Source organism: Armatimonadota bacterium, from assembly GCA_031459765.1.
Classification (GTDB): Bacteria; Sysuimicrobiota; Sysuimicrobiia; order Sysuimicrobiales; family Kaftiobacteriaceae; genus Kaftiobacterium; species Kaftiobacterium secundum.
Map to the genome: position 1 here is coordinate 173,015 of JAVKHY010000002.1, position 54,191 is coordinate 227,205.

Annotated in this window: 68 protein-coding genes (2 of these 68 running past the window's edge); 34 read left to right on the top strand and 34 right to left on the bottom strand. The window is 70.1% G+C overall.

The window, feature by feature from the left end; genetic code table 11:
- The 4 genes from sufB to QN141_03510 all read right to left on the bottom strand — a co-directional run.
- A protein-coding gene (sufB, locus tag QN141_03495; protein ID MDR7557530.1) for a Fe-S cluster assembly protein SufB crosses the window boundary here: on the bottom strand, positions 1-554 show its start. 853 nt of this gene lie to the left of the window's left edge; the window shows 554 of its 1,407 coding nt (coding positions 1-554); its start codon is at positions 552-554; its stop codon lies beyond the left edge, outside the window.
- Positions 554-1,384, bottom strand: a complete 831-nt coding sequence (gene sufC / locus QN141_03500) for a Fe-S cluster assembly ATPase SufC (protein ID MDR7557531.1) — start codon at positions 1,382-1,384, stop codon at positions 554-556. The genes sufB and sufC overlap by 1 nt, the downstream gene beginning before the upstream one ends.
- Positions 1,385-1,461: 77 nt before the next feature.
- Entirely contained in the window at positions 1,462-2,487 is a 1,026-nt protein-coding gene (gene add, locus QN141_03505) for an adenosine deaminase (GenBank protein MDR7557532.1), read from the bottom strand.
- On the bottom strand, positions 2,484-2,720 hold the full coding sequence (locus QN141_03510) for a hypothetical protein (GenBank protein ID MDR7557533.1): 237 nt from the start codon (positions 2,718-2,720) through the stop codon (positions 2,484-2,486). Before QN141_03510 ends, add begins: the two co-directional genes overlap by 4 nt.
- A 129-nt stretch (positions 2,721-2,849) precedes the next feature.
- Between QN141_03510 and pdhA the strand changes: the two genes are divergently transcribed.
- The 3 genes from pdhA to QN141_03525 are packed head-to-tail and all read left to right on the top strand — an operon-like array spanning position 2,850 to position 6,052.
- A complete protein-coding gene (pdhA, locus tag QN141_03515; GenBank protein MDR7557534.1) occupies positions 2,850-3,824 on the top strand; it encodes a pyruvate dehydrogenase (acetyl-transferring) E1 component subunit alpha in 975 nt (324 codons plus the stop codon).
- Between the two features lie 6 nt (positions 3,825-3,830).
- A complete protein-coding gene (locus QN141_03520; protein ID MDR7557535.1) occupies positions 3,831-4,811 on the top strand; it encodes a pyruvate dehydrogenase complex E1 component subunit beta in 981 nt (326 codons plus the stop codon).
- A 32-nt stretch (positions 4,812-4,843) separates the two neighbouring features.
- On the top strand, positions 4,844-6,052 hold the full coding sequence (locus QN141_03525) for a dihydrolipoamide acetyltransferase family protein (GenBank protein ID MDR7557536.1): 1,209 nt from the start codon (positions 4,844-4,846) through the stop codon (positions 6,050-6,052).
- Here the strand turns inward: QN141_03525 and QN141_03530 are convergent.
- The 9 genes from QN141_03530 to QN141_03570 form a co-directional block, all read right to left on the bottom strand.
- A complete protein-coding gene (locus QN141_03530) occupies positions 6,043-6,306 on the bottom strand; it encodes a NifU N-terminal domain-containing protein (protein MDR7557537.1) in 264 nt (87 codons plus the stop codon). The two genes, QN141_03525 and QN141_03530, sit on opposite strands and share 10 nt — an antisense overlap.
- 74 nt (positions 6,307-6,380) lie before the next feature.
- Positions 6,381-6,794, bottom strand: coding sequence for a roadblock/LC7 domain-containing protein (locus QN141_03535; protein MDR7557538.1), 414 nt, complete (start codon positions 6,792-6,794; stop codon positions 6,381-6,383).
- A gap of 10 nt (positions 6,795-6,804) precedes the next feature.
- Positions 6,805-7,620: a FliA/WhiG family RNA polymerase sigma factor gene (locus tag QN141_03540; protein ID MDR7557539.1), complete on the bottom strand. Its 816-nt coding sequence runs from the start codon at positions 7,618-7,620 to the stop codon at positions 6,805-6,807.
- Positions 7,621-7,629: 9 nt separating this feature from the next.
- The gene (locus QN141_03545) at positions 7,630-8,631 is read right to left on the bottom strand and encodes a GAF domain-containing protein (GenBank protein ID MDR7557540.1); all 1,002 of its coding nucleotides are present in this window, start codon (positions 8,629-8,631) and stop codon (positions 7,630-7,632) included.
- A 69-nt stretch (positions 8,632-8,700) separates the two neighbouring features.
- Entirely contained in the window at positions 8,701-10,068 is a 1,368-nt protein-coding gene (gene rpoN, locus QN141_03550) for an RNA polymerase factor sigma-54 (protein ID MDR7557541.1), read from the bottom strand.
- A gap of 10 nt (positions 10,069-10,078) precedes the next feature.
- On the bottom strand, positions 10,079-11,530 hold the full coding sequence (locus tag QN141_03555) for a response regulator (GenBank protein MDR7557542.1): 1,452 nt from the start codon (positions 11,528-11,530) through the stop codon (positions 10,079-10,081).
- A gap of 92 nt (positions 11,531-11,622) precedes the next feature.
- A complete protein-coding gene (locus QN141_03560; GenBank protein ID MDR7557543.1) occupies positions 11,623-12,975 on the bottom strand; it encodes a sigma-54 dependent transcriptional regulator in 1,353 nt (450 codons plus the stop codon).
- 164 nt (positions 12,976-13,139) lie between these two features.
- Entirely contained in the window at positions 13,140-13,421 is a 282-nt protein-coding gene (locus QN141_03565; protein ID MDR7557544.1) for a hypothetical protein, read from the bottom strand.
- The gene (locus QN141_03570) at positions 13,418-13,747 is read right to left on the bottom strand and encodes a hypothetical protein (GenBank protein ID MDR7557545.1); all 330 of its coding nucleotides are present in this window, start codon (positions 13,745-13,747) and stop codon (positions 13,418-13,420) included. Before QN141_03570 ends, QN141_03565 begins: the two co-directional genes overlap by 4 nt.
- 326 nt (positions 13,748-14,073) lie before the next feature.
- Here QN141_03570 and QN141_03575 point away from each other — a divergent pair, with 326 nt between their 5' ends.
- The 4 genes from QN141_03575 to QN141_03590 all read left to right on the top strand — a co-directional run bounded on the left by QN141_03575 (position 14,074) and on the right by QN141_03590 (position 17,364).
- The gene (locus tag QN141_03575) at positions 14,074-14,244 is read left to right on the top strand and encodes a hypothetical protein (GenBank protein ID MDR7557546.1); all 171 of its coding nucleotides are present in this window, start codon (positions 14,074-14,076) and stop codon (positions 14,242-14,244) included.
- A gap of 140 nt (positions 14,245-14,384) precedes the next feature.
- On the top strand, positions 14,385-14,540 hold the full coding sequence (locus QN141_03580; GenBank protein MDR7557547.1) for a hypothetical protein: 156 nt from the start codon (positions 14,385-14,387) through the stop codon (positions 14,538-14,540).
- Positions 14,541-14,673: 133 nt separating this feature from the next.
- A complete protein-coding gene (locus QN141_03585) occupies positions 14,674-16,971 on the top strand; it encodes an ATP-binding protein (protein MDR7557548.1) in 2,298 nt (765 codons plus the stop codon).
- A 27-nt stretch (positions 16,972-16,998) separates the two neighbouring features.
- Positions 16,999-17,364, top strand: a complete 366-nt coding sequence (locus tag QN141_03590) for a response regulator (protein MDR7557549.1) — start codon at positions 16,999-17,001, stop codon at positions 17,362-17,364.
- Positions 17,365-17,416: 52 nt separating this feature from the next.
- Here QN141_03590 and QN141_03595 read toward each other — a convergent pair whose 3' ends face one another.
- From QN141_03595 to QN141_03625, 7 genes are all read right to left on the bottom strand, one after another.
- Positions 17,417-18,319: a nucleotidyltransferase domain-containing protein gene (locus QN141_03595; protein ID MDR7557550.1), complete on the bottom strand. Its 903-nt coding sequence runs from the start codon at positions 18,317-18,319 to the stop codon at positions 17,417-17,419.
- A 29-nt stretch (positions 18,320-18,348) separates the two neighbouring features.
- The gene (locus QN141_03600) at positions 18,349-18,621 is read right to left on the bottom strand and encodes a hypothetical protein (GenBank protein ID MDR7557551.1); all 273 of its coding nucleotides are present in this window, start codon (positions 18,619-18,621) and stop codon (positions 18,349-18,351) included.
- Positions 18,622-18,793: 172 nt separating this feature from the next.
- Entirely contained in the window at positions 18,794-19,021 is a 228-nt protein-coding gene (locus QN141_03605) for a helix-turn-helix transcriptional regulator (GenBank protein MDR7557552.1), read from the bottom strand.
- On the bottom strand, positions 19,018-20,337 hold the full coding sequence (locus QN141_03610) for a tetratricopeptide repeat protein (GenBank protein ID MDR7557553.1): 1,320 nt from the start codon (positions 20,335-20,337) through the stop codon (positions 19,018-19,020). Before QN141_03610 ends, QN141_03605 begins: the two co-directional genes overlap by 4 nt.
- Positions 20,338-20,700: 363 nt before the next feature.
- Positions 20,701-20,907, bottom strand: coding sequence for a cold-shock protein (locus QN141_03615; GenBank protein ID MDR7557554.1), 207 nt, complete (start codon positions 20,905-20,907; stop codon positions 20,701-20,703).
- Positions 20,908-21,081: 174 nt separating this feature from the next.
- Entirely contained in the window at positions 21,082-21,759 is a 678-nt protein-coding gene (locus tag QN141_03620; protein MDR7557555.1) for a response regulator transcription factor, read from the bottom strand.
- A 126-nt stretch (positions 21,760-21,885) separates the two neighbouring features.
- Positions 21,886-22,035: a hypothetical protein gene (locus QN141_03625; GenBank protein MDR7557556.1), complete on the bottom strand. Its 150-nt coding sequence runs from the start codon at positions 22,033-22,035 to the stop codon at positions 21,886-21,888.
- 341 nt (positions 22,036-22,376) lie between these two features.
- Between QN141_03625 and QN141_03630 the strand changes: the two genes are divergently transcribed.
- Together QN141_03630 and QN141_03635 are read left to right on the top strand one after the other, a co-directional pair.
- The gene (locus QN141_03630; protein MDR7557557.1) at positions 22,377-23,114 is read left to right on the top strand and encodes a vitamin K epoxide reductase family protein; all 738 of its coding nucleotides are present in this window, start codon (positions 22,377-22,379) and stop codon (positions 23,112-23,114) included.
- A 112-nt stretch (positions 23,115-23,226) separates the two neighbouring features.
- Positions 23,227-23,583 carry a DUF3795 domain-containing protein gene (locus QN141_03635; GenBank protein MDR7557558.1) on the top strand — a complete coding sequence of 119 codons (357 nt, stop codon included), beginning with the start codon at positions 23,227-23,229 and terminating at the stop codon, positions 23,581-23,583.
- Between the two features lie 24 nt (positions 23,584-23,607).
- Here the strand turns inward: QN141_03635 and QN141_03640 are convergent, their stop codons facing one another.
- From QN141_03640 to QN141_03675, 8 genes are all read right to left on the bottom strand, one after another.
- Entirely contained in the window at positions 23,608-24,288 is a 681-nt protein-coding gene (locus QN141_03640; protein MDR7557559.1) for a hypothetical protein, read from the bottom strand.
- Entirely contained in the window at positions 24,285-24,701 is a 417-nt protein-coding gene (locus QN141_03645; protein MDR7557560.1) for a cupredoxin domain-containing protein, read from the bottom strand. The genes QN141_03640 and QN141_03645 overlap by 4 nt, the downstream gene beginning before the upstream one ends.
- A gap of 79 nt (positions 24,702-24,780) precedes the next feature.
- On the bottom strand, positions 24,781-25,254 hold the full coding sequence (locus QN141_03650; GenBank protein MDR7557561.1) for a hypothetical protein: 474 nt from the start codon (positions 25,252-25,254) through the stop codon (positions 24,781-24,783).
- Entirely contained in the window at positions 25,251-25,712 is a 462-nt protein-coding gene (locus QN141_03655; protein ID MDR7557562.1) for a hypothetical protein, read from the bottom strand. Before QN141_03655 ends, QN141_03650 begins: the two co-directional genes overlap by 4 nt.
- Positions 25,713-25,724: 12 nt before the next feature.
- Complete coding sequence (locus QN141_03660; protein ID MDR7557563.1) at positions 25,725-26,816, bottom strand: ATP-binding protein; 1,092 nt, start codon at positions 26,814-26,816, stop codon at positions 25,725-25,727.
- Positions 26,813-27,508 carry a response regulator transcription factor gene (locus QN141_03665; GenBank protein MDR7557564.1) on the bottom strand — a complete coding sequence of 232 codons (696 nt, stop codon included), beginning with the start codon at positions 27,506-27,508 and terminating at the stop codon, positions 26,813-26,815. The genes QN141_03660 and QN141_03665 overlap by 4 nt, the downstream gene beginning before the upstream one ends.
- Complete coding sequence (locus QN141_03670) at positions 27,505-27,840, bottom strand: SHOCT domain-containing protein (protein ID MDR7557565.1); 336 nt, start codon at positions 27,838-27,840, stop codon at positions 27,505-27,507. Before QN141_03670 ends, QN141_03665 begins: the two co-directional genes overlap by 4 nt.
- Positions 27,841-27,852: 12 nt before the next feature.
- The gene (locus tag QN141_03675; GenBank protein MDR7557566.1) at positions 27,853-28,569 is read right to left on the bottom strand and encodes a hypothetical protein; all 717 of its coding nucleotides are present in this window, start codon (positions 28,567-28,569) and stop codon (positions 27,853-27,855) included.
- A gap of 269 nt (positions 28,570-28,838) precedes the next feature.
- On the opposite strand from QN141_03675, the gene QN141_03680 reads away from it, so the two are divergent.
- The 18 genes from QN141_03680 to QN141_03765 all read left to right on the top strand — a co-directional run bounded on the left by QN141_03680 (position 28,839) and on the right by QN141_03765 (position 40,978).
- Positions 28,839-29,573 carry an ABC transporter ATP-binding protein gene (locus QN141_03680; protein ID MDR7557567.1) on the top strand — a complete coding sequence of 245 codons (735 nt, stop codon included), beginning with the start codon at positions 28,839-28,841 and terminating at the stop codon, positions 29,571-29,573.
- On the top strand, positions 29,570-30,247 hold the full coding sequence (locus tag QN141_03685) for a heme exporter protein CcmB (protein ID MDR7557568.1): 678 nt from the start codon (positions 29,570-29,572) through the stop codon (positions 30,245-30,247). Before QN141_03680 ends, QN141_03685 begins: the two co-directional genes overlap by 4 nt.
- A gap of 2 nt (positions 30,248-30,249) precedes the next feature.
- Complete coding sequence (ccsA, locus tag QN141_03690; protein ID MDR7557569.1) at positions 30,250-31,014, top strand: cytochrome c biogenesis protein CcsA; 765 nt, start codon at positions 30,250-30,252, stop codon at positions 31,012-31,014.
- Complete coding sequence (locus QN141_03695) at positions 31,011-31,139, top strand: CcmD family protein (protein ID MDR7557570.1); 129 nt, start codon at positions 31,011-31,013, stop codon at positions 31,137-31,139. The genes ccsA and QN141_03695 overlap by 4 nt, the downstream gene beginning before the upstream one ends.
- Positions 31,136-31,531, top strand: coding sequence for a cytochrome c maturation protein CcmE (locus QN141_03700; protein MDR7557571.1), 396 nt, complete (start codon positions 31,136-31,138; stop codon positions 31,529-31,531). Before QN141_03695 ends, QN141_03700 begins: the two co-directional genes overlap by 4 nt.
- Before the next feature lie 26 nt (positions 31,532-31,557).
- Complete coding sequence (locus QN141_03705) at positions 31,558-33,528, top strand: heme lyase CcmF/NrfE family subunit (GenBank protein MDR7557572.1); 1,971 nt, start codon at positions 31,558-31,560, stop codon at positions 33,526-33,528.
- Positions 33,528-33,986 (top strand): cytochrome c-type biogenesis protein CcmH, encoded by a 459-nt coding sequence (locus tag QN141_03710; GenBank protein ID MDR7557573.1) that lies wholly within the window; start codon positions 33,528-33,530, stop codon positions 33,984-33,986. Before QN141_03705 ends, QN141_03710 begins: the two co-directional genes overlap by 1 nt.
- Positions 33,987-33,991: 5 nt before the next feature.
- Positions 33,992-34,438, top strand: a complete 447-nt coding sequence (locus tag QN141_03715) for a hypothetical protein (protein ID MDR7557574.1) — start codon at positions 33,992-33,994, stop codon at positions 34,436-34,438.
- Positions 34,435-35,580 (top strand): hypothetical protein, encoded by a 1,146-nt coding sequence (locus QN141_03720; protein MDR7557575.1) that lies wholly within the window; start codon positions 34,435-34,437, stop codon positions 35,578-35,580. The genes QN141_03715 and QN141_03720 overlap by 4 nt, the downstream gene beginning before the upstream one ends.
- 24 nt (positions 35,581-35,604) lie before the next feature.
- Positions 35,605-35,949: a hypothetical protein gene (locus QN141_03725; protein MDR7557576.1), complete on the top strand. Its 345-nt coding sequence runs from the start codon at positions 35,605-35,607 to the stop codon at positions 35,947-35,949.
- An 8-nt stretch (positions 35,950-35,957) separates the two neighbouring features.
- Entirely contained in the window at positions 35,958-36,614 is a 657-nt protein-coding gene (locus QN141_03730; GenBank protein MDR7557577.1) for a LuxR C-terminal-related transcriptional regulator, read from the top strand.
- 48 nt (positions 36,615-36,662) lie between these two features.
- A complete protein-coding gene (locus QN141_03735) occupies positions 36,663-36,905 on the top strand; it encodes a hypothetical protein (protein ID MDR7557578.1) in 243 nt (80 codons plus the stop codon).
- Between the two features lie 69 nt (positions 36,906-36,974).
- On the top strand, positions 36,975-37,256 hold the full coding sequence (locus QN141_03740) for a hypothetical protein (protein ID MDR7557579.1): 282 nt from the start codon (positions 36,975-36,977) through the stop codon (positions 37,254-37,256).
- Between the two features lie 67 nt (positions 37,257-37,323).
- Entirely contained in the window at positions 37,324-38,550 is a 1,227-nt protein-coding gene (locus QN141_03745) for a radical SAM protein (protein ID MDR7557580.1), read from the top strand.
- A 405-nt stretch (positions 38,551-38,955) separates the two neighbouring features.
- The gene (locus QN141_03750) at positions 38,956-39,174 is read left to right on the top strand and encodes a helix-turn-helix domain-containing protein (GenBank protein ID MDR7557581.1); all 219 of its coding nucleotides are present in this window, start codon (positions 38,956-38,958) and stop codon (positions 39,172-39,174) included.
- Between the two features lie 31 nt (positions 39,175-39,205).
- A complete protein-coding gene (locus QN141_03755) occupies positions 39,206-40,339 on the top strand; it encodes a hypothetical protein (protein MDR7557582.1) in 1,134 nt (377 codons plus the stop codon).
- Positions 40,340-40,517: 178 nt separating this feature from the next.
- Complete coding sequence (locus tag QN141_03760) at positions 40,518-40,835, top strand: hypothetical protein (GenBank protein ID MDR7557583.1); 318 nt, start codon at positions 40,518-40,520, stop codon at positions 40,833-40,835.
- Positions 40,832-40,978, top strand: a complete 147-nt coding sequence (locus QN141_03765; protein ID MDR7557584.1) for an SPW repeat protein — start codon at positions 40,832-40,834, stop codon at positions 40,976-40,978. Before QN141_03760 ends, QN141_03765 begins: the two co-directional genes overlap by 4 nt.
- Before the next feature lie 120 nt (positions 40,979-41,098).
- Here QN141_03765 and QN141_03770 read toward each other — a convergent pair whose 3' ends face one another.
- From QN141_03770 to QN141_03795, 6 genes are all read right to left on the bottom strand, one after another.
- Positions 41,099-41,533, bottom strand: coding sequence for an Rrf2 family transcriptional regulator (locus QN141_03770; GenBank protein MDR7557585.1), 435 nt, complete (start codon positions 41,531-41,533; stop codon positions 41,099-41,101).
- A gap of 205 nt (positions 41,534-41,738) precedes the next feature.
- Positions 41,739-42,443, bottom strand: coding sequence for an ABC transporter ATP-binding protein (locus QN141_03775; GenBank protein ID MDR7557586.1), 705 nt, complete (start codon positions 42,441-42,443; stop codon positions 41,739-41,741).
- Entirely contained in the window at positions 42,436-43,161 is a 726-nt protein-coding gene (locus QN141_03780) for an ABC transporter ATP-binding protein (protein MDR7557587.1), read from the bottom strand. The genes QN141_03775 and QN141_03780 overlap by 8 nt, the downstream gene beginning before the upstream one ends.
- Entirely contained in the window at positions 43,127-44,110 is a 984-nt protein-coding gene (locus tag QN141_03785) for a branched-chain amino acid ABC transporter permease (GenBank protein MDR7557588.1), read from the bottom strand. Before QN141_03785 ends, QN141_03780 begins: the two co-directional genes overlap by 35 nt.
- Entirely contained in the window at positions 44,107-44,979 is an 873-nt protein-coding gene (locus tag QN141_03790; protein ID MDR7557589.1) for a branched-chain amino acid ABC transporter permease, read from the bottom strand. The genes QN141_03785 and QN141_03790 overlap by 4 nt, the downstream gene beginning before the upstream one ends.
- Positions 44,980-45,033: 54 nt before the next feature.
- Complete coding sequence (locus tag QN141_03795; protein MDR7557590.1) at positions 45,034-46,239, bottom strand: ABC transporter substrate-binding protein; 1,206 nt, start codon at positions 46,237-46,239, stop codon at positions 45,034-45,036.
- Between the two features lie 255 nt (positions 46,240-46,494).
- On the opposite strand from QN141_03795, the gene QN141_03800 reads away from it, so the two are divergent.
- From QN141_03800 to QN141_03830, 7 genes are all read left to right on the top strand, one after another.
- Complete coding sequence (locus tag QN141_03800) at positions 46,495-46,665, top strand: hypothetical protein (protein ID MDR7557591.1); 171 nt, start codon at positions 46,495-46,497, stop codon at positions 46,663-46,665.
- Positions 46,666-47,007: 342 nt separating this feature from the next.
- The gene (locus QN141_03805) at positions 47,008-48,186 is read left to right on the top strand and encodes a (Fe-S)-binding protein (protein MDR7557592.1); all 1,179 of its coding nucleotides are present in this window, start codon (positions 47,008-47,010) and stop codon (positions 48,184-48,186) included.
- On the top strand, positions 48,183-48,953 hold the full coding sequence (locus tag QN141_03810; GenBank protein MDR7557593.1) for an electron transfer flavoprotein subunit beta: 771 nt from the start codon (positions 48,183-48,185) through the stop codon (positions 48,951-48,953). Before QN141_03805 ends, QN141_03810 begins: the two co-directional genes overlap by 4 nt.
- The gene (locus tag QN141_03815) at positions 48,950-49,939 is read left to right on the top strand and encodes an electron transfer flavoprotein subunit alpha/FixB family protein (protein ID MDR7557594.1); all 990 of its coding nucleotides are present in this window, start codon (positions 48,950-48,952) and stop codon (positions 49,937-49,939) included. Before QN141_03810 ends, QN141_03815 begins: the two co-directional genes overlap by 4 nt.
- A 1-nt stretch (position 49,940) precedes the next feature.
- A complete protein-coding gene (locus tag QN141_03820; protein MDR7557595.1) occupies positions 49,941-51,983 on the top strand; it encodes a heterodisulfide reductase-related iron-sulfur binding cluster in 2,043 nt (680 codons plus the stop codon).
- Entirely contained in the window at positions 51,973-53,982 is a 2,010-nt protein-coding gene (locus QN141_03825) for a CoB--CoM heterodisulfide reductase iron-sulfur subunit A family protein (protein MDR7557596.1), read from the top strand. The genes QN141_03820 and QN141_03825 overlap by 11 nt, the downstream gene beginning before the upstream one ends.
- 15 nt (positions 53,983-53,997) lie before the next feature.
- Positions 53,998-54,191: the 5' end (the start) of a hydrogenase iron-sulfur subunit gene (locus tag QN141_03830; GenBank protein ID MDR7557597.1), read on the top strand. It continues 337 nt past the right edge of the window; 194 of the gene's 531 nt are visible here — the first part of the coding sequence; the start codon lies at positions 53,998-54,000; its stop codon lies beyond the right edge, outside the window.

The following is a 54,191-nucleotide window of genomic DNA, read 5'->3' on the forward strand; positions in this document are numbered from 1 at the left end:
CCGGACCACACTGCGGAGTTGAGCGCGGCCAGTTTGTTGTCCTCCGGCGGCACCACCGTCCCGAAGTACTCGCGGAACAGGTCGGGATGCTCCCGGAGGGCGCTGTCCGTGTCCAGAAACACCACGCCCAGCTTCTCCCACTCCTGCTTCAGGTTGTGGTAGACCACCTCCGAGTCGTACTGGGCACCCACGCCGGCCAGGAACTTCCGCTCCGCTTCGGGGATGCCCAGGCGGTCGTAGGTGCGCTTGATCTCGTCGGGCAGGTCCTCCCAGGACGAGACCGGCCGCTCCGTCGGCTTGACGTAGTAGTAGATGTCGTCGAAGTTGATGACGCTCAGGTCGGCGCCCCACCGCGGCAGCGGCCGCCGGACGAAATGCTCGTAGGCGTGGAGGCGGAAGGCGCGCATCCAGTCCGGCTCGCCCTTGAGGTGCGAGATCTCGCTGACGATCCCGGCGTCCAGCCCTTTCCGGGCCTTGTAGACGTAGGTCTCGGGCTCGAAGAAGCCATACTTGTACTTCTCGACGTTGATGCCCAGGGGGTTGGTCGTCGCCATCAGTGCACCACCCAGAAGACCTTGCCGGCGCGCCGGACCGCGCCTTCGTCCGCCACCTCGGCGGCGATCACCTCGAACTGCGCCTTGATTCCCTCGTACCCGGACTGCTCCAGCTCCTCGGCCAGCTCCGGCCCGCCGGAGACGACGAACCGGCCGTCGAACATGACATGGACGTAGGAGGGCCGGATGAAGTGCAGGATGCGCGAGTAGTGGGTGATCACCAGGATCCCCATCTGCCCGGCGGCCTGCTGGAACATCCGGGTCACGCCGTCGGCGACGATCTTCACCGAATCGATATCCAGTCCGGAATCGGTCTCGTCCATGATGGCGATCTCCGGTTCCAGCAGCGCCATCTGCAGGATTTCCGCGCGCTTCTTCTCGCCGCCGCTGAATCCTTCGTTCACATACCGGGTGACGATGGAGGGCTCGATGCGCAGCTCCTCCATCTTCTGGCGCAGCAGCTTCTGGAACTCGCCGACCGGCATCAGTTCCCGGTCATAGCCGCGGCGGGCGGAGACCGCGGTGCGCAGGAAGCTGGACATCGTGACCCCGGGGATACTCACCGGGTACTGGAAGGCGATGAACAGCCCCTTGCGCGCCCGCTCATCGGGACTCATCGCCAGCAGGTCCTCGCCCTTGTAGAGCACCTCCCCCTTCACCACCTGGTAGAAGGGGTTGCCCATCAGGACGTTGGCCAGCGTGGACTTCCCCGAGCCGTTGGGACCCATCAGGGCGTGAATCTCGCCCTTGCTGATGCTCAGGTTGGCCCCTTTCAGGATGACTTTGTCCTCCACCTGGACGGTGAGGTCCCGGATCTCCAGATCAGCCACGGTCGCCTCCAACGCTATTCTGGAGTAATTCAGTCAACAAATCCCAGGCCTATTGTGTCACCGGCCCCCCGAGGGTGTCAACCGGGACTGCGGCGGGCAGGCGAGGCCACAAGGCCCTCCAACCTCCGGCGCTCCTCCTCCGGCAGGAACGCGGCGCGGGCGGCGGCGGCCATGAAGTCGGCGAGGGCTCCGTCTCGCAAGGCCAGCGCCTGCGCCACCAGGGTGAGTTCCTGCGAGATGTCGGTACCCAGGAGCATCGGGTCGTCACTGTTGATCGTCACGGGGACGCCGGCATCGACCAGCCGACGGAGCGGATGGGCGGCCAGAGATCGCACCAGCCCCAGTCGGACGTTGCTGGTGGGGCAGATCTCCAGGGTGATCCGCTGGTCCCGGAGGTAGTCCAGCAGCCGGCGGTCCTCGACGGCGCGGATCCCGTGCCCGATGCGCCGGGCGCCGAGCTGGTAGATCGCCGTCCAGATGGAGCTGGGTCCGGCGAACTCTCCGGCGTGCACCGTGATGCCCAGCCCGCCCTCGCGGGCCAGGGCCAGCGGACGGGAGAAGAGACCGGGCGGATAGTTGGCCTCGTCGCCGGCCAGGTCCACGCCCACCACCCCGCAGGGGCGACAGTCCAGCGCCTCACGCACGCGCCGTTCCGCCTCCTCCGGCCCCCGCTCGCGGACCATCGTGACGATGATTCCGCTGCGGATGCCCACCGCGACCTCGGCCCGCGTGCGGGCCCGCGCCATCGCCTCGAGCATCCGGCGCATGCCGAGCAACTCGAAGGCGCGCCGGCCGCCGACACGCACTTCGACATACCGGGATCCGTGCGCGGCGGCCTCGCAGAGCAGCTCGTAGGTAATGGTCTCGATATTGTCGGCGGTGTAGAGGGCGTCGGGCACGCGTCCGGCGCGCAGCGCGTAGCGCATGCGACGCAACCGGTCGTAGCCGGCGAACCGGGCCGGGTCGGCGATGAGCGGAGCGGGCGACGGCTCCGTCGCGGCGCGCCGTTCGGCGAGGCGCCGCAGGCGCAGGGAAGTTTCCAGGTGGAGGTGCAGTTCGATCTTGGGCAACGCGCGGATGGCCGCCACTCCCGACCCGGTCATTCCCGGGCGCCCTCCTGTAACGGGGGCGCCGCCCGCTCCGCCGCCGGGGTCTCCCGCTCCAGCACCTGGCGCACGCGGCGCTCCAGATCGTCGATCGCGGCCAGGGCCCGGTCAAAATCGATCTCGCCGGTCGGCGGCGCCGCCGTCGCGGCGTCGCGCAGGGCCAGGCGCATCTCGCGCACCCTGGCCAGCATCCGCTCCAGCAGCGCCCTGGAGGAATCCGCCGAGGTCATGCTAGTATTATGGCATCGTTTTGCGCCTGCATCGAGAGGACAGGTCCATCGAGGCTGAGCCCACCGACCATGGCCGAGGCATCCCGCGCCCAGCGGCGCGGTCCTGAACCGATCCGATCCGAGGACGCGATGCCCGCGGACCTGCGGGACGCCCGGCGCTGGTACGCGGAAATGGTCCTGGCCCGCCGGTTCGAGGAAGAGGCTGAGCGCGCCTTTCGCCGCGGCAAGATCGGCGGCTACCTGCACCTCTACAGCGGGCAGGAAGCTGTGGCCGCGGGCTGGCTGGCCGAACTGCGCGACGACGACATCTTCTTCACCGCGTACCGCGACCACGCCCACGCCCTGTTCCGCGGCACCCCGCCCGGGGCGGTGATGGCCGAACTGTTCGGCAAGGCCACAGGCGTGGCCAAAGGCAAGGGCGGTTCGATGCACCTCTTCGATGTGCCCCGCGGATTCTACGGCGGCTACGGGATCGTCGGCGGCCACATCCCGCTGGCCACCGGCGCCGCCTACGCCCTGCGCTATCTGGGCACCGACCGGATCTGCCTGTGCTTCCTCGGCGACGGCGCGATGAACAGCGGGTCCTTCCACGAGCCGGTGAATATGGCCGGCCTGTGGGGCCGCGACGGATTGTGCCCCGTGGTGTACATCGTCGAGAACAACCAGTACGGGATGGGGACCTCGGTGGCGCGCGCCTCCGCCGTCCCCGACCTCGCCTCCCGCTTCGCCGCCTATGCCATCGAGCATGAGCGGGCCGACGGCATGGATTTCCTGGCCGTGCGCCGGCTCGCCCGGCGGGTGATCGCCCGCGTGCGCAGCACCGGCCGTCCCTATGCCGTGGAGATGCTCACCTACCGGTTCGCCGGCCACGGCGCCGCGGATCTGTTTCAGCCCTACCGCACCAAGGAGGAGGTGACCAAGGCGCGGGCTCACGATCCCATCACGCTCCTGGAGCGGCGGCTGCGCGAGGCCGGGGTGCTCGATGAGGCAGAGGTCGTCCGCATCCACGAAGAGGCCGCGGCCGCCGTGGCCGAGGCGGTGCGCTTCGCCGAGGAGAGCCCGGAACCGGACCGGGACGAACTCTGGACCGATGTCTACGGCTGAGTGGTCATGGCGGAACTGACCTACCGCGACGCCCTGCGCACCACCCTCATCGAGGAGATGGATCGCGACCCGACCGTGGTGTTGCTGGGCGAGGACATCGGCCTCTACCAGGGCACCTTCCGGGTGACGGCAGACCTGCTGGAGCGCTACGGCCCGCGCCGTGTCATCGACACCCCCATCTCCGAGCTGGGGTTCGTCGGGGCGGCGATCGGCATGGCGATGCTGGGCCTGCGGCCGGTGGTGGAAGTGATGACCTGGAACTTCTCGCTGCTGGCGCTGGACCAGATCGTCAACAACGCGGCCAAGCTGCGCTACTTTTCGGGCGGCCAGGTGGAGGCGCCGCTGGTGATCCGGGGCCCCAACGGTGCCGGGGTCCAGCTCTCCGCCCAGCACTCGCAGAGCCTGGAGGCCCTGTACGCCCACATCCCCGGCCTCTACGTCGTCGCCCCGGCCACGCCCGCCGAGGCCAAGGGGCTCCTGCGCACGGCGATCCGCGGCCGCAATCCGGTGATCTTCCTGGAGAACGCCGCACTGTACGGCATGAAGGGGGAGGTGCCCGACGGCGAGTTCGCCCTGCCCTTCGGCCGGGCCGAGGTCGTCCGCCGCGGGCGCGACGTGACCGTGGCCGCATACAGCCGGATGCTCCATGTGGCGCTGGCGGCGGCCGATCGCCTGCAGGGCGAGGGGATCCAGGCCGAGGTCATCAACCTGCGGACCCTGCGCCCGCTGGACGTGGACACCGTCGCGGAGTCCGTCGGCCGCACGCACCGCGCCGTCGTGGTCCAGGAGCAGTGGCGGCTGTTCGGGGCGGCGGCCGAGATCGCCGCCTCGATCTACGAGCAGGCCTTCGACCAGCTCGATGCGCCCGTGGAACGGGTCACCGGCGCCGACGTGCCGATGCCCTATGCCCGCAACCTCGAGCTCCTGGCGGTCCCCCATGAGGAAGACATCGTTCGGGCCGTGAAGAAGACGCTGTACAAGGCGTAAGGTCCCTTCCGGAGGATAGCGGAGGCGCGGCCGTGGGTGACGTGATCATGCCGAAGATGGGCGACGCCATGACCGAGGGCAGGGTCCTCAGGTGGCGGAAACGCCCCGGAGATCCGGTGCGCGCCGGCGAGGCCATCGCGGAGATCGAGACCGACAAGGTGAACGTTGACCTGGAAGCCGAGGAGAGCGGCACGCTGCTGGAGATCGTCGTCCCCGAGGGGCAGAGTGCGCCCGTCGGAGCGCGGATCGCGGTGATTGGCGCGCCCGGAGCGCAACCGACGCCTGCGGGCGCGCCCCCCACAGCGCCGGCTCCACGCCCCGCTCCGGCGCCGCCGACCGGCCCCCTCCAGGCCGAGCCCCGCGCCCCCAGGACGCGGGTGAAGGCCTCACCGCTGGCGCGGCGCCTGGCCGAGGAACACGGGCTCGACCTCTCGCGCCTCCAGGGCACCGGCCCCGACGGGCGCATCACCAAAGAGGATGTGGAAGCGCACCTGGCCCTGGGCCCGCGCGCCCCGGCCGCGGCGGAGGAAGGCGGGCCGGACTACACCGAGGAGACACCGGGCCGCATGCGGGCCACGATTGCGCGGCGCATGGCCGAAAGCAAACTGCAGGCGCCTCACTTCTACGTGACGGTGCAGGTGGTGATGGACGACGCGCTGCGGGCGCGTCAGCAGCTCAACCGGGACCTCAAGGAGGAGCGGCGGGTCACCGTGAACGACTTCGTCATCCGCGCCGCCGCCCTGGCCCTGCGCGCCTTCCCCAATCTCAACAGCGCCTTCGTGAACGGGAAGATCCGCCGCTTTCGACGGATCAACATCGCCGTGGCCGTGGCCCTACCCGACGGGTTGATCGCGCCGGTGTTGCGCGACTGCGACCGGAAGTCCCTCCTCCAGATCAGCGAGGAAGCCCGCGCCCTGACCGAGCGGACGCGCTCCGGGCACCTGCGGCCCGACGACTACGAGGGGGGAACGTTCACCATCAGCAACCTGGGGATGTTCGACTTCGTGGAGAACTTCGTCGCCATCATCAACCCGCCCCATGCCGCGATCCTGGCCGTCGGCGCCGCCCAGCCGCGGGCCGTGGTGCGCGGCGGCCAACTCGGCGTGGCCACGACGATGGCCCTGACGCTCTCCGCCGACCACCGCGTCACCGACGGCGCCGAAGCGGCGCGCTTCCTCGGCGAGATCAAGCGCCTCCTGGAGAATCCCTTCCTGTTGTTCGTGGATGCGCCTCAGGCGTAGTGGCTGCGGATGGCGGCCTCGACCTGCGGGGCGAGGGTCTCCCACGGCACCTCGGGATTCCGGGTCACCGTGATGAAATCGTTGAGGAAGAAGACCTGCACGACGCCGTGGATCCCCAGGAGGCGCTGGGCCAGCGGCGGCGCGGTGCCCTCTTCCCCTGCGCGGTAGGTCTGGCCCCGGCCCGCCGTCACCTGTCGGTCGAGCACGAACTTCAGGGCGTTGATGTTGGGCGTGGGCTGGACCTGGATGGACACCCCCATACCTCTACGGTATGGGGCGGACCGGGCCTCTGGCAAGCACCTCCCGTCCGCCTCCGGCCGGTTCGCGCTCAGGAGGCGGCCGCGGCCGGACCCGCCGCACTGCGGGGAGCGGGCGGCGCCTGCAGTTCGTCCTGCACCGCGGAGACCAGGTCGACGGTGGCGTGGCGGAGGTGCATGCGCAGGGCGCCGGCCGGTGTCTGGGCTGTGCCCACGAGGGCGACAACGATGGGACCCATGGGCGTGATCACCAGCGGACGCCCCCGATAGAGGATCACGACGGCCTCGGGCCCGCCGAAAGCGGTCATCTCCCCCAACCGCTCCGACACCATCACGCTGCTCGCGGCATAGGCGGCCAGAGACTCCAGGTCCACTCCGGCGTCGTCCACCGCCTCCAGGAGGAGGCCGTCGGCGGAGGAGATGAGGGCGGCGGCCGCCCCCGACTGTTCCTTCAGTCCTTTCAAGATCGCCGCCAGACGTGGCATGATCGGTCCCTCAGACCGTGATTTGTCCGGGGCCCGTCCGCGGCCCCGGCTCTTCCGTCTCCTCCAGCCAGTGCGCCAGCGCCAGGTGTGTCCGCAGGGTGTGGAGCGCCTCCCGCCGCAGCTGGCCGACCCGGGACTCGGTGACGCCGAGGATGCGCCCGATCTCGGCCAGGGTCAGGCCTTCGCAGTAGTAGAGTCCGACCACCACTTTGTGGCGCACCGGAAGCGCCGCGATGGCTCGCCACAGCTCGGCGTCGAGGGCGTCGCGCTCCACATCCAGGAGCACATCGTCGCCGGCGTCGCGCGCCAGTTGCGCCGACAGCCGGTCGGTCTCGGCGAACTCGCCTTCGAGGGAGAGCAGGGAGGCCCCCCGGGCGTCCTGCAGGACGCGGCCCAGCCGCCGGGGGGTGAATCCCGTGGCCCGAGCCAGCTCGCCGTCGGTGGGCGGGCGGCCCAGCCGCCGCATCATCCGCTGCGCCTCGGCCTGCACACGGTGCACCGTCCGGCGCGCCACCCGGGGCAGCAGATCCAGGGTGCGGAGGTAGTCGTACATCGCGCCCCGGATGCGCAGGCGGGCGAAGGCCTCGAAGGGAATGCCCCGATCCGGATCGTACCGATCGATGGCCTCCAGGAGGCCGACGATCCCGTAGCCTTCCAGGTCTTCCGCCCGCACCGAAGGCGGCAGCCGGCCGGCCATCTGGCCGGCCTGGGCGCGCACCAGCGGCAGGTAGAGGAGCGCCAGCCGCTCGCGGGCTTCCCCGTCGCGCCGGGTCTTCAGGCGCGCCCACAGTTCCCCGGCATCCTCGCGGTGATCGGCCATGGCCATCGATCCCGTCTACCCGACCTCGCGCATCGCGGCCGCCGCACGGTCCAGCAGCTCTTCGGCGGAGGAGGCGCCGGCGCTCGACGTCGCCCCGATGCGCAGGCCGCCCCGCGCCTCGCGGGGAAGGGCGCCACGCACGTCGGCCGTGATCCGCTCGACCACCGATGCGGCCCGGGCCCCGCCCACCCCGGCCAGCAGGATCCCCCAGCGCCCGGGGGCCAGCGCGGCGGCAAGATCGCACGAGCGCATCGCCTCGTGGAGGCGCCGCGTCACCCGCTGGATCAGCGACGGCTCCTCCGAAACGCCCGGCGCGCCGTAGTCCGCGCCGCCCAGTTCCAGGATCACCACCGTGAATTCCGCCGGGTGTTGCCGCCCGCGCTGCATCTCCTCCTCGATGCGTGCCCGGAAGTGGTGACCGTTGCTTAGGCCGGTGCGGGGGTCCTGATAGGCGAGCTCCTGCAGCCGGGCCGTGCGCCGCAGACGACCGAGACAGCCGCCCAGGGCGTCGGCGGAGCGACCCAGGCGCCCGAACTCCGCGGCGGTGAACGGCCGGGCGCTGCGGGCCAGGGCCAGCACTCCGGCGACGATGCCGTTCTGCACCAGCGGAAGGGCCAGGAAGGCCCGCAGCGCACCGTCGGGGAACGGCGACCGACCGTCCCCCTCGTTGGGATCGGGGATCACCACCGGCCGGCCTTCTTGTGCCACCCAGGCGGACAGACCGCGCCCCCGCGCGAACCGGACCTCCTCCGCGAGGTCGATGCGGTTGCCCCGCACCGCCACAGGGACGAGTCGGCCGCTCCCCCACTCGGTGACGTAGAGGGTCCCGTGCTCGAAGCCGACGGCGCGGTGCACGAGGTCGAGAAAGCGCTTGTAGGCCACGCCGAGCGGGAGGTCCTCTTCCGCCAGGGCGGTCAGCTCCAGCCGGAGGACCGTCTCCTCGGCTGCGGCGACGAGCTCGGATTCCGCAACCGGCCCGTCCGCCCGCGTCGGCTTGCCGGGCCTGTGCGCTGCCATCGTCTCGACCTCACCCGATCCTGGAAGCAACCGGCGTGCCGGGGCGGCCCGGCCGGAAGGCGGGGCGTCTCAGCGCGACGCGGCGACGGCGCGCGGCCCGCCCCCGCGTGCCGTGGACGGCGGAATGGCCAGCTCCTCCCGGTACTTGGTGACGGTCCGCCGGGCGATCCTGATCCCTTCCCGCAGCAGGAGGCGGGCGATCTCCTCGTCGGTGAGGGGACGGGTCTCCGCGGCGATGATCTCGCGGATGCGGTCCTTGATGGGCAGCGACTGATCGAAGAAGATGTCGAAACTCACCACCCGACCGTTCGGCAGCTGCACGAACTTCCCGTCCAGGGCCCGGCTCACGGTGGATTCGCTGATCCCCAGTTCTGTCGCCACCATGGCCTTCGTCAGCGGCTTGAGGTACGCATCGCCGCGCTCCAGGTACTCCCACTGGGTCCGCACGACGGCCTGGACGATGTTGGCCATGGTCCAGTTGCGGCGCTGCACGGCTTCGATGAAGAGCTTGGCGCGGCTGACGTAGTCCCGGACGTGCTCCCGCGACTCGGCGGAGTAGCCGGCGCTGGCCCGGCGCATCTGCCGGCGAAGGTCCTCGTAGAAGGCGTTGACGCGCAGCTGATAGGCGTCCTGCCGGACGAGCTCGACGGCGAACCCCTCCTCCGTGCGGCGGATGACGAAGTCCGGTCGCGCCACCTCGCCGGGACGCACGGTGCCCTCCTCCCGCTCCAGCCGGTACCGCTCGCCGGGATAGGGATAGCACGTGGCCTTGATGAACGCCTGCGCATCCCTGACCTCGGCGACCTTGACGCCCAGCGCCTGCGCCACTTTCTCAAACCGCCGCGCCGCCAGGTCGGCCAGGTGTGTCTCCACGATGCGCTGCGCCAGCCGGTTGACCGGCGTGGGCTCCATCACCCGCAACTGCAGGAGCAGGCACTCCTCCACGTTCCGGGCCCCGACGCCGACCGGCTCGAAGCGCTGGATGCGGCCGAGCACGGCCTCCACCTCCTCCTCGGCGGCGTTGAGTTCCTGCGCCACCTGGACGACCGTCGCCTCGAGGTAGCCGTTGTCGTTGATATAGCCGATCAGCCGCTCGCCGATGGCGTGGTCGCGCGGGCTCAGCCCCTGGGCCTGCAGCGTCATCAGCAGGTGCTCCTGCAGAGAGACCGGCGCGGCGATTCGCTGGTAGGGATCGTACTCTTCGTCGTCGGGTGTCCAGCGGGTCAGCGACGTCCCCTCTGCGGCCCACGGATCCGTCTCCGGCGCGGCCCGGTCGTCGAGCTCAAGGGCGGGGTTCTCGCTCAGTTCCTGTTCGATGCGGGCCAGCATCTCATTGATCGGGAGGACGAGCAGCGAGTTCACCAGCATGAGCTTGGGGACCATGCGCTGCTGCAGCAGCGGCCGAGCCTCGGCGGTCGTCCGGAGACGGTGGTCCATGGTGCGCTCCCTACCCGGCGTCCGCGGCCGCGGCGACCAGGCCCGGCAGGGGCGAGAGCTCTCCGGCTTCCAGGCAGGCCAGCAGCGCGTCCACCACCCGGGGGTCGAACTGCGTCCCGCGCCAGCGGGTCAGCTCCGCCACGGCCTGGGCCAGGGGCAGCGCCTCGCGGTAGCGGCGGGCACTGGTCATGCTCTCCAGCGCATCCGCCGCGGTGAGAATGCGGGCTTCCAGGGGAATCTGCTCGCCCTGCAGGCCCAGCGGGTACCCGGTGCCATCCCACCGCTCGTGGTGGAACAGCACCGCTTCGACGACCCGCCGCGAGAAATCGGCCATGGCCAGAATCCTGGCGCCCATCAGCGTGTGCATCTTCATCCAGTCGTACTCTTCCGGGGTGAGGTCGCCCGGCTTGAGGAGGATGCCGTCGCCGATCCCGATCTTCCCGATGTCGTGCAACAGCGCGGCAATCTTCAAATCTTCAATGGCCTCCCCGCTCACCCCCAGCCGCCGGCCGATCCGTTCGGCGTAGTGCGCCAGGCGGTCGGAATGCCCCCGGGTCGGATGATCCCGGAGGTCCACGGCCGCGGCCAGGGCGTACACGGTGTTCCAGTAGGAGCGGCGCAGCCGCCTGAACAGGCGGATGTTCTCGATGGCGATCGCCCCCTGGGCGCCGATCAGGCGCAGCACGTCGTGGTCGGACGGGGAGAAGGGCGCGGCGGACCGACGGACGCTGAGGACCCCGAGCACGCTGCCGCCGGCCTGCAGAGGCAGGGAGAGCGTCGTGCCGTCGGCGGCGCCGTCCGCCGTGCCGGCGGTCATCCGGGCCAGGTCGTCGGCGCGCACGCGCCAGAAGGCGGACATCCCGCCGTCCGCCGCGGACGCTCCCGGCGTTCCCGCGCTCCGGGATGCGGCCACGACGACGTCGCGGCCGTCCTCATCGACGGAGACCAGGATGGCCTCCTCTCCATCGAGTTCGTGCCGGGCGGTCTCGGTGATCACGCGGTACATGCGGCTCTGGTCCGCGTCGGTGAGCCGGGTGCCCTGCAGGTCCAGTAGCGGTGTGAGCGACCGGAGGCGGGTGTTCTTCCGGTAGAACTGCCCCTTGCGCAGCCCCTCCTCCACCGTCCGGCGGAGGTCGTCGGCGGAAAAGGGCTTCATCAAAAAGCCGTTCACGCCGAAGCGCACGGTCTCCAGCAGGCTGTCGAACTCGCTGAATCCGGTCATGACCACCACGGAGACATCCGGGGCGACGGCCACAATCTGACGGGCCGCGTCCAGCCCGCCCATGCCGGGCATCTTCAGGTCCGTGAGCAGCAGGTCCGGGGGGGTCTTGCGGGCCAGGGCAATCGCCGTGGGGCCGTCGGCCGCGGTGCACAGATCACAGGACGGAGCCAGGATCCGCGAGCACAGTTCCCGGATCGGCGCCTCATCGTCCACGATCAGAACCTTCGGTCTGGATGCCACCGGCCACCTCGATCGATGCCGCGGATCCCGCCGGGGCGTCCCGGAGCAACTTTCGTGCCACGGGTCGCCATCAAAAAACCGTCGCCCGCCGGTCAGCCCGTCTCCTGCATCAGCCGGTGGGCGCGGATCTTCTCGTCCAGCGCGGCGCGGGAGATCCCCAGGACCCGGCCCGCCTCCTCCAGATTCCAGTTCGTCATCTTGAGCACGGCGTCGATGTGACGGCGCTCCGCCTCCGCCAGCGTGTAGGCTTTGGGAAAGACCGCCCCTCCCGCCCCCTGGTCGTCCAGCCAGATCTCCTCCGCCCCGATCACCTCGCCCTGCGCCAGGATGACGACGCGCTGGATGGTGTACTCCAGCTCCCGGACGTTGCCCGGCCAGCTGTGGTTGCGCAGTTTCTTCATGGCCAGCGGAGAGAACCCCTTGATGCGCTTGTTGAAGGCCACCGCGTACTTGTTTACGAAGTGCATGGCCAGCGGCTGGATGTCCTCGCGCCGCTCGCGCAGTGGCGGCAGCTCCATCGGCACCACGCTCAGCCGGTAGTAGAGATCCTCGCGGAACTGGCCGTCGGCGATGGCCTTGCGCAGATCCTTGTGCGTGGCCGCGATGACCCGGGCGTTGACATCGATGGGCCTGTTCCCCCCGACGCGTTCGATCACCCGTTCCTGGAGGACGCGCAGCAGCTTCACCTGCATCGTCGGGCTCATATCCCCGATCTCGTCCAGGAAAATCGTCCCGTCCTGGGCGCGCTCGAACTTTCCCACGCGGCTGGCCACGGCGCTGGTGAAGGCCCCCTTCTCATGGCCGAACAGTTCCGTCTCCAGCAGCGTCTCCGGGATCGCGCCGCAGTTCACGACGACGAAGGGACCTTTGCTGCGCGGGCTCTGCAGGTGGATGGAGCGGGCCAGCAGTTCCTTGCCCGTCCCGGTCTCGCCGTAGATCAGGACCGTGGCGTCGGTGGGCGCCACGGCCGCGGCCAGCTGCAGGACCTGCCGCATCTTGGGCGAGGTGCCGACGATGCCTTCGAACTTGAAGGACCGCAACAACTCATCCTGCAGGGCGCGGTTCTCCTGGACCAGCCGGCCGCGTTCCAGGGCCTGGTTCACGACAATCATCAGCTCTTCGGGGCGGAAGGGCTTCGCCACGTAGTCATAGGCCCCGAGTTTGATGGCCTGGATCGCGGTGTCGATCGTGGAGAAGGCCGTGATCAGGATGACCAGCGCATCCGGGTCCTGCTCCATGATGGCCCGGAGCACGCTGAGGCCGTCGAGCTTGGGGAGTTTGAGATCGAGCAGCACCAGATCGTAGCGGCGCGCCCGGGCCTTGGCCAGGCCCTCCTCCCCGTCCGCGGCCTCGTCCACGACAAATCCTTCCTGGGTGAGGAGCTTGGTGAGGAGGCGCCGCAGGTTTTCCTCGTCATCGACGACGAGGATGCGAGTCTCGGGCACGGCCGGTGGGGGATCCGCCTTCGGCACGCTGTGTTCATGCCCCGGCGGCTGCTCTCGTAGACAGCCCCGCCGCCCGGCCGGCTGCAGCGCCGCGGTGCGTCCCCCCTGAGGTCAGCATAGCGCGACGCCGCCGGTGATCCGGGCGGCGGGTATTCCTGCAGTCTTCAGCGCATCGCCGCCTGCAGCCGGGCTGCGGCGGCGGCCACGCGCTGAGACGGAACCTCCGCCACGATCTGGCCGGTCCGCGCATCGCAGAACCGGACCCAGACCTGCGACGCCTCGTCCACACGCAGGTGCGCCACAATCTCCGCCGCCCCGGCGGCCCCCCCCTCCGGTGCGGCGGGATCCGGCGTCGGGGGGACACTCCCCCGCTCGGCCAGGGCCCGGCGGGCCCGCTCGAAGAGATCGTCGAACCCCGGGACCGAGGTCTCGCCGGACGCCGTCATAGCGGGGTCCACACGGCGACGCCGTCGTCAGGATGCCGCGCCCGAACCATGTGGCGGACGAGCAGCGCCTGGTTGGCGCGCTCCACCCGGCCGAGCTGGCGGATGATCGCCGCGATACGCGGGGCGATCTCACGCACCTCGGCGGTCTCGGCCGCCTCCAGAGGGGCGCGGGCGGCCTCCAGGCGGCGGAGGGTCGAGAGCCGGGCCAGTTCCGCAACCCGCAGGGCGTACAGCCCACCAAACCGCCCCTCCCGCAACAACCTGTGGCGCAGGCGGGCGATGGCCAGCAGCTCACGATGCACGGCCAGTTCCTGGTCCAAGATCATCCTCAACGGTGTCCGGTCGTCGTTCATCCTCCGTCCCTGCCACCGGGCGTCCGCATCCCAGCACAGAGCAAAAGCGATGCCGCGGCGGTCCCTGATGGGACTGTGCTCCGCAGGCGGACCTGCCGATAGGCAGAGCGGGGGGCCGCGGGCCCGGCGTCCCGCTGCGCGAACAGCGGTACGAACGGCCGCAGGGGCGCGCCGCGACCGGCGGAGCGGTTGATTGACTTCGCCGTCGCCCCTGTGCTAGGCTCGACGCTGCTGCGAAGACCTGGATCATCCTCTCCCCCCGGGATGAGGGTCTATCCCGAGGACAAAGGAGTGGAGAGATGAAGAAGATCCTGGCCGCGATGCTCCTGGCGATGCTGGTGTTCGTCGCCACATCCGTCTCCTGGGGCCAGGAGGCCGGCGCCGGCGCGGAGTCGGTCACCTGGGAAAGCGTGACCTGGGAGGGCGTGACCTGGGAGGGCTTCGGCGACTTCGGCGTGACCTGGGAGTAACGACGGCAAGAGCGGCGGGGGGAGGCGCGCGGCGCCTTCCCCCGCTTTCATTTTTTCGCACACCTTCCCGCCGTGGCACGAAACTTGCTCAATTTTCCTCCTGGAGAACGGGTATGGCTGCTCACGGGAGGGAAGTCGTCATGCGTAGGCTCGTCGCGGGGATCCTGTTCGTGCTGGCCCTCTTCGCCGCCACGTCCGTCTCCTGGGGCCAGGAGGCCGGCGCCGGCGCGGAGTCGGTCACCTGGGAGAGCGTGACCTGGGAGGGCTTCGGCGACTTCGGCGTGACCTGGGAATAGCCGGGTGCGGCCGCGGGGACGCCTGAGGAGGCGTCCCCGCGGCGTATGGTATACAGGGGGGAGGAGGCGGGCGCCGGTCCGTCCCTCCCCGCCTGGTGTTGGAAGACGCACGGAGCACCGGAGACGCGCGCGCATGCGGCAGCTTCCCCCGCGGGCACGGGTTTTCGTTCTGGGGACGATCGTCCTCGGAGCGGGCATCACCGCGGCCATCCCCTATCTGCCGGGGGGTCTGCCGCCTCTCAACCTCCACGTCCTGATCTTCCTGGCCGCGGCGCTGGTGGCGCAGCTGGTCGGGGTGCGCTGGTTCATGCCGGGCCTGGAAGGACAGGCCTGGTCCCTGATCTCGGCGGTGCTGATTCCCTCCATCATCCTGTTCCCGCCGGCGACCGTCGTCATCATCGTCCTCATCACCTTTGCGGCCTATGCCGTCAAGCGCCGGTCCCTTCCCTGGTATCAGAACGCCTGGAACATCGCCCAGCACGAGGTGGCCGTGCTGGTCGCGGCGCTGGTCTGGGGCAACGTGCGTCCCGCCAGCAGCGGCGGATGGCTGGCGGTGCACTGGTATGCCGCGGCGTTCTTCGCCGGTGCGGCCTTCTACCTCCTGAACAACCTGCAGACCAACACCGTCCTGGCCCTGGCCACGGGCCGGCCCTTCCGGCAGGTCGGCATCTTCTCCCGCGTCAACTTCTCCCGCGAGCTGGTCCTGACATGGCTGGGGGTCGTCATCGCCGATCTGTGGCTGGTCAACCCGTGGCGCACCGTGCTGCTGATCGTGCCGCTGATCGGTCTGTCCCAGATGCTGCGCAGCCAGGTGGAAGACGCCCAGCGCATCCGCCGCGCCCAGGTCGAAGCGGAGGGTCGCGCCCAGCAACTTTCCAGCCTCAATGAGTTGAGCCGCGCCCTGACCAGCAGCCTGGATTTCGACCAGGTCTTCGATGCGCTTTACGCCCAGCTGGCCAAGACCGTCACTCTGGATGTGCTCTCCATCGCCCTCCTCGACCCCCACACCAACCAGCTTGAGTTCCACGTGATGAAGGCGGGCCAGGGGATGCTGCCGACCATAGTGCGGCGGGCGGAAGCGCCCGAGCTGCGCGGCCTCCTGGCGGCCCGCACCCCCCTCGTCCTGATGCCGGCGCGCCATCGGGACACCGTGGAAGCGGTCAGCCCCCACGGGGTGTTGCTCGAGACGGCCGCGGTGACGGTCGTCCCGATGACCCTGGCCGAGCGGACGGTGGGCCTGATGCTCCTGGGCACCAGGGAGCCCCCGCTGCCGGCGCACCTCGATCTGGTGTCGACCATGGCCAGCCAGGTCGCGGTGGCCGCGGAGAAGGTCGAGCTGTTCCAGCGGGAGCGGCGCAAGACCGCCCAGCTGTCGGCCATCACGCAGGTCAGCAAGAAGATCGTCACCATTCACAACGTCGACGTCCTGTTGCAGCAGACCTCGCGGTTGATCGAGGAGTCCTTCGGCTTCGCCCGCGTGGAGGTGGCCCTGCACACCGACGGCGCGGCGCCGGCCCCCGCGGAAGGCGCCGCCGCGGACATCCCGATCTTCTACCGGGACCAGACCATCGGGGTGATGCGCGTCTGGCTCCATCCCGGCACGGTGCTCTCCGCCGACGACCTCTCGATGCTCCAGACGCTGGCTGACGAGATCGCCGTGGCCATCGAGAACGCGCGCCTGTACGAGCACCTGCAGATGCAGATGGGCATGCTGGAGCAGACCCAGCTGCAGCTGCTGCAGTCCGCCAAACTGGCCACCATCGGCGAGCTGGCCGCCTTCATCGCCCACGAGATCAACAACCCGCTGACCAGCGTCCTGGGCTACGCCTCCCTGGTGCTGAGTGAGACGCCGCCGGACGATCCCAAGCGGGCCGACGTGGAGGTCATCGAGAAGGAGGCCCTGCGGGCCCGGAGCATTGTCCGGGACCTGCTGGGCTATGCCCGGCAGACGGACTCGGCGATGGAGCCCACCCAGGTGAACGAGGCCATCGAGAGCGTGCTGTCGCTGGTGCGCCAGCGGGCGGATGCGGCCAACGTGACGATCACGGCGCGCTTCGATCCCGCGGCGCCCACCATCCTGGCCGACGTCAACCAGCTGAAGCAGGTGTTCATCAACATCCTGAACAACGCCATCGACGCCATGCCCCAGGGCGGAACGGTGGAGGTCACGACCCGTCCGGTGAGCGTGAACGGCACCGGGCCGGGGGTCGAAATTTCCTTCCAGGACAGCGGCACCGGCATCGAGCCGCAGCACCTGGAGAAGATCTTCGACGCCTTCTTCACGACCAAGGGCGCGGGGCGGGGCACGGGGCTGGGGTTGCCGATCAGCAAACGCATCGTGGAGCGGCACGGCGGAACGATCTCCGTGCGCAGCGTGCAGGGTCAGGGCAGCTGCTTTGTGATTCGCCTGCCGGCCGCGCCGGCGGCGTGACCGAGGGTGGCGACCGGGGACGGGCCGGTGGCGACCAGACGCATCCTGGTGGTGGACGACGAAGCCTCCATCCGGGACCTCTGTGCGCGGGTCCTGGGGCGGGCGGGCTTTGACGTGACCGTGGCCGGCGGGGGAGAGGAGGCCGTCGGCCGGTTGCGGGACGAAACCTTCGACGCCGTGATCACCGACATCCGGATGCCCGGCATCTCCGGCCTCGAGGTCCTCGACACAGCCAAACGTACCCAGCCGGGAATCCGGGTCGTCCTCATCACGGGCTTCGGCACGCCGCAGACCCTGGACCGCGCCCGGCAGGGCGGTGCGGACCGCATCCTGACCAAGCCCTTCAATCCCGCCGAACTGCTCACCGCGGTGCGGGACGTGCTGCCGGAGTAGCCGGAATCCGTCGGGGCACCCTGGGCCTCCGCACCGCTCCACGCGCTCCGGATCAGTGCAACCGCTGGTCGGTTCGCCCCCCGGGGAGTTCACAGTACCACGCGGCCAGGCGGGCGAAGGTCACGATCGGGGCGAGCGAGGTGCGGACCGTGGCCACGATCCGCTCCGGGACGGCCAGTCCGGCCCCGGTGAGCAACTGCCAGCGCGACTCCACGGCCGCCGCCAGCTGCAGGGCCAGCTCGGTGGTGAGCAGATGGACGTCGGCCAGCGGGAGGAAGACCTCCCAGCGCCGCGCTGGCCGGGGCATGTCGAAGATGTTCAGCATCGCCTTGGCGATCCCGGTGGCCGCGCCGGCGGCGTTGCTGAACCATCCGATGATCTGACCCAGGCGCTCGGGGTCGCGGCCGGCTGTCTCGGCTTCCCGCGTCGTCGGCTCCAGCACAGCCGCGCTGGACAGGATGCGGGAGAGGCGCCAGCCGATCCGGATCGGATCGAGGTACCGGGGCGGCTGCGGCAGCATCGGCCCGGGCATCCCCAGGATGACCACCCCCAGGCTGCGCGCCTGCTGAATCATCTCCCGCGCCTCGTCCAACAGCGCCCCGCGCTCGCGTTCCAGCCGGGCCATGGCCTGCGCCGTGAAGGCCTCATGGGCCGCCGGGTCGTTGTTCACGAGCAACGTGCCCCCGGTGAGAATCTCGTAGATCACCGGGACGATGTGGGTGTTCAGGGCAAAGGGCATCAGGATGCCGGGGACCTCGCCCAGCGGATTGGCCGCGGAGAGCCGCTCCATATAGGCGGCGATCTCCTCCTCGGTGTACCGCTCGGGGAAGACCAGGGCCACTTCCAGATCGCTGTCCGGCCAAGTGCGGTCGGTGGCGTACTTGCCGTAGAGGTACACGGCGACCACCTCGGCCTCACGCGCGAAAAAGGACCGCAACGCGGTCAGGGCGTTCACAGACCCATCCTAGCAGGGAATGGGGAGGCCTAGCGCGCGGAGCGGAGGCGTTCCTGCAGGCGGTCGGCCAGGGCGACCAGCCAGCGGTTCTGCGCCAGCGAGCGCCGGTGCTGCCGCCTGAGTTCCTGCATCTCCTGGCGTTCCCGCTCCAGGACGACACGGTGCACCGCCGGCCGTGCCCCTCGGGCCCGGCGCCAGTTGCGCCGCTGTTCGTCGATCTCGCGCCGGTGATCGCCCAGCGCCCGGCCGCGGGTTTCCCGGAGGGCGGAGAGGACCTGTCGGTGCTCGCGGACATCCAGCATGGGACACCCCCGCGCAGGACGGCTGCATCCCGCGCAGTGCGATTGTAGGGAGCGTCCCGGCCGGGGACGTCGGGCACGGACCCGATTCGCCCATCGGGCGGGCACCGGATTCTCCCCGCCTCGGGCCGCGCGGGGAACCCCCATGGGAAACTGCCGAAAGTGACTGGAGGCGTTACTGGAGGAGTCCGCGTTCGAACAGGCGGGCGATCATCGCGGCGCGGCTGCCGACGCCGAAGCGGGCAAAGATGCGGCGGAGATGGGTGGAGACGGTCCACATGCTGATCCCCAGGTGACGCGCGATGGCTTTTGTCGGGAGCCCCTGCGCCACCAGCAGCGCGATCTCGCGCTCCCGAGGGCTGAGCCTGTCCCGGGAAGCGGAGGGCGCGCCGGCGACCGTCATGGAGTCGGGGCCGGCACCGCGGGGGTCATGAGCCGGAAGGCCCGGGCAAAGGATGAGGCCGCGGCTTCGTGCTGGCCCAGCGCCAGATAGACGAAGCCGAGATCGCGACAGGCCGCAGACAGCTCCCCGGCCATCTCCAGGCGCTCGAAGATCTCCTCCGCATCGCGCAGCCGCAGGGCCGCTTCGGCAAGCCGTCCGGCGGCCGCCAGTGCGGCCCCGTCGGCCGCCGCGGCCCGCCCCAGTTCGGCCTCGTCGTAGATGCGCCGGGCGATCGCCTCCGCCTCCGCCGCCATCGCCCGCGCCGCGTCGGCGCGCCCCCGGCGGACTTCCAATCGGGCCAGCTCCACCAGGGTCTGCGCCGTCCCTTCGTCGTCGCCGCACCGGCGCGCAAGGTGCAGGCTCTCCTGCAGATCGGCCTCCGCCTCGTCGAGCCTGCCCTGCCCGAGGCGCAGGATGCCGGCACTGCGCTTCACCACCCCCAGCAGGCGAAGGTTCTCATGGAGGCGCAGCAGGACTTCGGCCTGCTGGAGATACCTGTCCGCCTCGTCGAAGGCCTGCTGCCGTTCGGAGGCGACACCGAGATTGAAGAACAGCAGCGCCCGCTGCGCGGGATCCCCGGCACGGCTGAGGAGGGGGATCGCCTGCCGCAGCGCGTCGAGGGCCTGGGCGGGCAGACCGAGCTCCACGTAGACACGGCCGAGGTTGCTGAGCAACTTCCCCAGCAGCTCTCCGTCCTGGACCCCGGCGGCGCGCAGGCGATCGATGCCGACCTGGTAAAGGGCGCGGGCACGGGCGAACTGCCGGGCGCGGAAGGCCAGGAAGCCCTGCGCGTTGGCCGCCGCCGCGACGAGTTCGTCGTCTCCCAGTTCTTCGGCCAGGAGGCGCGCCTCCTCCAGCACCGGCGCAGCCAGGTCGAACTGGCGCAATCCGGCCAGCGCTTGGCCGCGACCGAGCGCGACCCGAATCCGCAGCCGCGGGTCTGCGCTCTCCTCGGCGGGCGGGGCGGCCGAGGTGAAGGCCTCCAGCGCCTCGGTGAACCGGTGTTGTCGGAGCAGGGAGTCGCCGCGGCGGCAGGCGACGGCCGCACGAACCGAGACGGGCGGAGGGGCATCGAGGAGGGCGGAGAGAGGCAGGCGGAGGCGCCCGGCAAGGAGTTGCAGGGTGGCCAGGGACGGGCGCACCCTGTCGTGCTCGATCATGCTGACGTAGCTGGCCGACAGCGACGGTCGGCCGAGATCGCGCTGCGTCAGTCCGAGCGCCTTCCGCGCCTGTCTGATCCGCGCCCCGAGCGTCGTGCCGGGCCCTCCTCCGGCCACTCATCGGGAATTGAACCTACCGACCGGCGATCCGCTCCGCCCTGAGCAGCTCGCCGCCGCCGTGCCCTGCGAAGGCCGGCGGCGTCCAGACCATGAGGAGCGCCGCCAGAGCCACTGCCAGGACCTTCAGCATGGAGGGCCTCCTTTCTGCCCTCCCGCCCGGAACATTCTCTTCCGCCTCATAAATCCCTTCCGGTGGAGATCGGAGATTTCACATATAGTGACGCCAAGGCGCCTTAGGGCCCATGGTTGGCCCATTTAGGCTACGAATGTGTGTTCGAACAGTGGAAACTCAACGACGCAGTACAGGCGGAAAAGCCCCCGCCTCCCCGGTACACGAGGTTTGGAACCCGCTACAAGAGGCTACCCGATAACGCGGACGCGTGTGGCCTGAGGCCCCTTCTGTCCCTGCGTGGCCTCGTACTCGACCTTCTGTCCCTCGTTGAGCGTGCGATAGCCGGTTCCTTCGATCCCTGTGTAATGGACAAAGAGATCCCGGCCGCCGTCGTCAGGGGTGATGAAGCCGTACCCCTTCTCGGCGTTGAACCACTTCACAGTCCCGGTTGCCATGCGCTGAACCCCTGCCCTTCCTCACCGAACTGCCCGCAGGCTTCGCTGCAGACGCTTGGTCCCCCATTCCCCACCGAGGCGGAGCAGTCCTGCTGCCGGCGACCGGCCGAAGGGTCTTTCGCGGGTCCCGCTCAGACCGGGGCCGGCGGAGCGACGACGCCCGTCGGAAGCGGGTCAGGGTTGGATGAGCCCTTTCCGGACGGCGTAGCGCACGAGCAGGCTGCGGTCGTGCAGATCCAGCTTCTCCATGATGTGCGCCCGGTGCGTCTGCACCGTCTTCACGCTGATGAAGAGGCGGTCGGCAATCTGCGCATTCGTCAATCCTTCCGCGATCAGGACCAGAATCTCCCGCTCGCGGTCGGTCAGGCCGTCATACCGGCCCGCCCCCTCTCCCGAGCGCATCCGGTCCAGGTAGTCCTGCACCACGCTGCGCGCGACGGCCGGGTAGAGGAAGGCCTCGCCGCGCGCCGCCGCCCGCACCGCCTCCACCAGATCGGTGGCCGCAGCGCGCTTCAGCACATATCCCGCCGCGCCCAGGCGCAGCAACTGGAAGACGTAGGACTCTTCCTCGTGCATGGTCAGGATCAACACCTGGGTCTCCGGCAGGACGCGGCGGATCTCCTGGGTGGCCTCCACGCCGTTTTTCTTCGGCATGCTGATGTCCATGACGACGACGTCGGGACGCAGTTGCCGCGCCAAGCGGACCGCTTCGTCTCCGTCCCTGGCTTCGCCCACGACCTCCAGGTCGGGCTGCGCGTCCAGGATCATCCGGATGCCCTCGCGGACCACGGCATGGTCCTCCGCGATCAGCACACGGATCTCGGGCGCCGGTTGGGGTGCTGGTCGAGCCATAGGATGACCTCCGCGCGTAGCGTACCAACCCTGCGCGGGGAAGGCCTATCGGCTCACGTCACGATTTTGCGGGTCGGGCCGAGGCCCGAGATTCGCCATCGGGTCCCGGCCGGAGGAACCCCCCGCTCAGATCGGCTCGCTCGCGTCGAAGGGGTCGACGGCCCGGGTCGTCGCCGCCCACAGGCGCAGCAGGGAAACCAGGTGGACCGCCCCGGCCGCCATCCCCACGGCCGCGACCGCGGCCAGAGTCAGCCCCAGGGCGCGCAGTACCCTCATGGCACGCCTCCTCTCGCCTCCATCCTCCTCTGTTTCCTCTCCCGGAGGCAATCGGCACTCCGCCCGATCCGGCTCTCCGCCTCTGGAGGCGTGAATTGATCCCTGAGGAGGAGCCGGACAGGGACGGGACGGCCGAAGGACCGGCCCGGCTCAGATCGAAGAGATCGGATCGTCTCGGGATGAAGACGACGGCCGGCGCGGGGTGACGGATGTACGGACAGGCTCGAGGATCGAATTTCGGGCGGGCGCGAAGGGACGCCCCCACCCGAGGCGCCGCGCCGGGCCGAAGCGGCGCGGATCGCCCCCATCCGGGTCTCCTGGTCCTCTCAGCGGCGGGACTGGTGCTCAGCGCCTACATGCTGTGGACCCGGGCGGCCCACGCGCCGCTGTACTGCCCGCTGGGCAGCGGGTGCGACATCGTCCAGTCGAGCCGGTTCGCGGCGGTCTTCGGCATCCCGGTGTCGCTGCTGGGCGTGCTGTTCTACACGGCGCTCCTCCTCCTGGCCGCCCGGCCCCTGCCCCCTGCCCGGCGTGTGACGCTGGCTCTGCCGCTCGCGGCAGCCGGCCTGGGGGCTTCGCTGGTCTTCACGATCGTCCAGCAGACGGCCATCAGAGCGACCTGCTCGCTGTGCATCGTCTCCGCCCTGCTCACGGCCGCGATCGCCATTCTGGTGTGGCGGGAACCGCGCCGGGGGGACTGGCGGCTCTGGACGGCCACGGCCGTCGCCCCGCTCGTCGCCGCCCTCTTCCTGATCGCCGGGTACACCGCCTCGAGACCGCCGACGGCCGAGCAACTCTACGCCGAGGGGCTGGCGCGTCACCTGACGGCCATCGGCGCGAAGTTCTACGGCGCCTACTGGTGCCCTCACTGCACCAACCAGAAGGAGATGTTCGGCAGGGCCGCGGCACTGCTGCCGTACATCGAGTGCGACCCGCGATCGCCGATCGGGCAACCCCAGGTCTGCGCGGCCGCCCAGATCCGCGCCTATCCCACCTGGGAGATCAACGGGCGGCGGTTTGAGGGGGAACTCTCCCTCCGGCAGCTGGCCGAGCTGTCGGGCTACCGGCCCCCGCCCTGAGGCGCGGCCGCGCCAAGACGGCCCGGACCGGTGCGCCCCGGCCTGGAAATCGGGCACGAACCGGATGGCCGCACTCCGCTTCCCGCGGTACGCTGAATGTAGGTGGACCCTCATGCCCGAGGATTACGCGGCGATCTGCGGCCTCTACTGGGAAGGCAGCGCGTGGTACGAGACGCTGGGGGCGACGTGCGCCACCCAGGGGGAAGCGGCGCTGCCGAAGATCTGTCCGGTCTACGCGTGCGCGAAGGAGCGCGCCGTCGCGCACTGCGGGGTGTGCCCGGAGTTCCCCTGCATCCTCCTCGTGCACATGGCGGCGCAGACCGCGGGGGGCGATCCACGCATCGCTTCAGCCGCGCTGCGGGCCGAACTCGGAGACGACCTGTGGGCGGCCTGGGCACGCCAGCAGCGCACCTGGGTCAACGCCTACTGCCCGCTGCGTGTCCTCCACACAGTAAGCGAGCGGGGCTGAAGAGTCGAAGCCCCTCGCGCCGGGCTACGTCGTGAGCAGGATGGCGAAACCCAGGGCCACGGCGAGGGTGCCCAGGGCACCCGTCGCCCAGGACCGCCGCGGCAGGTACCAGTGGCCGATGCGGTTGAGGATGCGCCGGTTGGCGATCAGAGCCAGCAGCAGGATCAGGGGCGCGATGAAGGCGATGTTGTACAGGAGCAGGTAGGCCAGCCGGGCCGGCAGCGGCTCCCCTGCCAGCAGCCCCAGGACGCCCAGGTAGATCGCCCCGCTGCACGGGACGGTGCACAGCCCCACCAGCCCGCCGGCGATCAGCAGCCCGACCGGCGTGGTCCGCGCCAGGGCCCGGCGCACCGTGCCGTGGAAGCGCGCCGGCATCCCGAGGTGCCATCCCCAACCGGGCAACACAGCGTCCTTGATCATCCACAACCCCAGGATCACGACGACCAGCCCCATCAGGCGCACGGGCAGATGCGTCCGGGTCAGGAACGACACCGCGGAGAGGAGGCCGAGGCCCAGGAGCAGGTAGGTGGCAAACATGCCCGCCACGTACGCGCCGCCCACCCGCCACAGCGGCGGCTGTGCCCGGCCGAAGGCGACGCCGGCCATGAGCAGTGCCGCGAGCGAGAGCAGCACACTGAAGGCGCACGGGTTCACGCCGTCCAGCAGGCCGGAGACGGCGATCGAGGACAGGGTCAGCGGGCTCACCCGCTGACCTCGAGCAGGCCGCGCATCGCCGGGTTCTCCTTGCCGCCGCAGCAGAGGTCGCAGTAGAAGACGTAGGTCCCGGCGGGAATCCGCCCGAGGCGTACGGTCTGCGCCGTCCGGGGCGGCACGCGGACGTCGATATTCAAGGCCTCGATGCGGAATTGATGCCATCCGCCTCCGTCCATGTGCAGCGAGGTGTCCACGTTGACGAAGGTGATCGCCAAGTCCGTCCCCGCCCGTGCCTGCAGGTGCCTGGGCTCGAATCCGGCCATGCTCAAGATGACGCGCTGGCTCTCCGCCGGGGCAGGGCCGGTGGCCTTCGGCGGGCGGAACGGCAGGGTGGCCAGGAACCCCGCCGCGGCGAGCACGGCCAGGGCGGCCAGGGCGAACCCGAGCGCGCGGCGACGAAGCATCCTGCGCCGCCGCGCATCCTCTGATGGTCGGTGCCTTCCCCGGTTCCCGGTCATCGTTGCCTCCTCCGGAGCCTTATCCTTAGTGACACGCCGCCGCAGCCCGGCGGGCATGGCGCAGCGCCCGCAGCATGAGCAGGATCCCCGCGGCGTTGGCGGCCAGACTCAGGACGACAACGTAGAGCTTGTACCGGATCAGAAACGTGGCGGCGGCGGACAGCCCGATGAACGGCACCGCATCGGCCAGATGGTGGAGACAGCAGGCCACCATCGCCGTCGTCGAGGTCGCCGTCCCGCCGGCGGCGACGACCGCCCCGGTTCCGTCCGCCCGGAGGGTTCTCCGGACGTGTGTGTAGAGGGTCGTCTGCGCCCCGAACCCCACGGCGACCAGCACGATGAACCAGAGGTCGGCGCGCCATTGGGACAGCAGGTGAGGCCAGGAGCGTGAGGAGAGGCCGACAATCAGGCTGTAGCCGGCGATCAGGCCGCCCGTGGACAGCACTCCGATCCGGATGGAGCGCCAGTCCGTCGTCGGGAACCCCACGGCCAGACTCATGGGCTCCACCGGAAGGTCCGCGCCGCCACGCCGGCGATACCCTTGATCGCCAGCTCGACCGGCTGGCCGGAGGGAACTTTCGGGAAGATGAGGATGCCCGAGCGGTGATGGCTGTCGTCCGAGGTGCTCACCCAGCGCAGCGGCCGGAAGGTCCTTCCCCCGACGCGCAGCTCGCTGATCTTCACCATGTCGTAGGTGGAGAGATCGCCGCTGTGGGTGGTCAGCGCGACAAGGAAGACCGTGTACCGGTCGGCCTCATCGCCCGCGGCTTCGGGGTCGTCGTATGTGACCTCGATGGCCACGCCGCCCTCACCCCGGTCGCGCTGCACACGGCCGCGTTCGGCGGCAGCCCCGACCGCCGCCCCCTGCTCGGGCGCCGCCGACGGACGCAGCAGGAACAGGTACACGCCGCCGAACACGACGGCGCCGATCGCCATGGCCACGAAGGCCGCTCGCATGACCCCTCCCCCCTATGTCGCCGGCAGGGTGAACCCCACCGTCGTGCCGGCGCCCGGTCTGCTGGTCGCCCACACCCGCCCGCCGTGCGCTTCCACGAGGTGCTTGACGATGGCCAGGCCGAGTCCGGCCCCGCCGGTAGCGCGGGAGCGCGAGCGGTCGACCCGGTGGAACCGGTCGAAGATGCGCGGCAGTTCCTCCTCGGGGATCCCCGGGCCCGTGTCGGAGACCTCCACCTGCACCTCTCCCCCGTGAGGGGACGCCGCCAGGCGCACCGTGCCCCCGGCCGGGGTATACCGGATGGCGTTGTCCAGGAGATTGTGCAGGACCTGGGCGATCCGATCGCGATCTGCCGTGACGCGCAGCGGTGCCGGGGGCAGGTCGAGGACGAGGGCCTTGCCTGCGGCCCGCGGGCGTGCCGCCTCGACGACCTCCCCGGCCAGCGCGGCAAGATCGAGAGGATGCCGCGACAGGGGCAGCTGGCCTTCCTGAGCCAGGGCCAGGTCCCGAAGGTCCCGGACCAGCCGCGTCAGGAGCTGCGTCTGCGCGTGGAGCGACGCCAGACGCTCCGCGGAGACGGGCACGACGCCGTCCAGCATCCCTTCCATGTTGGCCTGCAGCACCGCCAGCGGCGTTCCCAGTTCGTGGGCGATGTCCACCAGCAACTGCCGCCGCACCTCCTCGGCCTGCCGGAGGGAGCCGGCCATGACGTTGAAGGCGCGCGCGGCCCGGGCCAGCTCCTCGCCGCCCGTCTCGGGTACGGTCTGGCGGAGGTCTCCGCGGCCCAGACGCGCCGCCGCGTCGGCAAAGGTCCGCAGCGGCGCCGCGATGGTGCGGGCGACGGCGGTCCCCACCGCGGCCGCCACCAGGAGCCCGATTCCCGCCGCGACCCAGATCGCCCGGCGCACGTCCCCCAGCAGCCGCTGCTCGGGGGCGACCATCATGCTCCGCATCATCGCACTCATCCCGGGCATGGCGCGGGCGTGCTGCAGGAACACCGACACGCGGCGTTCGGCCAGCCGGGCCGTGACCAAGCCCACCACGCCCACGGAAAGCCAGGCCACCAGGACGAGCACCAGTACCAGCCGCACCCGGAGGCTCGTCATGGGAGCGTCTCCGCCAGGCGGTACCCCACGCCGTGGACCGTCAGGATGTACCGCGGATGCTGGGGGTCGGGTTCGAGCTTCTGGCGCAGGTTTTTCACATGGGCGTCCACCGTGCGCTCGTACCCTTCAAACCCGTATCCCTGCACCTGGTCCAGCAGCTGCAGCCGGGTGAAGGCCCGGCCCGGGCTGCGCGCCAGAACGGTCAGGAGGCGGAACTCGGTGGGGGTGAGGTCCAGCACCTGCCCGGCCCGTGAGGCCCGGAAGCGCTGCGGGTCGATCTCCAGGTCGTGCACGCGGATGAGTTCGCCCTCCTCCTCCGCGCCGCGCGAGCGCCGCAGCACGGCGCGGACTCTGGCCACGACCTCGCGGGGGCTGAAGGGCTTGGTGATGTAGTCGTCGGCGCCGAGCTCCAGGCCGATGAGTTTGTCCGATTCCTCGTCGCGCGCCGTGAGCATGATCACCGGGGTGGTGCCCCGGGCGCGAATCCGGCGGCAGACCTCGAAGCCGTCCATTCCGGGCAGCATCAGGTCGAGCAGCACGAGGTCGGGCCGCAGACGGGCGACCTCGTCCACGGCCCGCGCCCCGTCGTCGACGACCACCACCCGATAGCCGTCACGTTCCAGATACTGGCGGACGATGTCCGCGATCTGCGGCTCGTCCTCGACGATGAGCACCGTCCGCCGGTTGCTCACTGCGAAAGCGCCTTCTTCAGCTCCTCGTACTGCTGCGGGGTGATCTCGCCCCGGGCCAGCCGCTGCCTGAGGATCTGCAGCGGCTCGTCATCCGGCGCGGCCCGGCCGATCACGCCCCGGGCGACCAGGACGATGCCCGCGACCAGCAGGATCAGCGCCACCAGCGGGAGGAGGCCGACGCCGCCCCAGCCGTAGCCGCCCATCATGCCCCGGCCCATCATGCCCCCGGGGCCCATCATCCCCCAGCCGCAGAAAGAGGCTCCCAGGAGGGGGACCAGCAGCACGACCCCGAGCACGATCACCAGGACGACCGCCAGGTCGCGATTGGTCATTGTTGTCCCTCCTCAGAAGTGCTTCTCCCGCACAAAGGCGCCGTGCCAGGCGTGATACCAGACCTGCCCGGTGTAGGCGTTGACGCTGAGCATCCCCACCGGCGTCCCGCCCCGTTCGACGTCGAAGGTGAAGTAGCCGTAGAACGCCGTGCCCTCGTCGGGCGACGTCCCGGGGAAGGTCTGGGCCAGATACCGGGCGGCGATCTGGCGGGCGCGCTCGATGGCGAGGGGGGCGGTCTGAGGAGGGGGGGCCTGGAAGGCCGGTCCGCGGCCGTAGCCCGGACCCCAACCGCCCATCATCCCGCCGCCCATCATCCCCGGGCCCATACCCCAGCCAGCCGGCCCCGCCATGTGGCCGTACTTGGTGTTCCACATCATGTTGGGTCCCGGCTCGGGATGCACAAACCCATTGCGCTCCACAATCAGCTCGAAGGCGCCCAATCCGGTGCTCTTCTCCTTCACCAGAACGTAGAAGTGGTTGCTGAACTCCATGACCTCCTCGACAACGAGGTCGGCGTTGCCGTAGGCGGCCAGGGCGTCGCGGGCCCGGGCCGCGGCGTCGTCCAGAGAGGCCACGGCAGCGCCTCCCGCGCCCCACCCGGGGCCCATCATCCCCCAGCCGCCCCATCCACCGCGTCCTCCCGGTCCGGGTTGCGCGAGGCCCGGCAGCGCCAGCGCCGCCGCCACCAGGATCACGCCGATGCCCGCATAGAGATAACGCCTGCGCATCTCGCTCATCTCCTCACCTCTGCGGTCTCGAGGATCGGTCTCCTCTGCCCGTCACACTACCGGCCCCTGATGAAGCCCTCGTGAACGAGAGGTGAAGAATGTGTGACCGCTCACTTCGTATCTTACGCGCGCTGCGCGCGCCTCACCATCGGGCGGCGGCCTGATGGGCAGGGTGGCGAGGACGCGGTCTCCAGTTCTCAGAGGAGGGGAATCGGATCGGAACCTGATACCGCCTGCATCTGCCCCTCCCTAGACTGAGCGAGGAGAGCGTGCATTCCGTACAGGGGCGGATCATGGCGCCGGCGCTGGTGCTGCAGGGAATCACCAAGTCCTTCGGACCGGTCCGCGCCCTGCGCGGGGTCAGCCTGACTGTGGACGACGGCGAAGCGCTGGCCGTCTTTGGGCCCAACGGCGCCGGCAAGACGACGCTGCTCAAGATCGCCGCCACGCTCATGCGCCCCACCGCCGGCCGGGTGCTGGTCCGGGGGATGGACCCCGGCCAGCAGGCGCCGCGCCTGCGGCGGCTGATCGGTCTGGTCTCCCACCACAGTTACCTCTATCCGGGCCTCAGCGGGTACGAGAACCTGCTCTTCGCGGCGCGGATGTACGGCGTGCCCGGCGCGCCCGGGCGCGTCCGTGCCCTGCTAGAGGCGGTGGGGCTGGCCGGGCGCGGGGACGACCTGGTGCGCACCTACAGCCGCGGGATGGCCCAGCGGCTGTCTATCGCCCGGGCCCTCGTTCACGACCCCCCGATCCTCCTGCTCGACGAACCCTACACCGGGCTGGACCGCCAGGCGGCGGCGGGCTTCACCGACCTCCTGCGGGCGATGCGGGGCACGCGCACCATCGTCCTGACCACGCACAGCATCGAGCAGGGGGTGGCCCTCTCCGATCGCGTCGCCATCCTGGTGGACGGGACGCTGGCCTACGAGGCCGACAACGGCGCGCGGGACGTGGATACGGTGGAGCGCGTCTACGCCCAATGCGTGGGGGAGCCGGCGTGAGCGTCCTGGCCGCGGTGCGCCACCTGCTGTGGAAGGACCTGGTGCTCGAGCTGCGCACGCGGGAGATCCTCGCCACGATGACCCTGTTCGCCCTCCTGGTGGCCGTGGTCTTCCACTTCGCCTTCTCGCCCGGGCCCGCCGACGCCGCGCGCCTGCTGCCGGGGATGCTGTGGGTGACCCTGGCCTTCGCCTCCACGCTGGGGCTGTCGCGCTCGTTTGTCCTGGAACGCGACCAGCAGTGTTTGGAGGCGCTGCGCCTCTTCCCGGTGGATCCGGGCCTGATCTACGCGGGCAAGTTCGCGAGCAACCTGCTCTACCTGCTGGCCGTGGAAGCGCTGCTGCTGCCGGCGCTGGGTGGAATCGCCGGCGTCCCGCTGCGGCCGGCGCTGGGCCCCCTGGGGGCGGTCCTGCTGCTCGGGAGCGTCGGGCTCGTCGCGGTGGGCACGGTGTTCTCGGCCGTGTCGGTCCACACCGGCATGCGCGAGGTGCTCCTGCCGATCCTGCTGCTCCCCCTGGCCTCTCCGGTCCTCATCAACGGGGCGCGGGTGACCGCGGGGATTCTGAGCGGGCGGCCGTGGGCCGACCTCCTGCCGGGGGTGCGGCTGCTGATCGCGTTCGATGTGATCTTTGTTGTCGTCGGCTATTTGATCTTCGAGTACGTCGTGGAGGAGTGACCATGGCCGTTCCGGCGATCCGAGAGGTCAGGAGCGCTTCCCCCGGGTTCGACTGGCGGGAAGGCCTCGTCTGGGTTGGCGCCCTGCTGGGCGGGTTCGGCATGTACATGGCGATCCTCTTCGCGCCCGAGGAGGCGACCATGAGCCACGCCCAGCGCATCTTCTACGTCCACGTGCCGGCGGCGTGGGTCGGTTTCCTGGCGTTCGCCGTGGTCTTCGTCGCCAGCGCCGCGTTCCTGTGGACCCGCCGGCGGGCCTTCGATCTCGCCGCCCACGCCAGTACCGAGATCGGCGTGGTCTTCACCACGCTGGCCATCATCAGCGGCGCGGTGTGGGGGAAGGCGGTCTGGGGGACCTGGTGGACGTGGGACCCGCGTCTGACCACCACCTTCATGCTCTGGTTCATCTACACCGTGTCGTTGATGGTTCGCGCCTACGGCGGCCCCTCGGGCCAGAGCGCCCGCTTCGCCGCCGTGCTCGGCGTTGTCGGCTTCCTGGACATCCCGCTGATCCACCTCTCCGTCCTCTGGTGGCGGTCGCTGCACCCGCTGCCGGTGGTCCTCCGGACGGAGGGTTTCGGCACGGGGCTGCCGCCCCAGATGCTCTGGGCGCTGCTGACCAACGTGGCGGCCTTCACGGTGCTGTACATCCTATTGTTCAGCATCCGGCGCGCCCAGCTCGCGGCCCAGGACGCCCTCAGCGCGCAGCAGGAGCAGGGGCGACGGACCCGGCCGACCGCGGAGGCTGCGAAGGAGGGATGGCGATGAATCCGTTGACGGCGATGTTCATCGGCTTCGCCGTGGTCTGGGTCGGGCTCTTCCTGTATGTGCTGCGGCTGCACCGCCTGGGGCGCGAGATCGAACGGAAGCTCCGCACGGAGTCCCGACCGTGAGCCGCACGGGTCGAAAGATCCTGGTCGCTGCGGCCACCTTCGTCCTGGCCGGAACCTACCTGGCCTACAGCGGCGCGCGCAACAGTATGGCCTATTACCTGACGGTGGGGGAGCTACTCGACCGGGCCGGGTCGGTCCGCGACGCCGATATCCGCCTCGGCGGCAGGGTGGCGGCGGGCGGCGTGGTCTGGGACCAGGTCTCGGGCGACCTGGCGTTCCAGATCACCGACGGGAGCCGCACCCTGCCGGTCCGCTACCGGGGCGTGGTGCCGGACGCCTTCAAGCCTGGGGCCGACGTGGTGGTGGAGGGGCGCTTCGACGGCACGACGTTCCAGGCCCGGCGCCTGTTCGCCAAGTGCCCCTCCAAATTCGAGGCGAAGCCGCCTCGTTGAGCGACGATCCATGAGGAGCCCGCGCGATGGATGAGGTCGGGACGCTGGCCGTCGGGATGGCCTTCGTCGTGTCGCTCTATGGACTGGCCGCCCCCCTGATGGGGCAGAGAGGGCGGCGACCGGAGCTCCTCCGCAGCGCGGTGAACGCCGTCTACGCCAACGCCCTGTTGCTGGTCGTCGCCGCCGCCAGCCTCCTGCGGGCGCTGCTCCGGCGCGACTTCGGCAACGCCTACGTCGCCAGTTACACCAGCCGCGACCTGGGGTTCTGGTATACGGTCTCGGCCTTCTGGGCCGGGCAGGCCGGGTCCCTGCTGTTCTGGGCCCTGATGCTGGCCGGCTTCGCCGCCCTCGTGGTCTGGCGGCGGGGTCAGCACCGGGCGTTGATGCCCTACGTCGTGGCCACACTGATGGGGACCAGCGCCTTCTTCACCGGGCTGTTGACCTTCGTCAGTTCCCCCTTCGCCCGGCTCCCCTTCGCCCCGCCCGACGGGGCCGGGTTGAACCCGCTGCTGCAGAACCCGGGGATGTTCTTCCACCCGCCGACGCAATACCTGGGCTACGTGGGCTTCACCGTCCCCTTCGCCTTTGCCATCGGGGCCCTGGCCACCGGCCGGCTCGACGACGAATGGATCCGGGCCACCCGACGCTGGACCCTGCTGAGCTGGTTCTTCCTCTCCTGGGGGATCATCTTCGGCATGATGTGGGCCTACGTGGAACTGGGCTGGGGCGGCTACTGGGCCTGGGACCCGGTGGAGAATGCCAGCCTGATGCCCTGGCTCACGGCCACCGCCTTCCTGCACTCGGTGATGATTCAGGAGAAGCGCGACATGCTGAAGGTGTGGAACCTGGTCCTGATCATCCTCACCTTTGTGCTGTCCATCTTCGGCACCTTCCTCACGCGCAGCGGCGTGCTCAGTTCGGTGCACTCCTTCGCCCTGAGTTCCCTGGGGCCGCTGTTCTTCGTCTTCATCCTGCTCGTCCTGGGGGCCTCGATCATCCTGCTGGTGGCCCGGCTGCCCCTGCTCCACAGCCGGGCGGAGCTGGACTCCCTGCTCTCCCGCGAGTCGAGCTTCCTGTTCAACAACCTGATTCTGGTCGGCGCGGCCTTCTCCGTCTTCCTGGGCACGGTCTTCCCCATCCTGAGCGAGGCCGTACGGGGGGTGAAGATCAGCGTCGGCCCGCCCTTCTTCAACCAGGTGAATGTGCCGATCGGACTGGCCGTCCTGTTCCTCATGGGCGTCTGCCCGCTGCTGGCCTGGCGCAAGGCGTCCCCGCGCAGCCTGCGCCGCAACTTTCTGGTGCCGGGAATGCTGGGCCTGCTCGCCGCGCTGCTCCTGCGGGTCCTCGGGATGACCCACCCCCTGGCCCTGGTCGCCTTCGCCCTGTGCGTCTTCGTCACGGCGGCCATCCTGCAGGACTTCCACCGCGGCGCGATGGTGCGGCGCAGCCACGGCGAGCCCTATCTGCTGGCCGCGGTGCGGCTGGTCGCCCGCAACCACCGGCGTTACGGCGGGTACGTGGTCCACCTGGGGATGATTCTGCTGTTCGCGGGGATCGCCGGCGGTGCCTTCAGCACCGAGCGCGAGGTGGTGTTGAGGCGGGGCGAAACGGCGACGGTCCACCAGTACCTGCTCCGTTACGAAGGCGCCAGCACCTACCCTACGCGCAGTGCCCTGGTCACGGCGGCGACCCTGACCGTCTTCAATTCGGGGAAGCCGGTCGCCGTGCTCACCCCCCAGCGCAACATCCACAAGACCCACGAGGACCAGCCGATGACGGAGGTGGCCATCCGCAGTACCTGGCGCGAGGACCTCTATGTCATCCTGGCCGGACTGGGCGAGGACGGCACGGCGAACTTCCGGGTGATCATCAACCCGCTGATGATGTGGATGTGGGCGGGCGCCGCGGTGCTCACGGTGGGGACGCTGATCGCCTTCTGGCCGGAACGGGGTGAGGCGCTGCGGAACCGCGCGCGCTATCTGGTGGAGGCGGCCTGATGCGGATCCTGGTGCTGATCGCCGCGCTGACTCTGACCCTGGCCGCGCACCCGTCCGTCGCCCGCGGGGCGGACCGTGGATTGGCCGGGGAGTTCATGTGCCAGTGCGGCTGCGGCCTGACGCTGGCCAGCTGCACACATCTCTCCTGCGGCCCGCGCGATGCGGCCCTGGCCGAACTGGCCAGCCTGGAGCGGGCGGGCCGCAGCCGGGCGGAGATCCGGGCCGCGTTCGTCGCGCGCTACGGCGAGAGGGTGCTTGCCGCGCCGCTGCGGCGGGGGTTCAACCTCCTGGCCTACTGGGGCCCGTACTGGGCCATCGGCTCGGGAGCCCTGGTGATCGTGGCGCTGGCCCTGGCCTGGACCCGCCGCGGGGAAGGGGCGGGGCACGCGGCGGCGCCGGCGCTGAGCAGGGAGCAGCGCGAGTGGCTGGAGCGCCAGCTCCGGGCGCTGGAGGACTGAGGACGATGGAGCTGTTGACCATGCTCGTCCTGATCGCCGGCACCGCACTGCTCATCCTGTGGCCGCTGTTCGCCCCGCCACGGAACGACGAGGAGCCTCCCGCCCCGCCCCCGGAGACGAAGAGCCGCGCCGCGCTGCTGGCCATCAAGGAACTCGAGTTCGACTTCGCCACCGGCAAGATCGCCGAGGACGACTACCTGACCCTGCGCCGCCGCTACGAAGCCAGGGCCGTCGAGGCGCTGCAGGCGCCGCCGCCCCCTCCGCAGATCTCCGACGACGACCTGGAGGCGGAGATCCGGGCCGCGCGGAGCAGACGGCTCTGCGCCTCGTGCGCGGCGGCCCTCCCCGCGGGGGCGCGCTACTGCCCCAGCTGCGGTGCCGCCGTGGGGAAGGCGGCCGCAGGCGGGCCCCCGGTTGCCCCGGAGCGCCCGGTAGCGGAGGGACGGCGATGAGGGGGCACGTTGCCGCGGCGGCAAGGGCGGTGGCGATCCTGCTCCTCGCCGCGCCCGGAGCTCTGGCGGCCGCATCTCCACCCCTGCGGACGATCCAGGGCACGGTGACGAACCACACCGGTCCGCCCCGGCCCGTTGTCGGGCAGGAGGTCAGGCTTACCGCGTACGTCAACGGCGCGGAAGCCGACTGGCAGACGGCACGGACAGGCAGGCGGGGGGAGTTCTCCTTCACCGTGCCCGGCGAGGCGGACCGGACCTACACGCTCCAGGTGAAATACAAGGGCGGCGAGTACGACAGCCCGCTCATCGTCTTCAAACCCGGGGAAACCCTCCGCCGGGTGACGATGCGCGTCTACGAACCGACCGCCGACCCCGGGGTCCTGCGCGTCGCCGTCCATCACGTCATCGTCGAAGCCGGGGAAGGCGCCGTGCGGGTGGCGGAGCTTCTCCTCTTCACGAACACCAGCAACCGGACCTACGTCGGCGGCGCCCCGCGCGCCGACGGCAGGCGGGAGACGCTGCGGATCACGCTCCCCGCAGGCGCCGGCAACATCCAGTTCATGGAAGGCCTGATGGAGTGCTGCGTCTCGGCCACCGACACCGGTCTCGTGGACACGATGGACGTGGAACCGGGGATGCGCCAGATCGCCTACAGCTACACGCTGTCCGTCCCCGGCGGACGGCTGACGCTGGCGCGGCGGCTGGATTATCCGACCGATCGTGTGGAGGTCCTCGCCCGCGCCGGAGCGGAGGTGCAGGCGGTCCCGCTCCGCCGCGGGGAGGACGTCGAGACCGATCAGGGAACCTATCGGCGTTTCTCCGCGTCGAACGTCGCGGCCGGGACCGAGCTCCGGATCGCCGCGAGCGGTCTCGCTGCTCCGCAGCCGCGTCTGCGGCAGGCGGCGCTCGCCGCCTTCGCCGGTATCGCGGCCGCGGCTCTGGCCTCCCCCGCGCTCCGGCGGCGTCGCCGCAACCGCCGCGACCGGGACACCGTTGCGAGCGGCGGAGAAACACGCCGGGACCTGATCGCGGCGGTGGCCGCGCTGGACGACCGGTTCGAGGCCGGAGAGATCCCGGAAGAGGAGTACAGGCAGCGGCGGGCGCGCTATCTGGAACGGCTGCGCCGCATGCCCGCTGCCTGATCACGGCAGGAGGAGGTGGAAGCAGTGAGGGCATCTGTCGCGCTCGCGGTCGCCGCGGGCATCGTGCTGCTGACGGGAGCGGCGCTGGCCCGGCCGGCCGACCTCGCCCTGTTCAAGCAGGTCTACAACCCGCCGGCGGGGAGCAAGGTGGCCACGGCGGGGTGTCTGCTCTGCCACGACAAGGCGCCTTTCACCAAGACGGGGCTCAACCCGTACGGCAAGGACCTGGCCAAGCAGGGCAGCCCGCTCAAGCCGGCATCCTTCAAGGCGGTGGAGGCGCTGGACTCCGACAAGGACGGGTTCGCCAACCTCAAGGAGATCCAGGCCGGCACCCTGCCCGGAGATCCGGCGAGCAAACCTGCCCGCTAGGGACCGCGATGGCGTCCCCGCTGCCGAGGGTCGATCTGGCCGAGTTCGTAGCCGGTGCGGGGGAAGCCGCGTTCGCGGTGGACGCGGCGCACACCATCGTGGCCTGGAATTCCGCGGCCGAGGACCTCCTGGAGGTCAAGGCGGGAGAGGTCCTCGGCCGCGACTGCAGCGTGGTCATCGGCGGCCGCAACGCCGAGGGACACGTGGTGTGCTCGACGCTGTGTCCCTACCGGCAGGCCGTCCGCCGCAACGAACGCCCGCCGACGATGGACCTGCAGGTCCGCCGCAACGGACGGCCGCCCCTCTGGGTCCGGATGATCTCCATCGTCGTGACCGCCGGCGACCCGTACGTGGTGCACATCCTGCACGACATCACCGACGACCGCAGTCGGGAAGTCTTCGTCCAGCAGGTTTTGCAGGCCGCCTCCTCGCTGTCGGGCCGGCGCGAGGCGGGAACTCCGCCCGCCCCCCCTGCGCTGCTCTCCCCCCGGGAGCGAGAAATCCTGCGGCTGCTGGCGACCGGGGCGGGGACGCGCGCCATCGCCCAGGCGCTGTGCATCAGCCCCGCTACCGTCCGCAACCACATCCAGCAGATCATGACCGCCCTGCACGCCCACAGCCGGCTGGAGGCGGTGGTCAAGGCCCTGCGGCAGCGGCTCATCTGAGGCCTCCCGACCCCCCGGGACCCTATCCCAGAATCGGGCGAGGGCCCGATGCCTGCCCCGCCGGGCCCCGCCTATGGTGGGGCTGGAGCGAGGAATCCGGGAGGCGTACCCATCGTCGAGGAGTGGCTGGCCTGGTATCTGGTTCGCGAGCGGGAGCGCCAGCTCCAACGCCAGGAGCTGATCCGCGAAGCGGCCCGCCAGCAGCAGCGCCGCGGCGCGGTCATTGGACCGTTGCGCCCACGGCAGAGCGACGCGACCGAGGGCGTCCATCGCGATCGCCGGGCGGCCTGACGGACGGCGTCCTCAACCGTCCGTGGTCAGTCGACCTCCTTTCGTACGACTCCCCCGACAGGAGTGGCGATGCTACCCGAACACCGGCGTGCGCTCCACGAGGTCAAGACGACGTCGATGCGGGCGCTGGGCTCTCACCGCGAGGCGCTCCGCCCCCACAGGGGCGTCGCCCGCAGGGTCCTCCTCGCGGAGCGCGAGCGCACCCGCCGCGCCGCCGAAGAATACCAGCACCGCCTGAACGCGGCGAAGGCGGAGGCGCAGGAGTTCCGTGTCCTCTGGGCCCAGGCCAAGAAGGACGGCCGGCGCCTGCTGGAGTTCATCGACCGACACCTGAGACGCCGCGCGGCCTGAGCCTGCTCCCGGACCGGAATTTCGGCCCTCGGTCGGGTTCCCCTCCCGCCGCCGGGGCGATGAGACCATGACGACGGTGTCCTCCTATCGCCTGACGGTGAAGGACGAAGCCGTGGTGGTCACGGCCCAAGACGACGGCGCGGAAAGCGTCTTCACCTTCGACCGTGCCGGCCGGTTCTTTGCCGCCTGGCTCGGGCAGCGGCTCTACCGTCGGGCCCTGTCCGGCCGGATGGTCGAGAAGTGGACCGACCGCCGCAGCCCGGACCATGTGGTGCATCGCCGTACGCTGGACTCCCGTGAGGCCGACCTGCTCCTCGACCGGGCCGCAGAGGCTGCCGCCCGGACCGCCGTCGCACTCGGCCGCGGGGAGGTCGAGCTCGTCTGGTCCGCCGCAGGCCCGGTCTCGGAGGCGGAGGCGGAGCGGCTGGTCCGTGCCGCGGCGGCCTTCGACCGGCATGTCGCCCGCCGGGACGCCCGGCGCTACGCCGAGGTGTACCGCCCCGTCGGCATCCTCCCGCCCGACCAATATCTCGCCCTGGTGATCCAGCTCACGGAAGGCTGCCACTGGAACCGCTGCACCTTCTGCACCTTCTACCGCGACCAGCCGTTCCGCGTGAAGCCGCTGCCGGAACTGGAATCCCACGTCCGCGAGGTGACGGCCTACCTCGGAGAAGGGCTCACCTTGCGACGGAGCCTGTTCCTGGGGGAAGCCAACGCCCTCTGCCTGCCCACCGATGACCTGATAGCCCGGCTGGCGTTGATCCACCGCTGGTTCGATGCGGACGGCGCCTTCCCGCGCGGGATGTACGCCTTCCTGGACGTGTTCACCGGACGGCGGAAGTCCGCGGAGGAGTTCGCAGAGCTGCGGGTGCGCGGACTCCGCCGTGTCTACGTGGGCCTGGAGAGCGGTGACGGGGATCTGCTGCGGTTCCTGAACAAGCCCCAGCGTCCCGAACACGCCGTGGAGCTGGTGCGGGCGCTCAAAGCGGCCGGCCTCTCCGTGGGTGTGATCGTCATGGCCGGGGTGGGCGGCGATCGCTTCGCCGACGCCCATGTCGCGGGCACCCTGGGCGTCCTGAACGCCCTTCCCCTCGATGCCGGCGATCTGGTGTACCTCTCGGCATTCGTGGAGTACCCGCACAGCGATTACGAACGCGCGGCCCGGGAGGCGGGCCTGAGGCCCCTGGGGCCCCACGAGATCCGCAACCAGATCCGGCTCCTTCGCGAGGGAGTGCGCCGCGGACCGGACGGCCCCCGCGTGGCGCGCTACGACATCGCCGAGTTCATCTACTGAGCGGTGCGCCCGCCGATCCCGCGGCCATCGGGCGGCCGCCTGATTCGCCTCCTCTGGCCGCCCTGGTGCGCTCTGTCGCGAAGTGGGTGCAATCGCATCATCGACAGCCCCATTCCTGCCCTTCTAACCTGACGGATAGGGATCACGTTGTGCGGAGCACGCACAGAAGCCGGAGGGCACCAGGGGAGCGGCACCGAGCGGCAGAGGGGGACGTCTCCGGCGGTATCGGGCGCCTGCCCGATGGCCGGTCCCTCCGATCGGGCTGATGCCGCCGTGCGGACAGTTGATGCAATCGCATCATAGGCGTTGCCTCCGACCCTCCCGTACGCTAGGGGCGGATGCGTATCGCTCGCCCGGAATGCGCGCGATGACGCATGCCGGGGGGGCGAAGCAACGGAGGCGGCCATGGACGCCGACAAACGCTATCTCTCAAGGCTGGAGGTGGCAAGGCTGTTTGAGGTGTCCCCGCACACCGTGTACCGCTGGACGCGCGAGGGGCGTCTTCCGTTCGTGCTGACGCCGGGGGGCCGGCGGCGGTATCCCCGCGAGGAAATTGAACGCCTGGCCGCCACCTGGCTGCAGGTGCACGCGCCGTCGGAACGACCGCTGCGCAAAGCGGGCTAGCAAAGGACACCGTGCCTGGGGAGGAGAGGCCATGAGAAGTCGTGTTGCGTGGGTGCGTCTGGGGGTCATCCTGACCGTGGCGCTCGCCGTCCTGCTTCTCGGCGGGACGGTCCTGGTCCGGGCGCAGGCCGACATCCGCGCCCAGTGGGCCACGACGGGGCACGCCAACCGCGAACTGGCCCGGCTGGAGGCCACCGTAGACCACCGCGGGGCCTTTGCCGCCCACTGCGCGCGCTGTCATGCCGAGCAGGGCTTCCTGGCCTGGCTGCCCCAGCTGAACGCCGGCAACCCGGGGTTCATCGCCAAGCCCGACGGCAGCGCCGCCGACATCCCCTTCCTGACCAATCTGGGGCTGACCCGGTTCTCCGTACGGCCGGTGACGTGCGCCACCTGCCACAACCCCGACTTCACCGTCCGGGTCACCCAGTCCACCGCCGTCCTGCCGTCGGGGTTCCGGGCGATCGGGGTCGGATTGGGCGCACAGTGCATGACCTGCCACAACTCCCGCAACGGTGCCCGGGCCTGGAACCTGGAGGATCCGAGGAGCTACTCCGCACCGCACACGGCTTCCCAGGCGGACGTGATCATGGGCAAGAACGCCTTCTTCGTCCCGCCCGCGGAGGCCACGATCTCGCCCCACGCCACCTTCGTCGGGGACGCCTGCGTGACGTGCCACATGCGCTTCAGCAAGGCCAGCCACACCTTCAAGGCGGCGGAGAACGTCTGTGTCCGCTGCCACGGGGCGGACATGACGGCCCAGCGCGTGCAGAGCGGCATCGAGACGACCCTGCACGAGGTGGAGAAGGCGATCACGGCGAGGATTCTGGCCCGGCGCGACCGCATCGCCACCATCCGCGCCTGGGATCCGAAGACGGACGTCTACACCGACAACGTCCGGCTCGATCCGGCCCAGATCACGGCCCTCCACCTGACGGAGATCCACGGCCAGATCGGGCTCAAGTTCACCCTGCGGGAGGGCCGGGAACTGTACAGCCAGATCGGCAGCGTGGTGGACCGCGCCGGCAGGCCCGTCGTGGCCACGAACGACGTCATCATCCGCGCCGCCTGGAACTACTTCCTGATCGAGGGGGACGACAGCCTCGGCGTGCACAACCCGCGCTTTGCCCGGACGGTGCTGCTGGCCACGCTGGACGCGCTCAAGTAAGCGGACGCCGCTCCACAGGGGCGCAGGGCCGGCAGACACGCGGGGGGACGGCTGTGCGGGGCGGCCGTCCCTCCTGCTTTCGGGACGGTCTGGCATCGCGCCTGACCGGTCCTGCTGAGATCGAAATCGGCCGGCGGCCCGATGGGCAGCCCCGACCCCCTCGGGCTATGGTAGAGGCGTGAACCTGCGTCGATCCATCGACCGGCTGAGCGATCCCCCGCGCTGCCCGTTCTGCGGATCGGCCTTCACCTCCCGCAGCCGCCGCGCCGAGGGCTACTTCTGCCACTCCTGCTGGCGTCGGTTTGCCGAGCCGGAGGAGGTCGCCTTCGACTTCGTGGCCGACGGCTGGACCCCGGAGCTCAGCGCCCTCCAGGCCGCGGGGGAGGTCATCGTGGTGGCTCTCCCGAAAGGCTTCTTGGGGGTGTGCGTCCTCAGTACCGCTCCCCTCCTGTGGCGGCGGGAGACCTCACGTTGTCGGGAGGTGGTCACGCGATGAAGTGGGTGAACGTCATCCTCGGTCTGTGGGTTCTGGTGTCACCGTTTATTCTCACCAGCGCCAACACCTTGAAGTGGAGCAATGTAATCGTTGGGATCGTGGTCGCCGTCGTCGCCTATATGGCGACGACGCAGAAGTCGTAGGACTCGTCTGGGCTCATCTCCCGCCGCACAATGGTCGTCGGAGAGGCCGCCCGCAGGGGCGGCCTCTCCACACTTGCCGGGGAGCGGACGGAAGACGTCGACGCCGCCTTCCGCCCTCCCTCAGGATGCCCTCCGTCGCGCCCGCCGGCTCCGCCGGTCGCCGGCCACCATCTGCGCCACCGTGGCCGAGTCCAGTTCCCGCATCAGGACCCCCTGGATGTGCTCCCACACGGGGTGCGCGCTGCAGGTGCGTTCCAGGGCGCACTCCCCGCCAGCCACACAGCGGTTCAGCCGGATGGGGCCTTCTGCCGCTTCGATGATCTGGCGGAGGGTGATGGTCTGGGGATCCCTGGCCAGCTGGATGCCTCCGCGCGCCCCGCGCAGCGTGCGCACGTACCCTGCCCGGACCAGGGTCTGGACGACCTTCGTGAAGTAGGCGCGGGGGACGAGCTGGCGACGCGCCACGTCGTCCGAGCGGACCACCCCGCCGCTGTCGGTGGCGGCGAGGTCCAGGACGATCCGGATCGCGTAGTCCGCCTGCCGCGTGATCTCCATGCCTCTCTCCTCCGTGGATTCGGTTTCCCCGAACGGATGTGACCTCCCGCGCGGACCCTCCCATGGCGATGGGGAGAATCCGGACCCGGGTGGTCCGCTTCCCCGTCATCATGGCAGGACGGCCGGGACGAGGATATCGGGCGAGGGGAGGATTCCTGTCCGGTCCACACAGTAGTGCCTGGGGCGGCTCGGCGGGGAGACTCGACTACAGGCCGAGGTAGGCGCGCCGGACCCCGTCGTGCGCCAGCAGCTCACGGCCGGAGCCCTCCAGGGTGATGCGGCCGTTCTCCAGCACGTAGGCCCGGTCGGCCACGGCCAGGGCCTGGGCGACGTTCTGCTCCACGAGGAGCACGGTCACCCCCTGGGCGCGGATCTGCGTGATCACGGCGAAGACGTCGCGCACCACCAGCGGGGCCAGGCCCAGGCTCGGTTCGTCCAGCATGAGCAGCAGGGGGTCGCTCATCAGGGCGCGGCCCAGGGCCAGCATCTGCTGCTCGCCGCCCGACAGCGTCCCCGCCTCCTGACGGCGGCGGTCGCCGAGCACGGGGAAGGTCCGGTACACCCGGGTCAGGTTTTCCAGGCGTTTCGCCCGGGCGCGCGGGGGATAGGAGCCGAGCAGCAAGTTCTCTTCAACGGTCATCAGGGGGAAGAGCTGACGACCTTCAGGCACCTGGGCGATCCCCAGATCGGTGATGCGGTGCGGGGGGAGCCCGACCAGCGACCGGCCGTTGAACCGGACGCTGCCCCGGCGCGGCCGCAGCAGCCCGCTGATCGTGCGCAGGGTGGTCGTTTTGCCGGCGCCGTTGGCCCCGACCAGGGCCACCAGTTCACCCGGGCGGACGTCGAAGGACACATCCCACAGGGTGATCAGGTCGCCGTAGGCTGCCGCCAGCCCGCGCACCTCAAGCATCGGCCGCCTCGCCCAGATAGGCCTGGATGACCTCGGGGTTCCGGGCCACCTCCGCCGGCGTCCCCTCGGCGATCTTCCGGCCGTAGTTCAGCACCACGATGCGGTCGCTAATGCGCATGATGACGCGCATCACGTGCTCCACGATCAGGATGGTCACGCCCCGCTCGCGGATCTGGCGGATGAGCTCCACCAGGCGGTCGGCCTCGGCCGGGTTCAGGCCGGCCGATACCTCGTCGAGCAGGAGCAGCCTCGGTTCCAGGGCCAGGGCCCGGCCGACCTCGACGCGCTTGCGGCCGGCCAGCGTCAACTGCCCGGCCGGACGGTGGGCGGCATCCTGCAGACCGATGAACTCCAGCACCTCCCAGGCCCTGCGCTCCGCCGCCGGCCGGGAGGGATACCGGAGGAAGGCGCCGACCATGACGTTTTCCAGCACGGAGAGATGCGGGAACGGTCGCACGATCTGGAAGGTGCGGCCCATGCCGAGCCGGGCCATCCGATCCGGGGGAAACCCGGTCACGACGCGGCCCAGGTAGGTCACGGATCCGGAGGTGGGCGGGAAGTAGCCGTTGACGGCGTTGAACAGCGTAGTCTTCCCGGCCCCGTTGGGGCCGATCAGGCCGACGATCTCCCCCTCCGCCACACTGAAGGAGACGTCGTTCAGGGCCATCAGGCCGCCGAAGGCCTTACTCAGCCGGTTGAGGGAGAGCACGTCGCCCACCCGGCCACCTCCGCGCGAGGAGCCGCCATCCGCCCACGATGCCTTCGGGCGCGAACCGGACAATCAGGATGATCAAGACCCCGTAGATCAGCAGGTTCGCCTGCTGGAAGTAGTTGCGGAACAGGTCTCCGGCCACCAGCAGGACCGCCGCGCCGATGGCCGGCCCGAAGACCGTTCCGGCGCCGCCGATGTAGGCCATCAGGGCCAGCTCCACGCTCATGCCGATGTCGAAGATGATGTGCGGCTCGAAGAAGCTCACGTAAACGGCGAACAACGCTCCGCCGGCGGCGGTCAGGGCGGCGCTGAGCATGAAGGCCGCGACCTTGACCCGTGTGGGGTTGATCCCCATGGCCATGGCGGAATCCTGGTCCTCGCGAATGGCCTGCAGGTAGTAGCCGAACCTCGACCAGGACAGCCACCAGGCCACCAGAAGGGCCAGCGCCAACCAGCCCAACCCCATGTAGAACTCCACGGCACGGTCGAACAGGTCCAGCCCCAGGGGCCGGGGCAGCGACTTGATGAACAGCCCCTCCGCTCCGCCGGTAAAGGAGGTCCAGTTGATGGCCACCAGGCGCAGGATCTCGGCCACGGCGATGGTGCTGAGCACGAAGTACGGCCCGCGCAGCCGGAACACCACCCAGCCCCAGACGGCCGCCACGAGCGCGGCCAGGAGCATGCCGGCGAGCAGTCCCCACCAGGGAGCCACCCCCGCCCGCAGCGCCAGCAGGGCCATGGTGTAGCCTCCCACTCCCATCAGCGCGGCGTGGCCCAGCGACAGCTGTCCCCCCCACCCGCCCAGGACATCCCAGGCCGTGGCCGTCGCCGCGAAGAGGACGATCGCCACGCCCAGGTTCAGCTTGGTGGGGAACACCGCGGGGTAGCATGCGGCGACGGCGACGACGGCGGCGACGGCGATCAGGGTGCGCGGTCTGGGCACCGCCGGGGTCATACGCGGCTCCGTCCGAACAGCCCCGCCGGCCGGAAGAGCAGGACCAGCAGGAAGGCGACCAGGCCGAAGGCGTCGCGGTAGGCGCTGCTCACGTAGGTGGCGCCCAGCGACTCCGTCACCCCCAGGATCAACCCGCCGCCGATCGCCCCCACCACGTTGCCCATACCGCCGAGCACCGTGACGACGAAGGCCTTCAGGGTGAAGACGCCGCCCACGGTGGGAATCACGTAGAGCACCGGCAGCAGCAGGGTGCCGGCCAGGGTGGCCATCGCCGCGCCGATGCCGAAGGCCACGCCCCGCACGTGCGCCGCGTTCACCCCCATCAGTTCCGCCGCGTCCGGATTCTGGGCGGTGGCCCGCATCGCCCGTCCCAGCTCCGTGCGCATCAACATCAGATACAGCCCCGTGATCGCCGCGATGGTGATCAGGAAGGAGAGCGTGAGCGGCAGACTGAACGTCACGCCGCCCAGGCGCAGGGTCGAGGTGGAGTAGCGTGTGAAGATGCTCTGCGGCTGCGCGCCGAATCCAAAGAGGAGCAGGTTGCTGATGACCAGCCCCACGCCGACCGTCATCAGGATGGAGACGTGCTCCGGAGCGCGGGCGATGGGTGCGATGAACACCTTCTCCACCGCGTACCCCAGCCCCACGGACAGCGGGAGGAGGATCAGGATCGCCAGGAACGGGTCGATCTGCCCGCGGGCGAAGAGCAGCAGCGCGGCGTACATGCCCAGGGCCACGAACTCGCCGTGGGCAAAGTTGACGACGCGCATCACGCCGAAGATGAGGGAGAGGCCGATCCCCACCACGGCATAGACGCCGCCGGTCAGGATGCCGCTCACCACCACCTGCAAGAAGGTCGCGAGGTCCATGGCGCGCCCCGGGGCCCGACGGCCTGCGTCGGGCCCCGGATCACCGGACCGGCCTCAGGGCGCCGTCCGTCTGTCCCACGGCGGCGTCGGATAGCGGGGGCGGCCCGGGGCGATCTGCGTGGGGAACACCGTGACGAACTTCCCGCCCTGGACCTGCTCCACGACCATCGGAATCGGATTCTGGTTGCGGAAGCCGGCGAAGTTCTGGAACCGCACCGGGCCCACCGGCGTCATCAGGTCCGTGGCGGCGAGGGCCTCCAGGATGGCCTTCTTGTCCAGCCCCCGGGCCCGGTTCAGGGCGTCGGCGGCCACGATCAACGCCATGTAGGTCTCCGCGGCGTGGTAGCTGGGCTCGGCGCCGCCCAGGGCCGCCTTCAGGTTCTGGTAGAGGGCCTGCGCGCCGGGATACTTCACATCCGGCGTCCAGGAGGTGGCGGTGAAGACCCACTCCGCGGTGTCGCCGGCGCCCTTGATGAAGGACTCGATGGCGAAGCCCGCCGCCGCGCCGGCGAAGATCTTGGGGTTCAGATTGACCTCCTTGGCCTGGCGCATGATCGCCACCGCGTCCTCCTCGTAGGACACCATGAAGATGATGTCGGCGCCCAGGGTGCGGAACTTGTTCAGCAACGGCCGGAAGTCGGTCAGGCCGCGGTCGTAGGCTTCGTTGGCCACGAGCTTGTAGTTGCGCACCTTCACGAAGGCCTGCGCCGCGGCGGCCACGGACTGCTCGAAGGCGCCGGTGCCCGCCAGGATGGCCACGGTCTGCATCCCGCCCAGGGCGTCGAAGAGGTCGAACAGGGTCCGGGCGTAGGTGCTGCTGACGCTCTTGGCGCGGAAGACGTAGGGCGAGCCGGGCTTGGTGATGCTGTCGTCGGCGCTGCCGGAAACGATCAGGGGCATCTCCCGCCGCTCCATGTAGCCGGCCAGCGGCTTGCTCACACCGCTGCTGTAGGTGCCCAGGATGAGGGGCACCCCTTTGGCCAGCAGCCGCTCCGCCGCCGAGAGCGCGGCCGGGACCGCCGAGGCGTCGTCTTCGATGAGCAGCTCGAGCGGGCGTTTCTGGACGCCCCCCTTCGCGTTGATCTCCTTGAGCGCCACGGTGTAGCCGGCCATCTGCATCTTGCCGAAGGTGGCAAACCGGCCGGTCAGGGATGTGATCACGCCGATCCGGATCGGTTCGGCGGGGGCCGTGGTCGCGGGCCGCACGACAACGGCGAGGAGGATCCACAGGACCGCGGCCGCGAGCAGGCGCGTGCGCATGATCCTCACCTCCACACGGTGTCCACTTCCACAGCGGGTGAGGCGCCAATGGCGCGGGGGAAACAGGATGCAGAACGCCTCCTTTGTAGCCTACGCCGCCTTCGGCCTGCGGCGTATCGGGCGCGTACCCGATTCTGCCGTCCCCGCCCGCCCGAGGCGAATCGGCCCGGCACCCGATGGCCGAGTCCGGGAGCCGGGCGCACGATGGAGGTGCAAAGCGAAGGAGAACGGCGGAGCGCACAAGGGGGGATTGCTGTGCGGGATGGGCGAGAGATCCGGCCCACGGATACCTGCCACCGCTGCGGCCTGCGCCGCGCCACCAGGGACCTGGAGCAGCGCGGCATTACGATCCGCCTGTGCGATGACTGCTACTGGGGCGCCGAACAGGCCCCGGAGACAGGGAAGGACGCCCCGCCCGCCGCCTAGCGTCTCTCCGGTCTCACCGCGCTTCCCCGCCCGCCCCCCACGGCTTCCTCGCGGGCAACTCCCCCGTTGGTCGCTGAACAGCTGCCCATCGGCCGTGCCCGGGCCGACGGCGGCGCCGGGCCGCGTCAGGGCGGCGGTGGCCCCCCGGTGGCGGAACCGTGAGCATCCGACCATGGCAAATCGGTCATCCATCGGATGGCAACGGCACAGAACGGGGCGGAGAATGCTGGCGGGACACAGACGGTGGTGAGGTGACGCCGAGCACAGAGCGGTCACAATCAGCGGGAGGCGGCGGAGACGCTACCTGAGCAGTGGCTTCCCCGCGGAAGGAGCGTACCCACGATGTTGTCCGCACCTCCACGTCCGTGGCAGCAGGAGTTCTACCCCTGCATCCAGTGCGGTATGTGCGGGGGGTCCTGTCCCCTCGCTCATGCCATGGATTACCCCCCGCGTCGAATCATCCACCTGGCGCGGGAGGGCCTGCTGGACGACGTGCTGCGCAGTACCACCCCCTGGCTGTGTGTCTCCTGCTACACGTGCGCGGCCCGCTGCCCCGGAAATCTGAAGATCACCGACGTCCTGTTCCCGGCCCTGCGCGATGCGGCCATGGCCGCGGGGATCCAGCCTCCTCCCGAGATGAAGAAGGCCCTGGACAACACCTATCGGTATGGCAACCCCTTCGGGGAGGGGATGCGGAAGCGGCTCGAGTGGGTCAAGGGGGCGGGCGTGCCCGTCCCGGTCATCTCGCAGCTCAAGCGGCCGGTGGAGGTCCTGTGGATCGTCGAGTGCTACCCGTCTTTCCACCCGCGCAACCAGCGCCAGGCCCAGGCCATGGCCCGGCTGCTTCACAGGCTGGGTGTAGACTTCGCCATCCTCGGACCGGAGGAACACTGCATCGGCGACTGTGAGCGGCTGGCCGGGGAGCGCGGGCTGTTCGAGAGCCTGGTCGAGTACAACGCCGCGCTGCTGGACCGCTACGAGTTCGGCGAAATCGTCACCGGCGATCCCCATGCCATGAACTCGCTCAAGCGCGTCTACCCGGCGCTGGGCCACCGCTATCCGGTCAGCCACTACGTCGAGTTCCTGGCCCGCCGGCTCGACGCCCTGCGTCCCCTGCTGCGCAACCCCCTTCTTGCCCGAATCACCTACCACGATAACTGCTGCCTGGGACGGGCCTGCGGCATCTTCGACGCCCCGCGCGAGCTGCTGCGCGCCATTCCGGGGGTGACCCTGGTCGAGATGCCGTTCTCCAGGGAGCTGTCGCTCTGCTGCGGCGGCGGAGGCGGCGGGATGTGGCTGGACACGCTGATCTGGCAGACCGCGCACGAGCGGCTGGCCGACCGGCGCGTCGCCCATGCCCTCTCCACCGGGGCGCAGATCCTGGCCGTGGCCTGCCCCTTCGAGACGTCGCGCTTCGAGGACGCCCTCAAGTCCACGGGCCACGAGGGACGCCTGGTGGTGCGGGACATTCTCGAGTTGCTCGACGAGTCGATGGTCCCGCCAGGCGAGGTGCAGAGATGAAGATCGCGGTCCTGCTGACGATGGTCCCCGATCCGGTCGAGGAGTTGGAGATCGACCCCTCCGGAACGGCGCTGGACACCCAGTGGCTGCGCTACGTCCTGAGCGAGAGCGACGACCACGCCCTGGAGCAGGCCCTGCTGCTCAAAGAGCGCCATGGCGCGCAGGTCACCGCCTTGGCCCTGGACTACGGCGACGTGGACCAGACGCTGTTCACCGCCCTGGCCAAAGGGGCGGACGAGGCGGTCAAGATCGCCCCGGCGCCCGAAGGGAGCGTCACGCGCCACGAAGCGGCGGCGATCTTTGCCGCGATCCTCCGTCGCCGGCCCGCGGATCTCGTGCTCACCGGCGTCCAGGCCATCAACGACCTGGACGGCCATCTTGCCGGGTTGCTGGCCGGGTTGCTGGATCTGCCCTACGTCGGGGTGACCCGGTCCGTCGAGCCTGCTCCGGACGGCACGGTCCTGGTGCAAAAGGAGTACCCGGGCGGCGTAGCCGCCGAGATCAGCGTCCCTCTGCCGGCCGTGATCGGCGTGATCTCCGCGCCGCAGCCGCCGCGCTACGTCCCCGTGGCCCGCATCCGCGAGGTGATGAGAACCCGATCGATCGGGACGGAGGCGCTCCCCGCCATCGGCGCTCAGCCCGTCCCCGCCATCCGTCGCCTGTACAAGCCCACGGCGGCCGGCGGAGCCACGATGCTCGCCGGAACCCCTGAGGAGGTGGCTCGGGAACTCGTGGCCGTCCTGGTAGACCGGGGGGTGCTGCGATGAGCGCGCCGTCGCCGGAGGTCTGGGTGTACGTCGAGCACCTGAAGGGCAGCGTCGCCCCCCACACCTACGAACTGCTGGGCAGAGGGCGCGAGCTGGCCCAGAGCCTGGGCGGACGCCTCGTCGCGGTGTTGCTCGGCCGCCAGGCGGCGGACCTGGCGCGCACCCTCGGCGCCGCCGATCTGGTGCGCCTGGTCGACCACGAGCAGCTGGAGGCGTTCACACCCGACGGCCACGCGCGCACCATGGCCGCGCTGGCCGAGCAGCATCGGCCCCACCTGGTCCTGTGCGGGGCCACGTCGGCCGGCATCGACCTGGCCTCGCTGCTGGCGGCGCTGCTCCAGGTCCCCATGGTGGCCAATGTGCGGGCGGTGGGGGTCGAGGACGGCCGGATCCTCGCCACGAGCCAGCTGTGCGGGGGTAAGCTGCTGTGCGATGTGGAGGTGCCCTCCGGCTCGGTTCTGGCCGTCCTGGCCGGCGCCTACCCGGCGGAGGCCGGGATGTCCACCGGGGAGCCGCCGGTGGAGACCGCCGCCGCTCCCGACCTGCTGGCCCGGGTCCGGGCGCAGGTGGTGCGACTGATCGAGCCGGCCGCCGGGGACGTGGACATCACCAGGGTGCCGGTGCTGGTCGCCGTCGGCCGCGGTATTCAGCGCAAGGAAAACCTGCCGCTGGCCGAGGAGCTCGCGGCGCTGCTCGGCGGCGCCGTGTGCGCGTCGCGACCGGTCATCGATCAGGGATGGCTGCCCCTCAGCCGGCAGGTCGGAAAGTCCGGGATGACCGTAAAGCCCCGCCTCTACCTGGCCCTGGGCATCAGCGGCGCGCCCGAGCACCTGGAAGGGATGCGCCAGTCCGAGCTCATCGTTGCCGTCAACACGGATCCCGCGGCGCCGATCTTCACCGTGGCGCACTACGGAGTCGTGGCCGACATCTTCGAGATCCTCCCGGCCCTCGTCGCCCAGCTGGCCAAGGCGAAGAGGGCGGCCTGAGATGACGCCGGTACGGGAGACCTTCTGGAACGTCCCCCCCTGGGCCGAACTGACGCAGTACGTGCTGGGCGCCCTGACGGTTCTCGTCTTTGCCGTCGGGGTCTTCTGGCGCGCTCGAAGATGGCGGCTGGGCCGCGCCGAGAGGTTGAGCGGAACGCTCTGGGATCGCCTGCGGGCCGTGGTGCTCTACGCGCTGGCCCAGCTGCGCATCCTCGCCGACTACCTCTCGGGCATCATGCACCTGGCCCTGTTCTGGGGGATGGTCGTGCTCTTCCTCGGCACGGTCCTGGCCACGGTGGACTGGGACGTGACCCGCCTGTTCTGGGACCTCCGGCTCCTGCAGGGGCGCGTGTACCTGATCTACGAGCTCGTGCTGGATCTGTTCGGCGCCCTGGTCGTGTTCGGGCTCGGCATCGCGCTGTGGCGGCGATATCTCCGCCCTACCCCCCGGCTGGCCTCCGCCGCCGTGCCCACCTTCCGCTGGGACGAGGCCTATCTGCCCGTCATGCTGCTGGTGATCGTGCTGAGCGGCTTTGCGGTGGAAGGGCTGCGCCTCGGCGCCGATCCGCCGCCCTGGCGGATGTGGTCTCCCGTGGGCTCGGCGCTGGCGGAGGCCTTCGGGGAGAGTTCCCCGCAGACCCTGCGCACCGTTCATACCGGCCTCTGGGCCGCCCATGCCCTGCTGGCCTTCATCTTCATCGCCAGCATCCCGTTCACCAAAGCGTTCCACCTGATCTCCTCGCCGCTGAACGTCTTCTTCCGGGACTTTTCTCCGCCGGGGACCCTGCGCCCGGCGGCGGCCGCCGGCGCCGCATCCATCAGGGATCTCACCTGGAAGCAACTGCTGGAACTGGATGCCTGCACCTGGTGCGGGCGCTGCCAGGAGGTGTGCCCGGCCTACGCCAGCGGGCTGCCCCTGAGCCCGAAACACCTGATGATGAAGCTGGACGCGGCGCTCCTGCGCACCGGGGGCCGTCAAAGGAACCCCGGCGAGGACGGCCTGCTCCACGGCCCCGTCGTCACCTCCGGCGAACTCTGGGCCTGCACCACGTGCGGCGCCTGCGCCGAGGCCTGCCCGGTCTTCATCCGGCAGCCGCAGATCATTGTGGACCTGCGCCGGCACCTGGTCAGCCGGGGCACGATGGACGGGATGCTGCAGACCGCCCTGACCCACCTGGCGCGCTACGGCAACTCCCTCGGCCAGTCCGAGCGCGCCCGCGCCCGATGGACCCAGGCGTTGGGATTTCCGATCAAGGACGCCAGACGCGAACCGGTGGAGTTCCTGTGGTTCACCGGCGACTACGCCGCCTACGACCCGCGCGCCCAGGAGATCACCCGGATCACGGCCAGGCTCTTCCACGCCGCCGGCGTGGAGTTCGGTCTCCTCTTCGAGGGGGAGCGCAACGCCGGCAACGACGTGCGCCGCGTGGGCGAGGAAGGGCTGTTTGAGCTGCTGGCGGAGCGGAACCGGCAGGCGTTGAGCCGGGCCCGATTCCGGCGCATCGTGACCACCGACCCGCACACCTATCACGCGTTGAAGGTCGATTATGACCTGGAGGGGACGGCGGGGGACGGGCACCCCACCGAAGTCCTGCACTACTCCGAACTCCTCGACCGCCTGATCGCGGAGGGACGCCTGCCGGTGCGTCGTCGACTAAGCCTGACGGTGACCTATCACGATCCCTGCTATCTCGGCCGGTACGCCGGCGTCTACGAGCCCCCGCGCCGCGTCCTGCGCGCCCTGGGGGTCCACCTGGTGGAGATGCCACGCCACCGCGAGAGGAGCTTCTGCTGCGGTGCGGGCGGAGGGCGGATCTGGATGGAAGAGATGCCGGCGACGAAGGAACGGCCTGCGGAGCAGAGAGTGCGGGAGGCGGCGGCCCTCCCTGGGGTCTCTGCCCTGGTCGTGGCCTGCCCCAAGGATCTGGTGATGTTCCGCGATGCGGTGAAGACCACGGGGCTCGAAGGGCGTCTGGCGATACGGGATCTGGCCGAACTGGTCAGCGAGGCGGTGACGGCGGAGGAGGCCAGCCATGCGGCTTGAGACACAGACCGGAAACGGCGCGCCGCGCATCGGGGTATACGTCTGCCACTGCGGCACAAACATCGCCGGGATGGTGGACGTCAAGGCCCTCACCGCGTACGCGGCCACGCTGCCCGGCGTCGCGGTGGCGCGGGAGTACAAATACATGTGCTCCGATCCGGGCCAGGCCCTGATCCGGTCGGACATCGCGGAGCACAGACTGAACCGGGTGGTGGTCGCGGCGTGCTCTCCGCTGCTGCACGAGCACACCTTCCGCGGTGCGGTCGAAGCGGCCGGGCTCAACCCCTACTACTTCCAGATGGTCAGCATTCGGGAGCTGGACTCCTGGGTGCACACCGACCCGGCCGAGGCCACCCGCAAGGCGAAGGACCTGGTCCGGGCCGCGGTGCAGCGCGTCATCCTGCACAAGCCCCTGGAGACCCGCAGCGTGCCGGTGAATCCCAACGTCCTGGTGGTCGGCGGCGGCATCGCCGGAATCCACGCCGCCCTGACGATGGCCAACGCCGGCAAGCACGTCTACCTCGTGGAGCGCGAGCCCACGATCGGCGGGCACATGGCGAAGTTCGACAAGACCTTCCCCACCCTGGACTGCGCGGCGTGCATCCTCACCCCCAAGATGACGGCCGTGGGCACGCATCCCAACATCACGCTGTGGACCTACTCGGAAGTGGAGAAGGTCGAGGGGTACGTCGGCAACTACCGCGTCACCGTCAAGCGGCACCCGCGCTACATCATCGAGGACCTGTGCGTCGGCTGCCAGGAGTGCATCGAGGCCTGCGTCTACAAGGAAGCCAGGGTCCCGGACGAGTTCAACCTGGGATTGGGCAAGCGCAAGCCGATCTACCTGCCTTTCCCCCAGGCCGTGCCGCTGCTGGTGGTGATCGACCCGGAGACCTGCATCGAGTTCAAGAGCGGGAAGTGCAAGAAGACCTGCGTGGAGGCCTGCGGGGAGCGCGGGGCCATCGACTTCACCCAGCGGGAGCGCACCGAGGAGATCGAGGTCGGGGCGATTATCCTGGCCACCGGGTTCAAAACCTTCGACGCGCGCCGCATCCCCTACTACGGGTACGGGGTCTACAAGAACGTCTACACGGCGCTGGAGGTGGAGCGGCTGATCAACGCCGCCGGGCCGACCGGCGGTGAGGTCGTGCTGCGGGACGGCCGGAAGCCCGAACGCGTCGGGATCATCCACTGCGTCGGCTCGCGCGACGAGCACTACAACATCTACTGCTCGCGGGTCTGCTGCATGTTCTCCATCAAGCTGGCCCACCTCATCCGCGAGCGCACCGGCGCGGAGGTGTACAACTTCTACATCGATATCCGCACCCCCGGCAAGGGGTTCGAGGAGTTCTACCGGCGCGTCCTGGAGGAAGGGGTGCACTTCATCCGCGGCAAGGTGGCCCAGGTCTCCGACTGGGCGACCAGCCCCGAGGAAGAAGGCAAGCTCATCATCCAGGTGGAGGATACCCTGGCCGGCATGATCCGGCGCATCCCGGTGGACATGGTCGTCCTCAGCGGGGCCCTCGAACCGCAGGCCGACGCCGAGGCGGTGCGGCGCCTCTTCAACATCTCCTGCTCCACAGAAGGCTGGTTCCTGGAGCGGCATCCCAAGCTGGCGCCGGTGAGCACCTTCACCGACGGCATCTTCCTGGCCGGGGCCTGTCAGGGGCCCAAGGACATCCCCGATTCCGTGGCCCAGGCCGGCGCCGCGGCGGCGGAGGCGCTGGCCCTGGTGGACGCCGGGCGCATCGCCCTGGAGCCCAATACCGCCTACGTCGTCGCCGACGACTGCTCGGGCTGCAAGACCTGTATTCCGTTGTGTCCCTATCGCGCCATCGCCTTCAACGGACAGACGGCCAAAGCGGAGATCACCGAGGCGCTGTGCAAGGGGTGCGGGGTCTGCGTGGCGGCCTGCCCCTCGGGGGCGATCCGCCAGCACCTGTTCGAGGATGCGGAGATCTTCGCCGAGATCGCCGGGGTCCTGGCGGCACAGGCCTGACGGGAGGACGGGACGATGGATGGACCGCACAAGGAACAACCCGCACACGGGCCGGCCGGCACCGGGTGGGAGCCCACGATCGTGGCTTTCTTCTGCACCTGGTGCACCTACACCGCAGCCGACCTGGCCGGCACCTCGCGCCTGAAGTACCCGCCCCATGCCCGTGTCATCCGGGTGATGTGTTCGGGGCGCGTCGATCCGCAGTTCGT

Excerpts from the sequence above, each read along its gene's own strand:
- ccsA (MDR7557569.1), top strand. The coding sequence starts at position 30,250 with ATGGCCGTTCCGGCGATCCGAGAGGTCAGGAGCGCTTCCCCCGGGTTC.
- QN141_03545 (MDR7557540.1), bottom strand. The coding sequence starts at position 8,631 with ATGGCAGCGCACAGGCCCGGCAAGCCGACGCGGGCGGACGGGCCGGTT.
- QN141_03535 (MDR7557538.1), bottom strand. The coding sequence starts at position 6,794 with ATGCCACGTCTGGCGGCGATCTTGAAAGGACTGAAGGAACAGTCGGGG.
- QN141_03740 (MDR7557579.1), top strand. The coding sequence starts at position 36,975 with ATGCTACCCGAACACCGGCGTGCGCTCCACGAGGTCAAGACGACGTCG.
- QN141_03540 (MDR7557539.1), bottom strand. The coding sequence starts at position 7,620 with ATGGCCATGGCCGATCACCGCGAGGATGCCGGGGAACTGTGGGCGCGC.
- QN141_03510 (MDR7557533.1), bottom strand. The coding sequence starts at position 2,720 with ATGACCTCGGCGGATTCCTCCAGGGCGCTGCTGGAGCGGATGCTGGCC.
- QN141_03790 (MDR7557589.1), bottom strand. The coding sequence starts at position 44,979 with ATGGACCTCGCGACCTTCTTGCAGGTGGTGGTGAGCGGCATCCTGACC.
- QN141_03750 (MDR7557581.1), top strand. The coding sequence starts at position 38,956 with ATGGACGCCGACAAACGCTATCTCTCAAGGCTGGAGGTGGCAAGGCTG.
- QN141_03575 (MDR7557546.1), top strand. The coding sequence starts at position 14,074 with ATGAAGAAGATCCTGGCCGCGATGCTCCTGGCGATGCTGGTGTTCGTC.
- QN141_03785 (MDR7557588.1), bottom strand. The coding sequence starts at position 44,110 with ATGACCCCGGCGGTGCCCAGACCGCGCACCCTGATCGCCGTCGCCGCC.
- QN141_03520 (MDR7557535.1), top strand. The coding sequence starts at position 3,831 with ATGGCGGAACTGACCTACCGCGACGCCCTGCGCACCACCCTCATCGAG.
- QN141_03695 (MDR7557570.1), top strand. The coding sequence starts at position 31,011 with ATGAATCCGTTGACGGCGATGTTCATCGGCTTCGCCGTGGTCTGGGTC.
- QN141_03675 (MDR7557566.1), bottom strand. The coding sequence starts at position 28,569 with ATGCGCAGGCGTTATCTCTATGCGGGCATCGGCGTGATCCTGGTGGCG.
- add (MDR7557532.1), bottom strand. The coding sequence starts at position 2,487 with ATGACCGGGTCGGGAGTGGCGGCCATCCGCGCGTTGCCCAAGATCGAA.
- QN141_03650 (MDR7557561.1), bottom strand. The coding sequence starts at position 25,254 with ATGAGTCTGGCCGTGGGGTTCCCGACGACGGACTGGCGCTCCATCCGG.
- QN141_03565 (MDR7557544.1), bottom strand. The coding sequence starts at position 13,421 with ATGACGGCGTCCGGCGAGACCTCGGTCCCGGGGTTCGACGATCTCTTC.
- QN141_03735 (MDR7557578.1), top strand. The coding sequence starts at position 36,663 with ATGCCTGCCCCGCCGGGCCCCGCCTATGGTGGGGCTGGAGCGAGGAAT.
- QN141_03815 (MDR7557594.1), top strand. The coding sequence starts at position 48,950 with ATGAGCGCGCCGTCGCCGGAGGTCTGGGTGTACGTCGAGCACCTGAAG.
- QN141_03605 (MDR7557552.1), bottom strand. The coding sequence starts at position 19,021 with ATGACGGTCGCCGGCGCGCCCTCCGCTTCCCGGGACAGGCTCAGCCCT.
- QN141_03715 (MDR7557574.1), top strand. The coding sequence starts at position 33,992 with ATGGAGCTGTTGACCATGCTCGTCCTGATCGCCGGCACCGCACTGCTC.
- QN141_03720 (MDR7557575.1), top strand. The coding sequence starts at position 34,435 with ATGAGGGGGCACGTTGCCGCGGCGGCAAGGGCGGTGGCGATCCTGCTC.
- QN141_03625 (MDR7557556.1), bottom strand. The coding sequence starts at position 22,035 with ATGAGGGTACTGCGCGCCCTGGGGCTGACTCTGGCCGCGGTCGCGGCC.
- QN141_03570 (MDR7557545.1), bottom strand. The coding sequence starts at position 13,747 with ATGATCTTGGACCAGGAACTGGCCGTGCATCGTGAGCTGCTGGCCATC.
- QN141_03805 (MDR7557592.1), top strand. The coding sequence starts at position 47,008 with ATGTTGTCCGCACCTCCACGTCCGTGGCAGCAGGAGTTCTACCCCTGC.
- QN141_03775 (MDR7557586.1), bottom strand. The coding sequence starts at position 42,443 with ATGCTTGAGGTGCGCGGGCTGGCGGCAGCCTACGGCGACCTGATCACC.
- QN141_03820 (MDR7557595.1), top strand. The coding sequence starts at position 49,941 with ATGACGCCGGTACGGGAGACCTTCTGGAACGTCCCCCCCTGGGCCGAA.
- QN141_03795 (MDR7557590.1), bottom strand. The coding sequence starts at position 46,239 with ATGCGCACGCGCCTGCTCGCGGCCGCGGTCCTGTGGATCCTCCTCGCC.
- QN141_03705 (MDR7557572.1), top strand. The coding sequence starts at position 31,558 with ATGGATGAGGTCGGGACGCTGGCCGTCGGGATGGCCTTCGTCGTGTCG.
- QN141_03620 (MDR7557555.1), bottom strand. The coding sequence starts at position 21,759 with ATGGCTCGACCAGCACCCCAACCGGCGCCCGAGATCCGTGTGCTGATC.
- QN141_03745 (MDR7557580.1), top strand. The coding sequence starts at position 37,324 with ATGACGACGGTGTCCTCCTATCGCCTGACGGTGAAGGACGAAGCCGTG.
- QN141_03585 (MDR7557548.1), top strand. The coding sequence starts at position 14,674 with ATGCGGCAGCTTCCCCCGCGGGCACGGGTTTTCGTTCTGGGGACGATC.
- pdhA (MDR7557534.1), top strand. The coding sequence starts at position 2,850 with ATGCCCGCGGACCTGCGGGACGCCCGGCGCTGGTACGCGGAAATGGTC.
- QN141_03730 (MDR7557577.1), top strand. The coding sequence starts at position 35,958 with ATGGCGTCCCCGCTGCCGAGGGTCGATCTGGCCGAGTTCGTAGCCGGT.
- QN141_03670 (MDR7557565.1), bottom strand. The coding sequence starts at position 27,840 with ATGACCAATCGCGACCTGGCGGTCGTCCTGGTGATCGTGCTCGGGGTC.
- QN141_03770 (MDR7557585.1), bottom strand. The coding sequence starts at position 41,533 with ATGGAGATCACGCGGCAGGCGGACTACGCGATCCGGATCGTCCTGGAC.
- QN141_03755 (MDR7557582.1), top strand. The coding sequence starts at position 39,206 with ATGAGAAGTCGTGTTGCGTGGGTGCGTCTGGGGGTCATCCTGACCGTG.
- QN141_03810 (MDR7557593.1), top strand. The coding sequence starts at position 48,183 with ATGAAGATCGCGGTCCTGCTGACGATGGTCCCCGATCCGGTCGAGGAG.
- QN141_03645 (MDR7557560.1), bottom strand. The coding sequence starts at position 24,701 with ATGCTTCGTCGCCGCGCGCTCGGGTTCGCCCTGGCCGCCCTGGCCGTG.
- QN141_03655 (MDR7557562.1), bottom strand. The coding sequence starts at position 25,712 with ATGCGAGCGGCCTTCGTGGCCATGGCGATCGGCGCCGTCGTGTTCGGC.
- QN141_03580 (MDR7557547.1), top strand. The coding sequence starts at position 14,385 with ATGCGTAGGCTCGTCGCGGGGATCCTGTTCGTGCTGGCCCTCTTCGCC.
- QN141_03660 (MDR7557563.1), bottom strand. The coding sequence starts at position 26,816 with ATGACGAGCCTCCGGGTGCGGCTGGTACTGGTGCTCGTCCTGGTGGCC.
- QN141_03635 (MDR7557558.1), top strand. The coding sequence starts at position 23,227 with ATGCCCGAGGATTACGCGGCGATCTGCGGCCTCTACTGGGAAGGCAGC.
- QN141_03615 (MDR7557554.1), bottom strand. The coding sequence starts at position 20,907 with ATGGCAACCGGGACTGTGAAGTGGTTCAACGCCGAGAAGGGGTACGGC.
- QN141_03600 (MDR7557551.1), bottom strand. The coding sequence starts at position 18,621 with ATGCTGGATGTCCGCGAGCACCGACAGGTCCTCTCCGCCCTCCGGGAA.
- QN141_03825 (MDR7557596.1), top strand. The coding sequence starts at position 51,973 with ATGCGGCTTGAGACACAGACCGGAAACGGCGCGCCGCGCATCGGGGTA.
- QN141_03710 (MDR7557573.1), top strand. The coding sequence starts at position 33,528 with ATGCGGATCCTGGTGCTGATCGCCGCGCTGACTCTGACCCTGGCCGCG.
- QN141_03765 (MDR7557584.1), top strand. The coding sequence starts at position 40,832 with ATGAAGTGGGTGAACGTCATCCTCGGTCTGTGGGTTCTGGTGTCACCG.
- rpoN (MDR7557541.1), bottom strand. The coding sequence starts at position 10,068 with ATGGACCACCGTCTCCGGACGACCGCCGAGGCTCGGCCGCTGCTGCAG.